Raw genomic sequence first — 56,735 nt, 5'->3', positions numbered from 1 at the left:
TCCTTCTCCTCGACGACGAGGCGGTCGGCGGTCTCGAGCAGGACGGTGCCGGTGGTGTACCGCGCATAGTCCCCCACGATTCCCTCACCGTACGCCGCGATCGACTCGGCCTGCGTGACTACATCCAATGTCCGCCCGGTGGCGAGCTGCAGGTCGACGTGGCTGAACGGCTCGAGCCGGGCGCCGAAGCGTGACGACGTCCGCCGGACGCCCTTGGCGACCGCGCGGACCTTGCCGTTGGCGCGGGTCAGCAGCGTGGCGATCCGGTCCGCCTCACCCAGTTTCTGGGTGCGCAGCACGATCGCCTGATCCCGGTAGAGCGGCACGACGTCAGTGTCTCACCCGCGACCGACATACTCCTCGAGGCCGATCGGCGGCCGCCCGGTGATGTCGGCGACAGCGGTCGAGACGTGTCCCATCTCGCCGCTGGCGATGGCCGCGTACGACGTGACCCACCCGGCCACCTCCCACGGGGCCGCACCGTAGGACTCGCGGGACCGGTAGGCCTCGTCGAGCGTCTCGGCCTCGTACCGCACCTTGCGGCCCCAGGCCTCGGTCAGCACCGCCGCCGCCTCGGCGAGGGTGAACGCCGACGGGCCGGTGAGGTCATAGGTAGCACCCGAGTACTCATCAGCACCCGAGGAGCCGGAGGCGGTGCGGAGGACCGAAGCGGCGACGGACGCCACGTCGTCGCGGGCGACCGCGGCGACCCGCCCGTCCCCCGCCGGCCCGCGGATCACGTCGTCCGACCCCACGAACCCGGGCACGAAGTCGAGGTACAGATTGTCGCGCAGGAACGTGAAGTCGACCCCGGTCGACCGGATGTGCTCCTCGGTGTGCCAGTGGTCCCGCGCGAACGTGAACGTCGCACCAGGCGCCGCCCCGACGAACGAGGTGTAGACGATCCGCCGCACACCAGCAGCCACCGCCGCGTCGACCGTTGCCTTGTGCAACGCCACCCGGTCCGCCGACTCCGTTGCGCTCAGCAACATCAGTACGTCGACGCCGTCCAGCGCCGACAGCAGCGCCGCGTGCTCGCCGTACGCCGCCTGCGCGACCGAGGCACCCGGCACCGACGGAGCCCGCGCCGGGTCCCGCACGATCAGCCGCAGCGGTACGCCGGTCAGCCGCGCGACGATCCGGGATCCGAGCTGTCCGGTCGAACCGGTGACGCCGATCACTTGCCCACCAGGTCCATCCCGCCCTGACCGTACCGCTGCCCGGACACCGCGTCCGGCGGGAACGCCTCGTCCAGCGCCGCCAGCTCGTCAGCGGTCAACGTGACGTCCAGCGCGCCGAGGTTCTCCCGCAAGTACGTCCGCCGCTTCGTCCCCGGGATCGGCGCCACGTCATTGCCCTGCGCAAGCAACCACGCGAGCGCCAACTGGCCGGGCGTCACGCCCTTCGAGGCGGCCAGCGACTGTACCTGCGCGACCAGGTCCAGGTTCCGCTGGAAGTTCTCGCCCTGGAACCGCGGCAACCCGCGCCGCATGTCGTCCTCAGGGAAATCCTCCGGAGACTTGATCTGCCCGGTGAGGAACCCGCGCCCGAGCGGGCTGAACGGGACGAACCCGACCCCGAGCTCGCGCAGCGTCGGCAGCACGACGGTCTCCGGGTCCCGCGTCCACAACGACCACTCGCTCTGGACGGCGGTGATCGGGTGTACGGCGTGCGCCGCCCGCACCGTCTCACCGTTGACCTCGGACAGCCCGAGGTACCGCACCTTGCCCGCCTCGACCGCGGCGGCCATCGCCCCGACGGTCTCCTCGATGGGCACCTGCGGGTCGCGCCGGTGTAGGTACCACAGGTCGATGTGGTCGACGCCCAGCCGGCGCAGCGAGGCGTCCAGGGCTTGAGCGACGTACGCCGGGGAGCCGTCGACGACTGTCGGCACCGCCGAGGCCGAGGCCGGGCGTTTGAAGCCGAACTTCGTCGCGAGCACGACCTGGTCGCGGCGGCCGGCCAGCCCGCGGCCGACGAGCTCCTCGTTCTCGCCGTCGCCGTACACGTCGGCGGTGTCGATGAAGGTGCAGCCCGCGTCGATGGCCGCGTGCAGCGTCGCGATGGACTCGGAGTCGTCGGCGCGGACGCCGTACGACTGGGACATCCCCATGCAGCCGAGGCCGAGGGCCGAGACGGTCAGGTCACCGAGCTGGGATTCACGCATGCCCCGAACCTACCGCCGCTGCGTGTTCCACGGCGCAAAGGGCCCGGGATTCCTGTCTGGACAACATTAGTGTGACATTTTTCCGCCACCCGGTCCGGCGACCGCAACATTCCGTACATTCGGCGAGCGACACGAGGCTGGGGGTGAAATGTTCGTGGCAGGACGGCTACAGCGCGCAACTGGTCACCACCGGCAACGGCAAGATCCAGTTCACCCCCGTGGAGCAAGAATGATCAGACTCAGCCAGGTGACGGTCCGCTACGGCGACCTGACCGCGGTGTCGGACGTGTCGTTCACCGTCCCGCCCGGGTTCGTGCTCGCGGTCAGCGGCCCGTCCGGCGCCGGGAAGAGTTCGTTGCTGTGGGCGATCGCCGGTGCGGTCCCGGTGGCGAAGGGGCAGGTCGAGGTCGACGGTCTGGTGATCAAGGACCGGCCGGCCGCCGCGGCGCACGGCATCGTCCTGATCCCGCAGGGCAACGGGCTCGCACGGGTACTGACCGCGCGCGAGAACCTGTCGTTCCCCTTGCGAGCCGAACAGAATCCGGCCGGCGACGTCGACCGAAGGATCGACGAGGCACTCGCGGGCGTCGGGTTGGCGGAGAGCGGGGACCACCTGGTCGAGGAGCTGTCCGGTGGCGAGCAGCAGCGCGTCGCGGTGGCGCGCGGGATCGCCCAGCAGGGCCGGGTGATCCTCGCCGACGAGTCCACCAGCGAGCTCGACAGCAGCAACCGCGAACGCGTCCTCGAACTCCTGCACGACCAGGCCCGCCGCGGCGCCGCCGTCGTGATCGCGACCCACGACCCGAACGTCGCCGACAGCGCCGACGGCCACGCGCTAATGGACGAGGGCAGGCTCAGCTGGGTACGCCGGCTGTAGATCAACCAGCACGGGGTCGAGCTGGATCCTCGTCACACCGAGCGGCGCCAGCGTCTCGCGCAACGCCTCCTCGGTCAGGCGCATCCATTCCTGCCGGCCTCCGGACGCGATGCGGAGGTTCGCCAGGCTGGTGAACGCGATGCCGACCCGGCGGCCGTCGGGCAGCCGCCCGATCCGGGGCGCGGCGATGTCGCCGATGGAGTGCACGGGAACGAACCAGTCAGTGGTATGCCGAGGCTTCACATCTCGAAGCTAGGCGTTCTCGGTGCCCGGAACTCCTTTTCTCGCAGGGTTCGCACACGTCTCTCACAGGCCGAGCGGGGTTGTCGGCGGTCCGCTCGCCAGTGCCTGGCGCAGCAGGTCCGGCAGGTTGCGAGGAGCGAACCGCCCACCGTGATCGGCGAGCTCGGCGAGCGTCCACCACCGCAGCTCGTGGACGTTCTCGGCCCGAAGTTCCTCGGCGGTCATCGAGCCGGCCGGTTCGAACTGGTCCGTGCGGATCAGGAAGTAGTCGTTGAGGACTCCGTCGTACCCGGTGGCGTGGCCCTCGGCAACTGCTTCCTCGTGCCACAGGTGCGGTGGGTCGGCGAAGTCCCGCAAGCCGACCTCCTCGACGAGCTCGCGCCGCAGACCCTCGACCACGGTTTCGCCGGCTTCGAGGCCGCCGCCGGGTGTCGCCCACAGCGGCCCGTCGTCGAACTCGAAGCGCACCAGCAGGATGCGGTCGTCCGGATCGACGATCACGCCGCGCGCCGCCGGGCGAAGGCTGGGCAGCCGGAGTTCCAGTTCGCGGTGCTGCTCGACCGCGCGGAAGCCGAAGCGGGCGTTGACCTTGCGCATCGGGGCGTTGGTAAGCGCCGTCCACGTGTGCAGATAGCGCTGCGTCGTACGGTGCTTGGCCAGTTGCTCGAGATTCGCCAGCTTCAGATGGGTCCCGAGGTTGTGGCCGCGGTGCTCACGCAGTACCAGGGTGTCGTCCTGCTGAGCATTCTCGACGTCCCCGCGCGACAGGTAGATCAGCGAGTACCCGGCCGGTTCGCCCGCTTCCGTGTGCGCCATCGTCACCAGGGCGAGGTGCGTCCGGTCGATGCGGACCTCGCTCGCCTCCAGTTTCTCGACCGTCCACGGCACCACCTCGCGCGTCATGCCGCCGGTCGGGACGTCCAGGTCCATCGCGGTGTGCAGATCGGCGTACGCCTGCTGATGCTCCGGCGGACACAGCCCCGCCCAGGAGGTCAGCCGGTACCCGTCCGGTCGCCCCGCCGTTGAGCGCAGTTCCTCCAGGCGCAGGTCGTCGTACGGCAGCGGTACGACGAGGTGCTCCTCGACGTGCTCGAGCTGGAACCCGAGCCGGTCCGCGAACACCGCACCGGGTGCCGGATCGGCGGGTACGGCGACCTCGGTCTGGACGATCGTCCTGCCCAGCTGGGCCGACCGGGTCACGGCCCACTGCCACAGCGCCGTCCCGATCCCGCGCCGCCGGTGCGCCGGCGGGACGTCGATCTCGACCTCGACCGAGTCGAGGTTGTCGGTCAGCCGGTACTCGAACAGCATCGTGCCGAGCACCCGGTCGTCCTCGAACGCGCCGACCGGGATCCGCTGCTTCAAGGGCCCCGGATTCCGCAGCGAGAACCCGAGCGCCTCGCGGGCGCCCACCAACGGGGCCTCCCGCCCGGCCACCGCGCCGGCGCGGTGGGCGTCGTACCACTCGTCGAACAGGGCCAGGTCGGCCGGGTCGATCTCGCGAATGCTGATCACCCGGCCGACCCAACCAAACAATCGGGTCAGAACGCCAATCGTTTAGACCGGCGCGACCTTGCCCGAGTACATGCCCATGATCACGAAGTTGTCCGCGTACGGCGCGTTCTTCAGGATCGGGTCGTCGTCGGCCGGGAACTTCGCCACCCGGGTGCCCTCGAGCGCCGGGTTGTTACCGTAGCGCTCCCAGAGCGGGATGATCGGCAGCAGTTCGTTGAACGCCATCGCCGCGGCGGTGATGTTCTTCTTCTGCTCGTCGACGTTCAGGCCCTGCGCCGACTTGTCCACCACGTCCTTGAGGTCGATCGGACCGGCCGAGGTGGTCTGCTTGAGCGGGAAGTTCATGCCCTTGCCGCCGGAGTTCGCCGCGATCACGTAGTTGAACGTGTACAGGTCCTGGACGAACGCGAAGTACGGGTGCGGGTGGCTCGACGCGCCCCAGCCCTGGATCGCGATGTCGAACTTGCCCGCGAGTACGTCGGGGTTCAGCTGGGTGAAGGTGATACCCCGCTTGGTGATGTTGAACCCGAACTTGTTCAGCTGATCGGCCGCGTTGGTGGCGGCCGGGTTCCAGTCGGCGAACTCGGTCGGGAACTTGATGTCGTAGGCGGCCGGCTTGCCGTTCGGCAGCATCCACTTGCCGCCGGTCTTCTTCCATCCGGCCTCGGTCAGCAGCGACGTGGCCTTGGCCTCGTCCTTCTCGTACGGCTGCAGCTTCTTCTGGTCGGCGTCCGACACCCAGTCGGGGACGAGGATGTCGGAGAAGCCGGCCATGAACTTGCACGGCTTGCCGGAGTCGCCGAGGGCGACGGTGCCGTTCTCGTTGCGGTCCAGGACGTAGGCGATCGCCTGCCGGACCTTCGCGTCGGCCAGCTCCGGGTGCGCGGTGTAGTTGAAGACCAGCGACGGACCCGAGTACACCGGCGGCCGGAGGATCCGGAAACCGCTGCCCAGCAGGGTCTTCTCGGTGGCCACCGCGAAACCGTGGGTGGCGTAGTCGACATCCTTGTTCAGCACGACCGGGGAGATGTCGGACGTCTCACCGTTGTACAGCACGACCTTGGTGAAGCCGATCTTGTCGGCGAACAGGCCCTTGTCGTTCTTGACCAGCGACATCTGCGCGTTGGTCATGCTCTTCACGTCGAAGTTGAACGGACCCGAGACCGGCGCGTTCTCCGGACGGAACTTCTGGAAGTCTCCGTTCAGCTGCTTGCCCTCGGCGCTGTCCAGGCTGGTCTTGGCCTTGCGCATGGTCTCGGCCTTGGTCGCCCACTCGCCGTAGACCGAGTCGGGCAGGATGCCGGCGCGGAGGATGTAGCGCTCCAGCACGGTGGACGGCGTACCGATGGTGAAGACCACCGTGGTGTCGTCCTTGGCGCTGATGTCGGACAGGAACGTCCACTCCTGCTGGCGCAGCAGCCAGCGCAGGTTGAACGTCGACACGACGTCCTTCGCGGTCACCGGCTTGTCGTCGCTCCACTTCAGGCCGGAGCGCAGCTTCAGGGTGTAGGTCTTGTTCGCCTCGTCCAGGGCCCCGGACTCGGCCATCATCCATTCCCACTTCTTGTCGGCCCAGTAGTACATGCCGGCGCTCGGGTAGATGAGGTCGAAGTACGGGCTGTTGCTGGCCTGGATGCCGTCGGTGACGCCGGCGATCAGGTTGAAGTGACCCTTGGGCGGCAACTGGTACGGGTACGCCCCGTGGAACTCCTTGTTACCGGACTTGCCGCTGTCACCCCCGCTGGCGTTCGGCTTGCTCGGCGAGCACGCGGCCGCGGATCCGATGCCGGCCACGCCGACACCGGCGATACCGAAGATCTGGAGCACATGCCGGCGGGAAATCGCGTTGGTCTCGGCGCTCGCGCCCAGACCGTTGGTGCCGGAATCGTTGGTGCCGGTGGGACTCATCCTTCGTCCTTTCTGGACTGACCGCACGCCCATGCGGGTCAGTTACTACTTACTGGTGGGACTAACTACCGCCCTCGCGTTTTTCCCGGCGCCGGGTCAGGACGACCCCGACGACGACCACCAGGCCCAGTAGCAGGCCCAAACACAAGGTGAACAAGGTGACGACGAACTCCGGGGTGCCCGGCGTCAGTGTGAGTAGCAGGACTCCGCCGGCCAGCACCAGGAACGCTGCCCAGCTGAGCGCCACTCGGCCCATCTGAGACGACATCAGGCCCCCGGCCCATCCGGATGTCCTCCTTCACCGACACCGGGTACGCCGTCGCGCGCGACCACGTGGCACGCGGCCGACTGGCCGGATCGGATCGTGGTGAGCTCCGGGATCGCCCCGTCGCACAGCCCGTCCTCGAACTGCGGGCAGCGCGGGTGGAACGAGCACCCGGACGGCAGGTGCGCCAGGCTCGGAATCTCCAGGCTGCGCAGGGACTCGCGGCCCTTGGTCTTGGTCAGGTCCGGGTCCGGCTCGGGGATCGCGTCGATCAGCGCCCGGGTGTACGGATGCGTCGGCGCGTTGATGATCTTCGGCGTCGGCCCGAACTCGACGATCCGGCCGAGGTACATCACCGCGGTCTTCCCGCGCCAGCCGAAGTACTTCGCGATCGCCAGGTCGTGGGTGATGAACAGGAACCCGACGCCGAGGTCGTCGCGCAGCCGGCCGAGCATCGCGAGCACGCTGATCCGGATCGACACGTCCAGCATCGAGGTGGACTCGTCGGCGATGATCAGCTTCGGGTCCAGCGTCAGCGCCCGGGCGACGGCGACCCGCTGCCGCTGACCGCCGGACAGCTGGTGCGGGTACTTCGACAGGTAGTTCTCGGGCGGGGTCAGGTCGACCTTGGTGAGGAGCTCCGCGGCGCGCTCGGCAGCTTCCTTCTTGCTCTTCACCACTCCGTGCTTGAACAGCGGGGCGGTGATCGTCTGCTGGATCGTCCGCGTCGGGTTGAGCGAGGCGTACGGGTCCTGGTGGACGTACTGCACGCTGCGCCGGAAGGTGGTGAAGTCGTTGCGCTTCAATGACCAGATGTCGGTGCCGTCGAAGGCCACCTGGCCGCTGGTCGGCCGGGCGAGACCCGCCGCCATCCGGGCCGCCGTGGTCTTCCCGGAGCCACTCTCGCCGACCAGGCAGAGCACTTCACCGGGGTTGATCGACAGGTCGATGTTGTCGACGGCGCGGATCGGGCCGGCCTTGGTGTCGAACACCTGGCTGACGCCGCCCAGCGTCATCAACGGCGTGCCGCCCGCAGCCTCGGGGGACTTCTCCAGCGCGCTCATGAGGCGGTCCCCATTTCGTCCTGCACCCGTCGTTCGAGGTGCACGTCCTTCCAATGGATGCAGGCCGCCTCGTGCGCGTCACCCGGCTCGTCGGTGATCGGGATCAGCGGCGGGTCGGCCTCCTTGCACTCGTCGGTCGCGAACTTGCAGCGCGGGCTGAACGTGCAGCCCTTCGGCAGCGACGCGAGGCTCGGCGGGCCGCCCGGGATCGACTCCATGTCGGGCAGGTCGCCGACGATCGGCGGCACGGCCTTGATCAGCCCGAGCGTGTACGGGTGCCGCGGCTTGTAGAACATGTCCCGGACGCCGCCGGTCTCGATGATGCGTCCGGCGTACATGGTGGCGACCCGGTCCGCGAGCTCGGCGGCCAGCGACAGGTCGTGGGAGATGAAGATCATCGAGAACCCGAGCCGCTCGCGCACCTCGTGCAGGACGTCGACGACGGACCGCTGGGTGAGGATGTCGAGCGCGGTGGTCGGCTCGTCGAGGATCAGGACCTCGGGTTCGAGCAGCAGGCTCATCGCGATCAGCACGCGCTGCCGCATCCCGCCGGACAACTCGTGCGGGTAGCTGTCCATCACCCGCGACGGCTCGAGCCGCACGAGCCTCAGCAGCTCGCCGGCCCGGTCCTCGATCTCCTGCTTGGACGCCTTGGTGTGCGCGCGCATCGTGTCGTGCATGTGCGCGCGGATCTTGAGCACCGGGTTGAACGCGTTCATCGCGCCCTGGAACACCATCGCGGCGTCCCGCCAGCGGAACTGCCGCAGGTCCCGGCCGTCCAGGCCGAGGACGTCGATCTCGGTGCCGTCGCCGCGGTTGAAGGTCACTTGGCCGCTGGCGTGCCCGAGCCGCGGCAGCAATCGCAGCAGGCCGAGCCCGAACGTCGTCTTGCCGCAGCCGCTCTCGCCGACGAGCGCGAGGCTCTCGCCCGGGAACAGGTCGAGGTCGACGCCGCGGACCGCCTGCACGGTCGTCCCGGAACCGGTCCGGTACTCGACCTTGAAGTCGCGGATGGACAGCAGTGGCTTGCCCTGGCCGCCGCGCGTCGCGCGGTCACTCGCAGAGGTTGTCGTCATCGCGCTCACCGGTCCCGGAGCCGCGGGTTGAGGATCTCTTCGAGGGATCTCGTCATCATCACCAGTCCGAGCAGCAGCAGGACGATCGCGAGGATCGGGCTGAGGATCCAGGCCAGGCTCGCGTCGTTGAAGATGGCGCCGGCGATCCAGGCGCGGTTGAGCATGATGCCCCAGTTGGCCCCGCTCAGCGGCGCGAGCCCGAGCAGGTAGAGACCGACCAGCTGGTAGATCGCGTTCGTCACGCCGATCATGAAGTTCATCAGGATGAAGCTGGCCATGTTCGGCAGGATCTCGACGAACACCACCCGGATCGTGCCGAGGTCGAGCAGCCGGGCGGCCTCGACGAACTCGCGTTCCTTCAGCGAGAACACCTGGGCCCGCACCGCCCGGGTCAGCACCGGCCAGGACAGGCCGCCGACCAGGAGTGCGAGCAGCAGCGGCGAGTCGAGTTTGAAGAACGCGCCCATGACGGCGAGCAGGACGATCTGCGGGACGGTCAGGAACACGTCGGCCAGCGTGACGACGACCGAGTCGACCCAGCCGCCGAGGTACGCCGCCAGCGATCCGAGCACGATCGCCAGCGCGGTCGAGATCGCCGCGGCGATGAAGCCGACGAAGATCACCGTCCGGCCGCCGCCGATCATCTGGATCAGGACGTCCTTGCCCTCGTTGTCGGTGCCGAGCAGGTGCCCGGGCGAGCCGGCCGGGAGCAGGATCTCCTTGACGTTCGGTGTCACGTCCGGGAGGAAGAACGGCACGATCGCGGTGATCAGCACCATCAGCGCCACGATGATGAAGCCGATGAACCCGGCGGGGCTACGGCGCAGCGAACTCAGAATGCCGGCGAACCGGGAGACGCCGGTCGTGCCGACCGCCGACACGGGGATTGTTGCGTCAGCCATCTCGCGTCACCCCTTGCCCTGGCCGCCGACCCGGATCCGCGGATCCAGTCGGCTGTAGAGAACGTCGGCCAGCAGGTTGGCGGCGACCACCGAGATCGTCACGACCAGGAAGATCCCCTGCAGCACCGGGTAGTCGCGGCCGTTGACCGCGTTGAACAGGCTGAAGCCGATGCCCTGGTAGCCGAAGATCTTCTCCACGAAGATCGAGCCGCCGACCACGAACCCGAGTGACACCGCGAGCTGGCTGAACAGGGGCAGTACGGCGTTGCGCCCGACGTACCCGGACCGGATCCGGTTGTCCGACAGGCCGCGCGCCCGGGCGACCGTCACGTAGTCCTCGCCGAGCGTCTCCACCGTGGACGACTTCATCACCAGCGCCCAGGAGCCGACCGTGGTCAGCGCGTAGGCGAGGATCGGCAGGAACGCGTGGTAGAAGATGTCGTTCAGGAAGCTCAGGCTGAACGACGGTTCCACGCCGGGCGTGTACGAGCCGCGGGCCTCGGTGAGGTTGAACAGCTGCAGCTTCACGCCGAGGAAGACCACGATCAGGATCGCCAGGATGTAGTTCGGGATCGCGTGCAGCAGCGAGCCGATCGAGGTCAGCAGGTGGTCGATCCAGCTCTCCCGGCGGTAGGCCATGATCATGCCGGCCACGATGCCGATGATGAAGCTGAAGACCGTCGCGACACCGACCGAGAACAGCGTCCAGGGCAGGTAGGTCTTGATCACGTCCGCGACCGTGGTGCCGGGCGACAGCACCGAGTTGCCGAAGTCGCCGTGCAGCAGGTTGACCATGTAGGTCGCGTACTGCGAGATCACCGGGGCGTCGGGGTCGAGCGAGAACAGGTTCTTCGCCTGTGCGGCCGCCGCCTCGTAGGAGATACCGGTCTGCGCGATCTGCGTCTGGATATAGGTGTCGACCGGGTTACCGGGCAACAGCCTGACCAGGAAGAACGTGCCGGTGGTGACGATGAAGACCGTCAGGACCGCCTTGAAGAGTCTTCGGACCAGCCAGGCGTTGACGAAACGCCGAGCAGCCGAGGGTCTCGGTTCGACGACCGGTCCTTCGATCAGCTTCGTCGCGGACGTGTCGACCGCACCACTCACTGCTCACCTCCACGCGACTACCAGGGAAAGTCGGTGGCGCAGACCCTGATCAGCTCGACTTAGTAACACTGTCTTGCAAGGATCTGCGCATAGTGACGACAGTGTGCGCAACCTCAGTCACCGAGTCAACGACTTGAGGCAACGTTGAGACAACGTTGCGGTCCGTGAGGAAACGGTATCGGGGAGTACAGGAATTGCCCGCCTCCGACACGGAGACGGGCAACTCGGTGTGAAGATTCGAACGCTGTCAGCGCGTGGCGCGGTTGACAGCCGACACGACGGCCTTCAGCGAAGCAGTGAGAATGTTGGCGTCCCGGCCGACGCCCCAGAACACGTCGTCGCCGACCTCGCACTCGACGTACGCCGCGGCCAGCGCGTCACCGCCCGCGGAGAGCGCGTGCTCGTGGTAGTCCAGCACCCGGACGTCGTACTTCAGCGGCTTGATGGCGTCCACGAAGGCCGATACCGGACCGTTGCCCTCGCCAACCAACTCGTGCGGCACGCCGTTGGCATAGACCTGAACGCGGAGCTGGTCGCCCTGCCCCTCACCGGAGGTCGAGTTGACGCTCAGCAGCGACAGCGCGCCCGGCGCCAGGTACTCGGCCGCGAAGATGTCCCACATCTGCTGCGGGCCGACCTCGCCACCCTCGCTGTCGGTGTGCTGCTGGATCACCCGGCTGAACTCGATCTGCAGCCGGCGCGGCAGGTCGAGCCGGTGCTCGGACTTCATGATGTACGCGACGCCGCCCTTGCCGGACTGCGAGTTCACCCGGATCACGGCCTCGTAGCTGCGGCCCACGTCCTTCGGGTCGATCGGCAGGTACGGCGCCTCCCAGGCGATGTCGCCGACCGGCTTGCCCTCGGCAGCGGCCTGCTTGTCCAGCGCCTCCAGGCCCTTCTTGATCGCGTCCTGGTGCGAGCCCGAGAAGGCCGTGTAGACCAGGTCGCCGGCGTACGGCTGCCGCTCGGGGACGCGCATCTGCGTGCAGTACTCCACGGTCCGGCGGATCTCGTCGATGTCGGAGAAATCGATCTGCGGGTCGATGCCCTGGCTGAACAGGTTCATCCCCAGCGTCACCAGGTCGACGTTGCCGGTCCGCTCGCCGTGGCCGAACAGGCAGCCCTCGACGCGGTCCGCTCCGGCCATCAGCGCCAGCTCGGTGGCGGCCACCGCCGTACCGCGGTCGTTGTGCGGGTGCAGGCTGATCGTGCTGTGCTCGCGCCGGGTCAGGTTCCGGCCGAACCACTCGATCTGGTCCGCGTACACGTTCGGGGTGCACATCTCGACGGTGGCCGGCAGGTTCAGGATGATCTCGCGGCCCTCGGCGGGCTGCCAGACGTCGCTGACCGCCTCGCACACCTCGAGCGCGAACTCCAGCTCGGTGCCGGTGAAGATCTCCGGGCTGTACTGGTACCCGAACTCGCAGTCGCCGAGGATCTCGTCGGCGTACTTCATCACGGTCTCGGTGCCGCGGACCGCGATCGTGCGGCACTCGGCCTTGTCGACGTTGAACACCACCCGGCGGAACAGCGGCGCGGTCGCGTTGTACAGGTGGATGGTGGCCTTCGGCGAGCCCTGCAGCGACTGCACGGTGCGCTCGATCAGCTCCTCCCGCGCCTGGGTCAGCACGGAGATCGTCACGTCGTCCGGGATCACGTCGTCCTCGATCAGGCTGCGGACGAAGTCGAAGTCGTACTGGCTGGCGCTCGGGAAACCGACCTCGATCTCCTTGTAGCCCATCTTCACCAGCAGGTCGAACATCCGTCGCTTGCGGGCCGGGGACATCGGCTCGACCAGCGCCTGGTTGCCGTCGCGGAGGTCGGTGGACAGCCAGCGCGGGGTGCGGTCGACGGACTTGGCCGGCCAGGTGCGGTCCGGCAGGTCGATCGGCGGGAACGCGCGGTAGCGGTGCGTCGGCATACCGGACGGCTGCTGAACAGGCTTGGGCTGGTTCTTCGGTGCCACGGGGTTCTCCTCGAAAGTACGGGTGTCGTGAGTGACGACCGGCGTACGACGAAACTCCGCGGCGAGGGAACCGGCCTTGTCAGGCCTCGCCGCGGCAGCGAAGGAGGAGAAGCTGGTGCCGCATGATGCCAGCGAGTCTATGCACAACTCCCCCGGCCCGTCGAACCGGGGGTCTCGACCGGCGAGACACAGAGAGTGACCAGGGCCTCGCTGAGGATGTGCTGAGGATGTGGGGGTGAGGGGCGCGGGGCGGAGCGGCCGCGGTGCGAGGATGGGCGGATGACGGCGCGGGTGCTGGTGGTCGAGGACGCGGAACCGATCCGGACCGCCGTCGCGATCGCGCTGACCGAGGCCGGGCACGACGTACGGACCCTCCCGGACGGCGACGGGTTCGAACGCGAACTGGCGGCGTACCGGCCGGACCTCGTGCTGCTGGATGTGATGCTGCCCGGGCGCGACGGCTTCGAACTGCTGTCACTCGCCCGCGAGACGTCGAACGCCGGCGTGATCCTGCTGACCGCCCGCGACGCCGTCGAAGACCGCCTGCACGGCTTGCGCACCGGCGCGGACGACTACGTGGTCAAGCCGTTCGTCCTCGCCGAGCTGATCGCCCGCGTGGAGGCGGTACTGCGCCGGATGGGACGGCTGCGGACCGTGCTGGCGGTCGGCGACCTCGAGGTGGACGTCGAAGCGCGAGCGGTACGCCGGGGCGGGACGGCGATCGAACTGACGGCGACCGAGTTCAAGCTGCTCGCGTTCCTGGCCGGACGGGACGGGAAGGTGGTCGGCAAGACGCAACTGCTGACCGCTGTCTGGGGATACGACGACTACGCGGACAACCTGGTCGAGGTATACGTCAGCGGTCTCCGCCGCAAACTGGAGGCCCACGGCCCGCGCCTGCTGCACACGGTCCGCGGCTCCGGGTACGTGTTGCGGTCATGAACCTGTCGCTGCGCGTGCGGGTGACGTTGACCGCCATCGCCGTACTGCTCGTGGTGCTGCCGATCACCGGGCTGACGGTGAAGGCGGTGTTCGACGCGCAGGCGGAGCGCAGCCTCGACTCGCTGCTCACGGGGCGAGCGCAACTCGCGCAACAGCTCGCACGGCAGAACGTTGCACCAGGCAACCTGGTACGGCGGGTGGACGCGGACGGCGTCCGGGTGACGCTGATCCTGCGGAACGGCCGGCAGCTCGGTGCGCCGCCGATCGACCCGGGCGGAACTGTCCGGCAGGTGACAGCGACCCTGCAGGCCGGCCAGCAGACGAAAGGCGCGCAACTCCTGCTGTCCGCGGACACCGGGTTGCTCGCGGACGCCAGCGCCCGACTGCGTACCGTCCTGCTGCTGTCCGGGGCGGCCGCGATCCTGATCACCGCACTCGCGCTGACGATCGGCATGCGCTTCGCCCTGGCACCCCTGGACAAGATGACCGCCCTGGCCCGCTCGATCGCAGCCGGCCGCCGAGGCGAACGCCTGCAACCCGAACGCGCCGACACCGAACTAGGCCGCACCGCCACCGCCTTCGACGAAATGCTCGACGCCCTGGAGGGCGCCGAGGGCGCGGCCCGGCGGTCGGAGGATCGGATGCGGGAGTTCGTCGCGGATGCGGCTCATGAGCTGCGTACGCCGGTGGCGGGGTTGCAGACTGCCGCCGAAACTCTCATCCAATTGGGGCCGGGGGCGTCGGCCGCGCAGCGTGAGGAGCTGGAGTTGCTGCTCGTGCGGGAGTCGCGCCGCGCCGGCACGCTGGTCTCCGACCTGCTGGAGTTGAGCCGGATCGACGCGGGACTGCAGTTGCAGCTCGCGCCGGTGGACCTCCGGCAGCTGGCTGAAGCTCAGGCCGCTCGCCTGCGCCTGGTCGCCCCCGACGTCTCCGTCGAGATCCACGGCTCCGCGACCGTCACGGCCGACGGCGACCGGCTCACCCAAGTCCTCACCAACCTCGTCGACAACGCCCGCCAGGCCGGTGCCCACACGCTCCGCATCACAGTCACCCCTACCGGCGTACGCGTCGAGGACGACGGCCCCGGCGTACCCCCACCCGCCCGCGAACGCATCTTCGACCGCCTCGTCCACGGCCCCCACAGCAAAGGCGCCGGCCTAGGCCTCGCCATAGCCCGCGGCGTAGCCCGAGCCCACGGCGGCGACCTAACAGTCACCAACCGCCCCTCCCCCCACCCAGGCGCCGCCTTCCACCTCCACCTCCCGCCCCCAACCAATCCACCCCATCCCACCTGACCACCCACCCCACTCACGCGCGCAACGCGCCCACCCCAGGACACCCACCCCAGGACACCCACCCCAGGACACCCACCCCAGGACACCCACCCACGCGCCCGCCCGGGCCACGTCAGCGCATTTGCCTGGTGGACCAGGCAAATCGGGGGTTCCACACCCTGGTTCCGGCTCATGAACCCCCAATTTGATGGGTCAGCCAGGCAAATGCGGTACGAGGCGAAGCCGAGCGAGCGCCGGGGCGGGCGCGTGGCGCGGGCGGCGCGAGGCGCGGGTGAGTAGGCCGGTGGGCTGTTAGGTGCGGAGGAGGTTGGGGATTGTGGTGGTGTGGTTGGGGAGGATTTGGGTGGGGTCGGCGCCCAGGACGTGGTGGAGGGCTGTGGCGTACACGTCGCGGAAGTCGGTGGTGGATTTGAGGTCGCCGTTCGACAGGTCCGTGAGGCTGGGTTGTTCGCCGTAGAAGCCGCCCGTGACTTTCTCGCCCAGGACGAAGACCGGGCCGGCGGTGCCGTGGTCGGTGCCTTCGCTGCCGTTCGCCTGAACTCGCCGGCCGAACTCCGAGTACACGAGGACGACCGCGTTCTTCCCGCGGTCGGTCCGCTGCAGACGTTGGACGAACGGCGTCAGCGCACCGTCGAGCTCGGTCAGCAGCCGCTGCTGTGTCCCGCGCTCGTCCGCGTGGGTGTCGAACCCGCCGAGCGAAGCGGAGTACGCCCGCGTCGGCACACCGGCCTCGATCAGCCCGGCGATCAGTTCGAGCTGCGCGCCGAGCTGCGAGGCACCACCCGCGGACGCACCCTTGGTCCGTTCCTCGTCGTCCTCGTCCTCCTGCTCATGGCCGCTCCGCACCGCCTTGCCCAGCACCTGCGTGGCGTTCTGCAGGTCCAGCACCGACTTGGCCGCCCGAGCCTGCCAGTGGCCGTCACCCGGGCTCGGCTTGCCCAGTGCGGCGTACGCCGTACCCAATGCACCGCCGGGCAAGGACAGTCCGCGCAACGGAAGCGAAGCGGCGGCAGTGGTCGCGCCGGCCAGGAGTGGCGGCAGGGTTGGTTCGACGGAGACCGCCCGCAGTGGGTCGGCGCCGGTTGCGTCGAGCCAGCGGCCGAGCCACCCCGTCGGTACCGGCGACTTGGGTGACGCCGTCTGCCAGATCGCCATCGACCGGAAGTGGCTGCGGTCCGGGTCCGGGTAACCGACCCCGCGGACGATCGCGAGCCGCTTGTCGTCCCACAAGCCCTTGAGGCCCTTCATTCCCGGGTTCAGTCCGAGCCCGTCGCCGAGATCGAGCACCTCGTTGGTCTGGTACGCCAGGTCCGGCCGAGCCTTCTGGTACGCCGGGTCCGCCGCCGGGACGACTGTGTTGAGCCCGTCGTTCCCGCCGTACAAGGTGATGACGACGAGCACCGACTGGTCGCTCGGCAACGGATCGTCGACGGCCGCGGCCATCAGGTCGGACCAGTTCACCTGGGTCGCCCCGGCGGCCAGAGCACCCGCCGCGGACACGCCGCTGAGCGCCAGGAACCGTCGTCTCGTCAGATTGTCCACAATGCTCCTATCCGCTCACGACGTACTCGGGTGCGCACGCTGCCACCGCGGTCAGCTGCGCCGGGTCCTTGACACCGGCCAGCGCCGACCGGGTCCGCTCCGACCAACTGTCGACACCGAGCAAGGCGCCGACCGCCTGCACTCGATCGGTTGCATTGTCGACAATCGACAGGTCGGCCTTCTTGGCCAACTGCTGCGCGAGTTGCAGCCGCGTCACGCCGGCTGACGTGGTCAGCCAGCTCGCGCCGGCAGGCCAGCCGCCGACGCTCGGCGGGCGGTACGGCAACTGGCCCATCCCCCGCAGGCCGGCGAGCAGCTTGGTCTGATCCTTCTCTGCCAGCTTTCCCGGCCGGACACCCAGCGCCCGCAGCAGTCCGACCGCCCACTCGACCGGCTGCTTCACCAGGCTTGCCGCCGGGTCCCGGAACGCCGCCTCGCCAACCATTGCTGTCAGCAACGACCTCACATCCCGGTTGCTGCCGTACGCCGCGGTCAGCCGGGCGACCGTGGCCGCGTCGGGCGGCGTCGCCGACACCAGCCGGAACCACAACCGCCCGATCACAAATCCGGCCGACGCGGGCTGCGCCAACGCGAGCTGCGCGAAATCCTTGGCGCCGAAGTCGCCGGTCCTGCCGAGCACCGTCTTACTGCCGGTGTCGAATCGCCTCCGCTGGAAGGTCGCGGCGTCCTCGCGCAGCACCCATCCGGTCAGGCAGCGCGCGCCCTGCGCGACGTCGGTTTCCTGGTAGTGGCCGATGCCGAGCGTGAACAGCTCCATGAACTCGCGGGCCAGGTTCTCGTTCGGTGAGCCCTTGCGGTTCTTCTGTCCGTCGAGCCAGCGGATCATCGCGGTGTCCACGATCATCGCCTGCGCCAGGTCGCCGAACCGGCCGAGCGCGAGTCGGCGCTGGGTCTGGTTCTGGGCCAGCATCCAGGCCGCGTTGCGGACCTTCTGGTTGCTGGTCGCGAAGTGTCCGTGCCAGAACCACGTCAGCCGCTCCCCCGCGGTCCGGCTCACGACCATCCGGTCGAGCCACCAGATCGTCAACTTGCGTTCCTGCGCAGCCCGCTCCCGATTCGCAGCCTTCTTCGCCGCCGGATCCCGCTTCTCACCCTCCGGACTCCGCTCCCCGCCCGGCGTGGGCTTGTTCGCGCCTTTGTCCTGTTTCTTCGCCTTCGCCGGTGGTTCGAGCCCTGTCGGTGCGGGGATTGCCGCCGCGGCCGCATCCGTGGTCGGGCCGAGCAGGCGTCGTACGGTCGCGTCGACGCCGGCCTCCAGGTCGCTCGGCGCGGGGCCGAAGGCCAGCCGGTCGTTCAGCCGTCGTACGACGGCCCTTTCGCTGATCCCGGTCATGCTCCGATCGTGTCCAGCGCACCGCCACCGGGCCAGCATCCGGCGGCCTTCTTCAGCGGATCCACAGGTTCGAGTAGACAGCGTCTATCGACATCCTGTAGACACTGTCTACGTGATCGCCCTCGGCCTGCTGACAGCGTCCGCCTGCTGCCACGCGACCTGGAACCTGCTCCTCAAACGCGGCGGCCTGGGCGGCCCCGCATTCATCTGGCTGTGCGGCCTGCTGACCCTGCCCATTTCGGTCGTGCTGCTCGTCCGCGGCTCGCACACGACGGTGTGGTGGGCCGGCCTGGTGAGCATGGCGCTGCACACGACGTACGCCGTGACGCTGCAGAAGGCGTACGCCGTCGGTGACTTCTCCACGGTGTATCCGGTCAGCCGCGGTACGGCGCCCCTGCTCGTGTCCGCCGCGACGCTTCCGTGGTCGGGCTCGGGTCCGCGCGTCCTCGCGGGCGCGGGGCTCACGCTCGCCGGAGTTCTGCTGATGGATCGTCCGCACTCCCGTACGCCGGTGCGCGGGATCGGGCTCGGGTTGATGGTGGCGGCCTGTACGACGGCATACACGGTCTGGGATGGGTACGCGGTCGACAATCTGAAGGTCGACGTTCTCTCGTACCTCGCGGTCGCGAACGTGGCGCAGATCGTCGTGTTGTCGACAATCGTCCGCGATGTCCGCAGCACGGTTCGGCAGTGGCGGGCCGCCGTACCGATCGCGGTGTTGATGCCGGCCAGCTACGGCCTCGTCCTCCTCGCGCTGTCGTTCACCTCGGTCGGCACCGTGGCCGTCGGCCGGACCTTGAACGTCGTCCTCGGAGCATTGCTCGGCGCGGTCGTGCTCCGTGAGCGGCCGCGCGTCGCAGGGCTGGTCGTTGTGGTAGCCGGCGTACTCCTGGTGAGTCTTTGAGAGGAGCTTCGAAAGATGCGGGATCTGGTGTGTTTGCATGCAGGTACGAGCGGACCGTCGACGTGGGACCGGTTCGTACCCGAGTTCGAGGCGATGGGCTATCGGGTGCACCGCCCGACGCTGCTCGGCCACGGGAGTGCACCACGGCGCCGCCCGTACCGGCTCGACGACTTCCGCGATCAGGTACTACGTGAACTCGACGGGCTGGACCGCGTGACCTTCGTCGGCAACTCACTCGGCGCCTTCGTGGCGAGCGCCGTCGCAGTCGCCGAGCCCGATCGAGTGGAGCGGTTGGTCCTCGAGGAACTGCCGATTCCGCCACGCGACGCCCAGGACAGCCCGCCAACCGTACGCCCGATGCCGCCGCTAGCACTGCTAGCGGCAGGCTGGCTGACCCGGCGCCGCTGCGACCCCAGGCTCCTCCGCGACGTGATTGCCGACCTCCGCCGACCGCAGCCCGAGTGGTGGGCAGGATTGTCGACGATCCGATCGCCCACAATGCTCCTGGCCGGCGGTCCGCGGAGCCACCTCGACCAGTCCCGCTTCGACCTGCTCGCCAATCTGATGCCCTCGGCAACAGTCGCCACGATCGAGGCCGGCCACCGCATCCACTCCCACACACCCGAACGCTGGCTGGCCACGGTGCGGACGTTCCTTGCGTTCAAGGGCGCTTGAATTCCTAAGCTGGCGGCATGACGGAATCTCTCCTCGAGCGGATCGGGACTCACGGGCTCGGCGTGCTGGTCACGATCAAGCGGGACGGCCGGCCGCAGCTGTCCAACGTGACGTACGTGTTCGACGGGACGCGCATCCGCGTCTCGCTCACCGACGGCCGGGCGAAGACCAGGAACCTGCGCCGCGACCCCCGTGCCAGCCTGTACGTCGACGGGCCCCGCGGCCGCTCGTACGTCGTACTCGAGGGCAAGGCCGACCTGAGCCCGGTCGCCGCCGCACCGGACGACGCGGTGGTCGAGGATCTCGTCGACTACTACCGGACCGCGTCCGGCGAGCATCCGGACTGGGACGAGTACCGCGCGGTGATGGTGCGGGACAAGCGGCTGATGTTCTCGATGACCGTCGACCACGCGTACGGCATGCCTAAGCCGTGACCGCGTCGTCCGGATCGTTGGTGCCGCGCGTCGCCCGAACGGCCTGCCGGTACCGCCGTGGGGCAACGCCGTTGACGCGCTTGAACGCGTTGCTGAACGCGCTGTCAGAGGTGTAGCCGAGCGAGCGCGCGAGGGCGGCCATCGGCTGGTCGTCGTCGCGGAGGGCCCGCTCGGCCAGGCGCATCCGCCAGTTGAGCAGGTACGTGAGCGGCGGGACGCCGGCGACGGAGCGGAAGCGTTCGGCGAACGTCGTACGGGACATCGCCGCGGCCTGGGCCAGCTCCTCGAGCTGCCAGGCGCGACCAGGCTGGTCGTGCATCAACTCGAGCGCCGGCGCGATCCGCTCGTCGGCGATCGCGCGGAGCCAGCCGACCGGGAGGGACTCGGCCTCGGCCAGGCAGGCGCGCAAGGCCTCGAGGAAGAGCAGATGGGCGAGGTCGTCGGTGGCCAGACTCGCGCCGGGCGCCGTGGTCGATGCCTCGCGCAACAACCTGTCGAGCAACCAGCGGAACGCCGCGGCGCGTTCGTCGGTGGCGCGGAGGTGGATGACCGGCGGGAGCGCGCGCATCAGCAGCTCCTCGCCGGTGCGGTTCAGGGACACATGACCGCCGATGCCGACGACCTTCGGGCCGACGCCGTTCTCGACGCCGCTGCCGAACCGGGCGATCGGACCGTCCGCGGCGCCGAACGCCTCGACCGCGTCCCCGACCGGGACGGTGTCCGAGTTGCCCTTCACGAACTCGTGGCGTCCGTCGAAGAGGACGACGTCGCCCGGTCCCAGCTCGATCCGGCCGGTCCGCAACTCCGCGCCGAAATCGATCCAGCAGGTGCCCTCGACCGCAGCGGTGAACTTGAGGCGCCGCGTGGCCGGGTACCGCAGAGCCCACTCACCGATGGCCTCGAAGCCGAGGGAGACGTGGCAGTGCGCCTCGGTGAGCGCGAGGGTGTCGGCGAGCGGATCGGCCATCTCCGTACTATCGCGCAAGTATTCGGTACCCTCAAGCATTCTGCGTCCGCAGCAAAGCTCGTAGCGTCGAAGACATGCAAACACCAATGGGTTCCGGATTCACCGCGATGTCGACCACGGACGACGTCCTCGACGGCGTCGACCTGAACGGCAAGACCGCGATCGTCACCGGCGGATACTCGGGTCTGGGTAAGCAGACCGTCCGCGCCTTCCGGGCGGCCGGGGCCGAGATCGTCGTCCCCGCGCGGGACGTCGCCCGCGCCGCCGGGGAGCTGTCCGATATCGGCGGAGTGGTCGTCGACGAGCTCGATCTGCTCGATCCGACGAGCATCGACGCGTTCGCGGAACGGTTCCTGGCGAGCGGGCGACCGTTGCACATCCTGGTGAACAGCGCCGGGGTCATGGCGAACCCGCTGACCCGGGACGCCCGCGGCTACGAGTCGCAGTTCGCGACGAACCATCTCGGGCACTTCCAGCTGACCACGCGGTTGCTGCCCGCGCTACGGAGGGCCGGTGGGGCTCGGGTGGTGTCGGTGTCGTCACGCGGGCATCGGTACAGCGACGTCCACTTCGACGATCCGAACTTCGAGCACCGCGAGTACGCGCCGTACGAAGCGTACGGTCAGTCGAAGACCGCGAACGTCCTGTTCGCCGTCGAACTGGACGAGCGCGAACGGGCCAACAGGATCCGCGCGTTCGCCGTGCATCCGGGCAGCATCATCACGCACCTGACCCGGTACTCGAACCGCGAGACGTTGCGCCAGGGCGGGTTCCTGGACGAGAACTACGAGCCGATCATCGACCCGGAGCGCGGACTGAAGACGGTCGAGCAGGGCGCGGCGACGCAGGTGTGGTGCGCGGCGAGTCCACAGCTCGAGGGGTACGGCGGGGTGTACTGCGAGGACGTCGACATCGCAGCGGTGCACGTGGCCGACGTACCGGACACCGATGTGCTGGCGGTGACTCCGGGGGCGTTCGGCGTACTGCCGTACGCGATCGACCGGGACAGCGCGCGGCGGTTGTGGAAGCTCAGCGAGGAACTTCTCGACCTCGGATAAACCAGGTGCGGTAACCCGCCGCCGCAGTGGACGCTGTGGAGGTGGAGATCATCAAGCTGTCACCCGACGACGAGGCCGGGTGCATCGAAGCGGTCGCCGTACAGAGCGCTGCCGTGAAGCAGGACTGCCCGGAGATGCTCGTGGGGACCCCACGGGGCTTCGCGGACATGCTGCGGTACGGCTGGGACATGGATCCCGAGCAGGCGTTCCTGGCGCGGGACGACGACGGTACCGCGGTCGGCCTGCTCGTCGTATCGCTGCCGACGTACGACAACACGAACCATGTGTGGTTCGACCTGGCCGTCCATCCCGACCATCGTGACGGGACGGTCGCGGCGGCGCTGATCGAGTACGTCGAGCAGTTCGGTCGTGACAACGGACGCACCATGATCGGGTACGGCGGCTTCGACGTGCCCGAGGCGATCGCCCTGGCCGACAAGCACGGCTACGAGCAGAAGGCCATCGAGGTGAACCGCCGACAGGACCTCACCGGTCTCGACTGGTCGGTCGTGCAGTCGCTGTACGACGAGGCGGTCGCGGCGTCCACGGCGTACGAGCTGGTCACCCTCACCGGGGCGCTGCCGGACGACATGCTCGACGGGATGATCGCGGTCACCGCGTCCATCAACGACGCACCCAAGGACGACCTGGACATCGAAGACGACGTCTACAGCAGCGAGCGGTTGCGCGCGTACGAAGAGGCGCAGGCGAAGAGCGACCACACGATCCACCGCGTCGTCGCCCGGGAGAAGGCCACCGGCGCTCTCGCCGGCCACACGGTGGTCGCGGTCGAGCGTGAGCGCCCGCACATCGGCCACCAGCACGACACCGCGGTCGCCCGCGAGCACCGCGGCCACCGGCTGGGCGCCTTGCTGAAGTCCGCGATGCTCCTGAAGCTCCGTGACGCCGAGCCTGCGCTGACCCAGATCGACACCTGGAACGCCGAGTCCAACGACCACATGATCGGCATCAACGAGCAGCTCAACTACAAGATCGTCGCCCGGATCCTGGCCTACCAGAAGACGGTCTGAAACAGCCCGGGGGCGCCGCGACCACGCGACGCCCCCGGGCTGCTGAAAGGTCACTCGCCCACGAGCTGGTTCCAGTGGCCGGTGATCGGGAAGATACCGGTGCCCGGGATGGTGCCGCCGGTGACCCGGCCGTACGACGTGACAGCCGTCGCCGAGCCGTTGAACTTGCTCATCGCGTACTGGTACGCCGAGTCGGTCTCGTTGTCGAAACCGGTCACCAGCGAGCCGCCCCGGTCGCCGCAGCCCCGGGCGGCCAGCGACTCGTACGCCGCGAAGCCCGAGCTCCGCACCAGCTTCAGGATCGGCTTCGTCGAAGCGGCGGTCGGGATCCGGACCGTCCACAGCGCACCGGCCTTGGTGGTCATCAGCAGCGTGTCGTAGTACGGGTTCTCCGCCACCACAGTCATCGCCTTGAAGCCCTTGAAGCCGGCGAAGTGGCCGAGCGCCCGGAAGGTGGCACCCGACGCCGCGTAGCGGTAGAGGCTGCCGTTGGTGCTCAGCCCGTACAGGTACGAGCGGTTCGGCGAGGTGATGGCGTAGTTCGACGTCACGAGCTGGGTGAAGCTGGTCCAGCCGGAGCCGATCCGCGCGTACGTCGGCCGCGCGTACTCGGTGTCGAAGTAGGTGACACCGCGGTACAGCGTGCCGCCCTGCACGAACAGGCTGTGGTAGTAGAAGTGCGCGTCGGTCTGCACGCCGTACCACGTCGTGTTGAGCCGGGTGCCGACGAACTTGAACGGCGCGTACCACTCACCGCGCGGCGGCTTGGCCGGCGTGATCAGGACGTCGTTGATCCCCGGCGTCGGGGTGTTGAAGCCGACATCCTGCAGGCATCCCCCGGAGGCGAGCTTGGTGTTCGGCGTGGTCTTCAGGTTGCTCTCGGCCGGGTGGGCGATCGCGGGCGCCGGGTCGGACCGGACAGCGGCGGTGGCCGGGACGGCGGCGGCCGTGGCGGCGAGCATGCCGACACCTGCCAAGGCGAGCGCGAAGCGCTTCAGTTTCATACTGGGAGTCCCCCTCAGGACATGAACGACCTCGAGAGACCTCGAGATCGTGCGCGAGCATAACTTGCGCGGGGGACGGAACGCGCCCCGATTGCACGTTGTTGCAACGGTTCCAGGCTAGACCGCCTGGGCGACTGTGACCTTCATCTCATCGGAGAGGGTGAAGCCCAGCGAGCGGTACAGCCGGATCGCGGCGCTGTTGGCGGCGCCGGTGTGCAGGAACGGGGTTCGCCCGGCCGAATCGATGCGGTGGGCAACGGCTCGGATCAGCCGGCTGGCGAGGCCCTGGCCCTGGTACGACGGGTGCGTGCAGACGGCGCTGATCTCGGTGTGACCGGAGAGCGCGAACCGCGTACCGGCCATCGCGATCAGCTCGCCGTCGCGACGTACGCCGAGGTACGTGCCGAGCTCGATCGTGCGGCTCCGGAACGGTCCGGGATCGGTCAGCGCGACCAGCGCGAGCATCTCGGGTACGTCGTCCGCGCCGAGGACGACCGCCTCCGGGTCGGCCGCCGGAAGCGAGTCCGGCGCGACGAACTGGACCAGATCGATCTCCAGCTCGAGCTTGAAGCTGTCCGGCACCGGCAGCGCCGGACGCATCAGCGCCGCGGTCGTACCGGAGCCGACCAGGACGGCCGCGTCGGCCCAGTCCTGCTCGGTCGGTACGTCGGGCAGGGCCAGGAACGGCGCCACGGCCGTCGGGTAGCGGCGGGCGTTGCCGCGGACCTCGGCGAACGACGCGTGCGGCCCGGTCAGGGCGGCGTACACGGGATTGCGCAGATTCATCAGAAGCCCAGTTTGCGCAGGTTCTTCGCGTCTGTCTGCCAGTTTTTGGCGATCTTCACGTGCAGGTCGAGGTACACCGGCGTACCGAGCAGGGCCTCGATCTGCCGCCGGGCCGCCGCGCCGACCTCGCGCAGCCGGGCGCCCTTGTGGCCGATGACGATGCCCTTCTGGCTCTCCCGCTCCAGGAAGATGTTCGCGTACACGTCCAGCAGCGGCTTGTCCTCCGGACGGTCCTCGCGCAGCCCCATCTCGTCGATCGTCACCGCGATCGAGTGCGGGAGCTCGTCCCGGACGCCCTCCAGCGCCGCCTCGCGGATCAGCTCCGCGACCAGGGTCTCCTCGGGCTCGTCGGTGATGTCGCCGTCCGGGTAGAGCGGGAAGCCGTTCGGGAGCAGCTTCACCAGCTCATCGGCGACCACATCGACCTGGTACCCGGACGTGGCCGACACCGGCACGATCGACGCCCACTCGATCCCGGCGGACTCGCCGAGCGCCTGGATGTCGGCCAGGTGCTCGACCATCCGGTCGGGTTCGACGAGGTCGGCCTTGGTGGCCAGCGCGACCTTCGGGGTCTTCGCGACCTTCGCCGCCTCGGCTGCCAGGAAACGGTCGCCCGGGCCGATCTTGTCACTGGCCGGCAGGCAGACCGCGATCACGTCGACCTCGGCCCAGGTGGTCTTCACGAGATCGTTCAGCCGCTCGCCGAGCAGGGTGCGGGGTTTGTGCAGACCGGGGGTGTCCACCAGGATCAGCTGCGCGTCCGGCCGGTGCACGATCCCGCGGACCGCGTGCCGCGTGGTCTGCGGCTTCGACGACGTGATGACGATCTTCTTCCCCACCAGCGCGTTGGTGAGGGTGGACTTGCCCGCGTTCGGCCGGCCGACGAAGCAGGCGAAACCCGCCTTGAAGTTCTCAGGTGCTGACGACATCGCGGACCTCTCCAGTGCCAAGGGCAAGTACTACGGGAATGTTGGCGCCGGCGAAATGCCGTACGACGTTCACCTCGACCGACCCCACATCAGGCTGGTCGGTGACCACCGCCGCCGCCTCCAGGCCCTTCACCCCGGACGAGAGCGCCATCGCGACCGCGAGCTGCAGCGCGGTCAGCTCGACCGTGTCGAGCGCGACCGTGCAGGCGGAGTACGTGCGGCCGTCGGAGTCCCGGACGGCGGCACCCTCGGCGGCCCGGGTCCGCGCCCGGGCAGCGCGGGCGAGCGTGACGAGTTTGGCGTCCTCAGCGGAGAGGTCAGACAAGTGGAACTCCTAAGCGTGCTGGTGGTTCTGGTCCTGGGGCGCGGGAGTCGGCTCCTCGCGCCGTACGAGAACCGTACCTACCTGGTTGCGGCGGCCGGACGGGCGCTCCGCGGTCAGCGACAATCCCTCGATCGTCACCTCGGCGCCGGGGATCGGGACCTTGCCGAGCAGCTTGGCCATCAGACCGCCGACGGTGTCGACGTCGTCGTCGTCCAGCGGTACGCCGAACAGCTCGCCCAGCTCGTCGATCGGCAACCGGCTCGACACCCGGTACGCGCCGTCGGACAGTTGCTGCACCGAGTCCGGGTCCTCGTCGTACTCGTCGGTGATCTCGCCGACGATCTCCTCCAGGATGTCCTCGATCGCGACCAGTCCCGCCGTACCGCCGTACTCGTCGACGACGATCGCCAGGTGCATCCGGGCGGCCTGCATCTCGCGCAGCAGCTCGTCGACGGGTTTGGAGTCCGGGACGTACATACACGGCCGCATCACCGACTCGACCCGCTCGGTCGACTCGGCCTGGGCGTTGTCGTACACCCGGCGCATCACGTCCTTGAGATAGACGACGCCGACGATGTCGTCGAGCGACTCGCCGATCACCGGGATCCGCGAGTACCCCGACCGCAGCGCCAGCGACGTCAGCTGGCGGAGCTTCTTGTGCCGCTCGATGTAGACCATGTCCGTGCGCGGCACCATCACCTCGCGGACGATGGTGTCGCCGAGCTCGAACACCGAGTGGATCATCTGCCGCTCGCCGGACTCGATCACCGCGGACTTCTCCGCGTAGTCGACCAGCGCCCGCAGCTCGGCCTCAGTGGCGAACGGGCCTTCGGCGAACCCCTTGCCCGGCGTCAGCGCGTTACCGATCAGGATCAGGAACTTCGGCAGCGGCCCGAGGATCCGGGTCACCGCCATCACCGGACCGGCCGAGATGATCGCGAACCGGTCCGAGTGCTGCCGGCCGAGCGTCCGCGGCGCGACCCCGATGATCACGTACGAGACCAGCACCATCACCACCGCGGTGATCAGGATGTGCTCCCAGGTCACCGACAGGACCTCGGACAGCGCCTGGGTGACCAGCACGATCGCGGTGATCTCGCAGATCAGCCGGAGCAGGAGCAGCGAGTTCAGGTACCGCGGGGCGTCGGACAGCAGGTCCCGCAGCCGGACCGCCCGCAGGTTGCCCAGCTCGACCTGTTCGTTGGCCCGCACCTTCGAGTACGACGACAGCGCCGCCTCGGCCCCGGCGAACAGCCCGGCCAGCAGAACGAGCACCGCAGCCACAACCAGGAGAACAAGGTCGTGGGAAGTCATCTCAGTATCACGCCTCTAGCCGGTTTCCAGGGGCTCGCCATGCTTCCAGCAGGCGGCCCTGGATGTCCCACATCTCCGCTTTCTCGGCGGGTTCCGCGTGGTCGTAGCCGAGCAGGTGCAGGATGCCGTGCACCGTCAGCAGCTCGAGCTCCGCCCACGTACCGTGCCCGGCCTTCGCGCCCTGCGCCGCGGCGACCGTCGGGCACAGGGCGATGTCGCCGAGGTGCCCGAGCGGCAGGTCCTCGTCGGCGTCGCCGTCGGACCCCGGCCGCAGTTCGTCCATCGGCCACGACATCACGTCGGTCGGACCCGGCAGGTCCAGGAACTCGACGTGATACCGCGCCATGGTGTCCTCGTCGACCAGCTTGATCGACAGTTCACACTCCGGGTGCAGCCGCAGCGACGACAGCACGAACCGGCTGAGCCGCATCAGTCCGTGTGCGTCGATCTCGACCCCGGACTCGTTGTTGACCTCGACGTTCATCGGTTGTTGTCAGCACTACCTTCATAGTTTTCGTACGCCGAGACGATCCGCCCGACCAGCTTGTGCCGGACCACGTCGTGCGCGGTGAGCCGGCAGAACGTGAGGTCCTGGACGCCCTCGAGGATCTCCTGCACGACCCGGAGCCCCGAGTGGGTGCCGTTCGGCAGGTCGACCTGGGTGACGTCGCCGGTGACGACCATCTTGGAGCCGAACCCGAGCCGGGTGAGGAACATCTTCATCTGCTCCGGCGAGGTGTTCTGCGCCTCGTCCAGGATGATGTAGGCGTCGTTCAGCGTCCGGCCGCGCATGTAGGCCAGCGGCGCGATCTCGATCGTGCCGGCGGTCATCAGCCGCGGGATGGACTCCGGGTCGAGCATGTCGTGCAGGGCGTCGTACAGCGGGCGCAGGTACGGGTCGATCTTCTCCGACAGGGTGCCGGGCAGGAACCCGAGCCGCTCGCCGGCCTCGACGGCCGGCCGGGTCAGGATGATCCGGTTGACCTCCTTGGCCTGCAGCGCCTGGACCGCCTTGGCGACCGCCAGGTAGGTCTTGCCGGTACCGGCCGGGCCGATACCGAACACGATGGTGTTCTTGTCGATGGCGTCGACGTACCGCTTCTGGTTCAGCGTCTTCGGCCGGATCGTGCGGCCGCGGCTGGACAGGATGTTCTGCGTCAGCACGTCGGCCGGGCTCTCGACCGTGGCGGCCTTGATCATCGCGATACTGCGCTCGACGGAGTCCGCGGTCAGCCCGTGACCGGTCCGGACCACCGCGATCAGCTCGTCGATCAGCCGCTCGGCCAGGGCCAGCTCGGCCGGCTCGCCGTTCAGCGTGATCTCGTTGCCGCGGACCAGGATGTCGGCGGCGAACTCCTTCTCGACGATGCGGAGGAACTCGTCCCGGGCTCCGAGCAGGGCCACCATGTCGATGCTGTTCGGCACGACGATCTTGTGTGACGCCTGCGTGCTGGCGGCGGCGCCTGGAACTGTGCCGTTCGGGCGCGCCTCCGGTTCGATACTGCGTGGCCTGGACAGCCTCTTCCTCCTGAAGACAGGTGATGTGATCCACCCATGCTAGCCGTCCCGTCCGACACCCTCACTCGTAATTCCCCGGGACACGCCTCCGGGGCGCCGGTCGGGCGGATTCACCGGTGCGGTCCCGGCTGTTGAGTTCGGCGCGAGGATCCCGGTGAGGCGGGCGATCTCGGCTGCCTCGGGGCCGGGCTGGAGCACCCCGTGCTCGAGAGCGAGCCGGCGGTTCCGCTCGAGGGTCCATTCGCGGCTCGGGTACCAGTTGACGGTGACACCTGACGGCGACGGGCGCAGCATCGGCGCCAGGTCGTTGCGCCGGGCCCGGTCCGCCGCGTCGGGAGCCAGGTCGCGGTTGAGCTCGTAGCTGCGCAGCATCCGGTACGTCGCCTCCGTCGCGGCACGCACCGAGCCCGAGGTGGCGGGCGGCGTGTCGAACTCGTCGGCGTGGGTGTTCTTCCCGTCGTCGATGCCCATCGCGTGCATGGGCGTGAACACGTGCAACGACACCACCGGCGCGGTCGGATCGCCGTCGTACACCGAGTCCGCGCGCCAGGCGTGCGCGCCGGAGTAGCTGTCCTGCAGGGCGTGCGCGGCAGCGCCGAGATGCCGGAACTCGTCGGGCCCGGAGGCCTGCGCGAGCTGGTCGTAGATGTACTCGGTGTTGGTCTCGAGGTTGTCCAGGCCCTTGCGGTACGGGTCCGCCATGAAGTGCTCGCGCTGCGCGTTCGGGTTCACGTACGCCGAGTGCGCGGTCGGCCCGGGACCGGCGTACGGCATGGACTTCCCGGATCCGTTGTAGTTCTCGATCACGCCGGCGCCGAGCGGACGGTCCTGATGCGCCTGGGCCCGGTCCAGCGCTTCGGCGTACTCCTCCAGTCGCAGGCCGCGGATGGTCCCGTCCGGGCCCGCCATCTGTTCGTACAGCCGGGCGACCGCGGCGTACGTGATGTCGTGATGGCCCGACCACTGCCCGTCACCGCGTTGCTTCATGGGCCTAGGTTCGCACTGATCCGGACCAACCGGTCATGGGGCCTCCCGTCCTGGACTGAGGAGCGGAGGGAGCGAAGCGACTGGAGCGACGAGGGAAGGACGGGAGTTCCAGCCCCATGACCCGCCGCGACGGAGTCGCGGCATTCAGTACTGTTGTCAACCTGGGACGGGGTCTTTGCGTCGTCTTTTCGTGGCACAACCGGCCGTGGTGTACGAAGAGTGCGTGACACATGAGTCCTCGTGGGATGCCGACGAGGCGCTGACGGCTGTCTACACCGCGCACTACACCTCGCTGGTCCGCCTCGGCGCTCTGCTGCTGCGTGACACCGGTACGGCGGAGGAGATCGTGCAGGACGCGTTCGTCGCGATGCACGGCCGCTGGAACCGGCTGCGCGACCCGCACAAGGCGCTCGCGTACCTGCGGACCGCGGTGGTGAACCGCTGCCGCTCCCGCCAGCGCCACCTGGTGGTGGTCGACAAGCACACCCCTCGGACCCTGCCCGACGAGCCGAGCGCGGAGCAGGCGGTACTGCGGACCGCGGAGACCGACCGGGTGATCGAGGCGATGCGGACCCTCCCGGAGAAGCAACGCACAGTGATGGTCCTGCGCTACTACGGTGATCTTTCGGAGGCCGAGATCGCGGACACGATGGGCATCAGCCGGGGATCCGTGAAGAGCCACGCCGCGCGCGCGAGCAAGTCGCTGCGCCAGCTCCTGGAGCAGAACGTATGAACGAGAATCCGAACGACCCGTTCGACGAGCTGATGCGGCGGTCCCTCCACGAGGAGGCGGACCGGATCGAGCCGTCCGACGCACTGCCGGAGATCCGCGCCCGCGCGCACGCCCAGCGCCCCGCCGCGCGACGCCCCTGGCTCCTGACCGCCGGCCTCGCCGCAGCCGGCACCGCAGCCGCCATCGGCGCCTTCACCATGCTCAACGGCGCGGACAACACCGCCGACGACGGCGACGCGGTCGCGGGTTCCGGTACGACGACCACCGCGACCGGCCTGCCCGCGAGCCCGACCCCGTCCGAGCTGACCGCCTCCCCCGAACCGTCCCAGGCCCCCACCGAACCCCCGACCACCTCGCCGTCCGCTTCGGCGTCTGCGAAGACCGCGGAGCCGACAGATCGCGGCGTACCGGAAACGGCGGTCAAGAGCACGGTCGTCCCGGTCTACTGGCTCGGCCAGCAGGTCGGCGCGCCGAAGAAGTCGACCGTCCGCCTGTACCGCACCTGGGCCAAGGTCAGCGGCCGCCCCGCCGAACAGGCGGTTCGCATCATGACCACGAAACAACCGAGCGACCCCGACTACTACTCGGTCTGGCGCGGCGCGGCCCTCAACACCGTCACCCGCTCGAACGGCATCGTCACAGTCGACTTCAAACAACTCCCGAACACCACCCTGGACCCCGACCTCGCCAAGGTCGCAGCCCAACAACTCGTGTACACCGTCCAGGGCGCTCTGGGAGACAACCGAACCCCGATCCAGGTCACCGAGGCCGGCCGCTCGGGCAAGCAGCTGTTCGGTCAGGTCAACACCAACGAGCCGCTGAGCCGCGCTCAGGCAGCCGACGTGCAGGCGCTGGTCTGGATCGACTCGCCGGCCGAGAACCAGGTGGTCAAGTCCAAAGTCACAGTGCAGGGCGTCGCATCGGCGTTCGAGGCGACAGTCAACTACCAGGCGACGAACCTGAAGACCCGGGAGACGATGAAGAGCTTCACCACCGCCCAGGAAGGGCAGAAGTTCTCGCCGTACTCCTTCCAGTTGACGCTCACCCCGGGGCCGTGGCAGATCAGCGTGTACCTGCTCTCCGCGGAGGACGGCAGCATCACGAACACAGACAGCAAGTCGATCGTCGTGAAGTAGTTAGTCCGCGCGGTCGATCGTGGCGGCGAGGAGGCCGGGGAAGGCTGTGTTGAATTCTGCGCGGCGGAGGCGGTTGAGGCGGCGGGCGCCTTCGTCGCGTTGTTCGATCAGGCCGGCGGCGCGGAGTACGGCGAAGTGGTGGCTGGCGGTGGCCTTCTTGACCGGGAGGTCGAAGGTGCCGCAGGCGCGGGTCCAGTCGTCGTGGACGGCCAGGTCACGCAGGATCGAGCGCCGGACCGGGTCCGCGAGCGCGTCGAGGGCCGCCTGCAGCGGCACCTCGGCCGGGTCGACGTGGCTGAGGGTGCGGGCACGGGCTGACTCCACGGACATGCTGTTCGATCCCCTGTGTTCGGTTACTGTCTAACAGCGTACGTCGGTCACGCCCAGCGAGACCGGGACAGGAGGGCGGCCGCCGCCGCGACGCCGGCCGTGGACGTGCGGAGGACCGTGTCCCCCAAGCGAACCGGCTCGACGTCGAACGCCTTCAGCTCGGTCGGCGCGATCCCGCCCTCAGGACCGATCACGATGACGATGTCGCCGGTGGCGGGTTGTTCGAGGGACGCCAGCGGGGTGGTGGCTTCTTCGTGCAGTACGACGGGGAGCGCCGCGCCGGCGAGCAACTCGGCGACCTCGGCCGTGGTCGCGATCGGGGCCACCTCGGCGAACCACGTGCGGCGCGACTGCTTGCTCGCTTCGAACGCCCACGCCCGCCACTTCGCGAGCGTCTTCTCGACCCGCTCGGGGTTCGCGCGGAACTGACTGCGCTCCGCGTTCCACGGCACGATCAGGTCGACGCCGACCTCGGTCAGCATCTCCACTGCGAGCTCGGCCCGCTCGCCCTTCGGCACCGCCTGCACGACGACCACCCGCGGCACCGAGGCCGGCACCGTCCCGCGCTCGTCGACGGCCACCGTCACCCCGGCCTTGGACGCCGCAACCACAGCCCCCTCGGCCCAGCCCCCGCGCCCGTCCGTCAGGCGAACACGCTCCCCCGGCCCGATCCGCCGTACCACGGCCGCATGCCGCCCCTCGGCGCCGTCGAGCACCAACTCGTCCGCACCCAGCTCGGCCCGGAAGAACACCGCGACACCCACCGACCCACACCTCCGCACCTACACCCATCCGCCACAGCCCGCCCACACTCTCATGAACCGTGGCCGCCACGTTGCCCCCTCAGTTGAAGGGTTGCCCCTCGGAGCCGCGCCGGCCGCGTTTGGTGGGTAGGCGTCCGAGATGCTGGGGTTGTGACCCTGATGACGGTGGCCAACCCGTAATCTCGGACGCCAACCCATCAGATGCGAGCCGCCGGCATCGCAGGTACCGGCGCCCGTGCCGCCTGGTGCCGGTGGTGCGGACGGACAGGAGGTGTCGCCTACCCGCCCCCGCGCCGCAGCCGATCGTCGAGCGTGCGCCCGACGCGAGCGGACCGGAGGTTTGGCCGACGGTGGGTGGGTCAGTGGGTGCCGAAGGCGTCGCGGAGGCGGCCGAAGACGCCCTTGTGGGTGGCTTGGACCTGGCCTTGCGGGCGCTCCTCGTCGCGGACCGCGGCGAGCTGCCGGAGGAGCTCGGCCTGGGCATCGTCGAGTTTGGTGGGGGTCTCGACGATGACCTGGACGATGAGGTCGCCACGCCCGGCGTGCCGCAACCGCGGTACGCCGCGGGCGGACAGCGTCATCGCCGTACCGGACTGCGTACCGGGCCGGATCTCCAGCGGGGTCGTCTCGCCCTCGAGCGTCGGCAGGTCGATCGTCGTACCGAGCGCGGCCGCCGTCATCGGCAGGGTCACCGTGCAGTGCAGGTCGTCGCCGTTGCGGGTGAAGATGTCGTGCGGCTCGACCTCGATCTCGACGTACAGGTCGCCGGCCGGACCGCCGCCGGGACCGACCTCGCCCTGACCGGACAGCTGCACGCGGGTCCCGGTGTCGACGCCGCCGGGGATCTTCACGGTGACGGTACGGCGGGAGCGCACGCGCCCGTCGCCGGAGCACTCGACGCACGGGCTCGGGATCGTGGTGCCGTAGCCGCGGCAGTTCGGGCACGGCCGCATCGTCCGCACCTCGCCGAGGAACGACCGCTGCGTGTGCGTGACCTCGCCGCGCCCGTGGCAGATCTCGCAGGTGACCGGTTCGGACCCGGCCGCCGCGCCGGACCCGCTACAGGTCGGGCACAGGACGGCGGTGTCGACCTTGAGCTCCCGCGTGGTGCCGAACGCCGCCTCGGCCAGGTCGATCCGCAACGGGATCAGCGCGTCCTGGCCGCGCCGGGTCCGCGGCCGCGGCCCGCGGGTGGCCCCGCCGGTCTGGCCGAAGAACGCGTCCATGATGTCGGTGAACGTGAACGCCTGGCCGAAGCCGGCGCCGCCCGGTCCGCCGGCCGCGGAGGCGAACGGGTCGCCGCCGAGGTCGTGCATCTGCCGCTTCTGCGGGTCGCTGAGCACCTGGAACGCGCGCCCGATCTCCTGGAACTTCTGGTGCGCGTCCTCGGAGTCGTTCACATCCGGGTGGTACTGGCGTGCCAGCTTGCGGTACGCCTTCTTGATCTCGTCCGCTGAAGCGTCACGGCTGACACCTAGGACGGCGTAGTAATCGGTGCTCATACTCCAGACCAGGGGGTTGTCTTGTTTAGGATTCGGCCAGGATCTGGCTGACGTAGCGCGCGACGGCGCGTACGGCGCCCATCGTGCTCGGGTAGTCCATGTGGGTCGGGCCGACGATGCCGAGGGTGGCCAGCGCCTCCGACTGCGACCCGTACCCGGTCGCGACCACCGAGGTGGTGGCGAGTTCCTCGAACGGGTTCTCGTGACCGATCCGAACGGTGAGGGTCTGCGGGTTGGTCGCCTCGCCGAGCAGCTTCAGCAGGATGACGTGCTCCTCCAGCGCCTCCAGCACCGGCTTCACGTTCCGCTCGAAGTCGTCGCCGTACCGGGTCAGGTTGGCGGCTCCGCCGACGGCGATCCGCTGCTCGCCGACCTCGTCGGTGAACGCCTCCAGCAGGGTGGTGACGATCGCCGCGACCAGTGCCCGGTCGGCCGGCGCGAACTGCTCCGGCAGGCCGGCCAGGGACGTCGTCGCGTCGGTCAGCCGCTGCCCGGCCAGTGCGGTGTTCAACCGGGACCGCAGGTCCGCGATCAGTTGCTCGTCGACGTCGTTCGGGTGCTCGACGAGCCGCTGCTCGACCCGGCCGTTGCTGGTGATCAGCACCAGCAGCAACCGCCGGGGGCTCATCGTGACGACCTCGATGTGCCGGACGCTCGACCGGTTCAGCGAGGGGTACTGCACGATGGCGACCTGGCGGGTGATCTGGGCGAGCAGCCGGACGGTACGGCGGACGACGTCGTCGAGGTCGACCGCTCCGGCCAGGAACGACGTGATCGCCTTCTTCTCCGCGACCGACAGCGTCTTGACCGTGCTCAGCTTGTCGACGAACAGCCGGTACCCGGCGTCGGTCGGGATCCGGCCGGCGCTGGTGTGCGGCTGGGTGATGTACCCCTCCTCCTCCAGCGCGGCCATGTCGTTACGCACGGTGGCCGGGGAGACGCCGAGGTTGTGCCGGTCGACCAAAGTCTTCGAGCCGACCGGCTCATGGGTGGCCACGTAGTCCTCGACGATGGCGCGGAGCACATCCAGCTTGCGTTCGTCGAGCACGCGCACCACCCTCTCCGACTGTCCTTGGCACTCAATCGTTCGGAGTGCCAGTCTAGGCGGTCTCGGGCGACGCTCCCAACGGAACGGCCGCGGGACGTGTCACGGTGCTGGCCACATCGAGGGGCTGGTCCTGTACGGCGGAGTCCACGAACGACTCCAGTACGTCGAGCACGTGGTACGCCAGCTCGCCGCTCGCGCGGTGCGGCTCGCCGGTGCGCAACGCCCGGGCCATGTCCGCGACACCGACCCCACGGCCTGCCCCGGCGTACCCGCCCGCGACCGGCACCTCGGTCCACTCACGCTGCTCCGGAGTCACGATCTCGACGGTCCCGTCGAACCCGTTCGGGTCCGGAACGGACAGGCTGCCGTCCGTACCGTGGACCTCGATCCGCGGCAGCCGCCCGGCCCACACGTCGAACGACATCAGCACAGTGGTCAACGCGCCCGACTCGTGCTCCAGTACGCCGGTGACGTGCGTCGGCACCTCCACGTCGAACACGGTCCCGGCCCGCGGTCCGGTGTGGATCGTCCGCTGCTGTTTCGCCCGGCCCGCGCGGGCCGTGACGCGAACGACCGGCCCGAGCAGCGTGACCAGGCTGGTCACGTAGTACGGGCCCATGTCGAGGACCGGTCCGCCGCCGGGCTGGTAGTAGAACTCCGGCGCCGGGTGCCACAGCTCGTGGCCCGGCGTCACCATGAACGCGGTCGCCGCATGTGGGGTGCCGATGTCGCCGCGGTCGATCACCGCACGAGCCGTCTGGGTGCCGGTGCCGAGCACCGTGTCCGGTGCGCAGCCGATCCGGAGGTCGTTGGCGGCGGCGTACTTCAGCAGCGGCTCCGCTTCGGCGCGGTCCATGGCCAGCGGCTTCTCGCCGTACACGTGCTTGCCTGCCGCCACCGCGGCCTGGTGCACGGCGGCGTGGGCGGCGGGGATCGTCAGATTGACGACAATCTCAATGTCGTCAGCCGCGTACAGCTCCTCCGGCGACGTCGCGCGGATGGCCGGGTTCTGGTCGGCAATCGTTTGAGCGCGGGCGAGGTCCAGGTCGGCGACCGCGACCACGTCGACGCCGGGGAGCTTGCCCAGGTGGTCGAGGTACGTGCCGGAGATGACGCCGGTGCCGACGATGCCGACGCGGGTCACTTGCTCGCCCACAGCAGCCCCCGCTCCACGATTGTGCGCACCTCGGGCGTCTCCAGGTCGTCGAGCTTGTGACCGACCGTGCAGACGAAGACCTTGCCCTCGCCCCAGGTCCGGGTCCAGACGGCCGGCATCACGGCGCCCTCGATCCACGGGTAGTCCGGGTGCGACTCGAACGTCGTCGTCGCGAGCACGTTGTTGGTCGGGTCGTAGTGGATGTAGTACTGCTCGGTGTGCACGTCGAAGTGCGTGATGCCGTCGACAATCGGATGGTCCGATTGTTCAGGAATGATGTTGACGCGGTAGTCGGTGAAGCCGTGCGGGTGCGAGATGAACTGCCCGCCGGTGATGAAGCTGTAGTCCACGTTCTTGCGGAACGAGTCCGCGATCCCGCCGTGCCAGCCGGCGAACCCGGTGCCGCGCCGGATCGCCGCCTCCAGTCCCTTGAAGTGGTCCGGCTCGATCTCGCTCATCGTCACGCACTGCACGACGAGGTCGACGCCGTCCAGGTCGAGGTAGGCGGCGGTCGAGTCGGAGACCGTGACGTCGTACCCGTTCTCCTTGAGGAACGGGATGAACAGGTCGGTCGCCTCGACCGGCGAGTGCCCTTCCCAGCCGCCCCGGACCACCACAGCACGTCGTGTCGTCACACCGGTCACCCTTCGAAAGTTTCGGAGTTCCGATCGGAACACTTGCGACCTTAAGTCGCGAGCGCGGGGCTTGCCAACCGCTAGTGTCGAAGGATGGGCTGGAAGTTCTGGAAGCGGTCGAATCCGATGGATCCGCAGGAGATGCTTGCCCGCGGGCATGCGCAGCCGAACAGTTTTCCGGGGCCGCCGCGGCCGCAGGACAGCTTGCCGGTGGGGTCGTTCGGGATGACGGTCGAGGACGTGTTCTCGATCACCGGCCGGGGCACCGTGGTGACCGGGCGGGTGCAGGCCGGAACGGTGACGGTCGGCGAGCAGGTGCTGCTCAGCCGGGCCGGGCAGCCGCTGCTCCAGGTCGAGGTGACCGGGGTCGAGATGTTCCGCAAGACCGTGCAGACCGCGACGGCCGGCGACAACGTCGGGCTGCTGCTCCGCGGCCTCGCGAAGGACCAGGTGGCCAGGGGCGACGTACTGAGCAAGTAATCGAGGCAAGTAACCTCGGGATCATGAGCGCTTGGGCCGAGATCGGCGATCGCACGTGGGTCCGCCGGTACGACGAATGGGACCTGAACGTCGGCCTCGTCGTCGGGGCCGAAGGCGCGCTGGTGATCGACACGCGCGCCACCACCGAAGAGGCCGAGCAGCTCCGCGAACACATCCGCGAGCTGACGGACGCACCGGTGAAGTGGGTCGTCAACACCCACGCGCACTTCGATCACGTGGCCGGCAACAGCGTCTTCACCGACGCGACGGTCTACCTGCACGAGAACGCCGCCGCCGAGGAGAAGCTCGCCGGTACGACGTTCGCGGTCGCGAAGGTCATCGACCTCGGCGACCGTCGCGTCGAGTTGCTGTACGTCGGCAACGGGCACACCTCCGGCGACACCGTGGTCGGCGTACCGGATGTGAACGTGTTCTTCCTCGGGGATCTGATCGAGGAGTCGGCGCCGCCGTCGTACGGCGAGGACTCGTTCCCGCTCGAATGGCCGGACACGGTGCAGAGCGCGATCGGCATGATGACCGCGGACGCGAAGATCGTTCCGGGGCACGGGGCCGTGGTCGACGTCGCGTTCGCCACCGACCAGGCGATCGAGCTGGGCAAGGTCGCGAACACGATCTCGACGCTGCACCACGCCGGCACTCCGCTCGACAAGGCACTCGAGCACACCGAGGACTGGCCGTGGCCGGTCGGCAAACTCCAGGACGCCATCCGCCGCGGCTACGCAGCCCTCGGCACCCCGCAACGCCCCAGCCTCCCGCTCCTCGGCCCGAGCTGACCCGACTTCCTGCCCTTTCGGTAGTTGTCCGTTGACACGAAGTCATCCCGTCGCGCAACTTGTTCGGAACGGACATCGCCCGACCGGATGGGGTGGAACTACATGGCCACGCAAACTGTTCACCCCGATGGACGAGTAGAACTCGCCGATCCCGCCGTCCTGGCAGACAGCGCGTACGCCAACGCGGAGCTCGCCCCGACCCGATTGCCCGAGCGCACCTGGACGACGTACAACTACGCCGCGCTGTGGATGGGGATGGCGCACAACATCCCCAGCTACCTGCTCGCGTCCGGCCTGGTCGCGATCGGGATGAACTGGCTGCAGGCGTTCCTCACGATCACCCTCGGGAACCTGATCGTCCTGGTTCCGCTGCTGCTGAACAGTCACGCGGGAACGAAATACGGCATCCCGTTCCCGGTCTTCGCGCGGGCGTTCTACGGCGTCCGCGGCGCGAACTTCCCGGCGCTGCTGCGGGCCTTCATCGCCTGCGGCTGGTTCGGGATCCAGACCTGGATCGGCGGGCAGGCGATCTACGTGATCGTCGGCGAGCTGTTCGGCAAGGGCTGGGTCGAGGCGTCCGCGATCGGCGGGCACCCCTGGACGCTGTGGCTCAGCTTCGGCTTCTTCTGGCTGCTGCAGATGGTGCTGATCTTCCGCGGGATCGAAGGACTGCGCCGGTTCGAGAACTGGGCGGCGCCGCTGGTGACGGTCGCGTTCGTGGCGCTGATGGTGGCGATCCTGGTGAAGGCCGGCGGGTTCGGGCCGATCCTGTCGCAGCCGTCGAAACTCGGCTGGGACGCCGACTTCTGGAAGATCTTCGCGCCGTCGCTGATGGGCATGATCGCGTTCTGGGCCACGCTGTCGCTGAACATGCCGGACTTCACCCGGTTCGGGAAAGGCCAGCGGCAACAGGTCTGGGGCCAGATCATCGGCCTGCCCACCACGATGTCGTTCATCGCGCTGGTCTCGATCATCACCACGTCCGGCACCGTGGTGCTGTACGGCTCGGCGATCTGGGACCCGGTCGAGCTCACCCGCCGGTTCGAGAACCCGGTGATCGTCACGATCGGCCTGGTGATGGCCATCCTCGCGACGATGTCCTGCAACGTCGCCGCCAACGTCGTGAGTCCGTCGTACGACTTCGCGAACGCGCTGCCGCGGTGGCTGAACTTCCGGACCGCGGGTCTGCTGACCGGCGTGATCGGCATCGTGATCCAGCCCTGGCGGCTGATCTCGGACCCGTCGATCTACATCTTCGTGTGGCTGTCGTTCTACGGCGGTCTGCTCGCGTCGGTGGCCGGCGTCCTGATCGCGGGCTACTGGGTGATCGACCGGACGAACCTGAACCTCGCCGACCTCTACCGGCCCGGCGGCCGCTACTGGTACGCCTCCGGCTGGAACTGGCGCGGTGTCGTCGCCACGCTGCTCGGCTCACTGCTCGCCGTCGGCGGCGCGTACTCGAACCCGGGCGCCGGCCCGTTCCCCGCGGACGGCCTGATCCCGTTCCTCAAGCCGCTGTACGACTACTCCTGGGCCGTCGGTCTCGTCGTCGGCTTCGTGGCGTACCTCGCTCTGACACTCACCGCGCCGAGCCGCCAGTCGACGGCCACGCATGCCGCTCCCACTTACTAGAGTTGGCGCGTGGCCGACAGGTATGGGAACGACGTACTCAGTGGGGACTGGCGTAAGCCCAAGAACGGGCGGACCGTCGAGGTCGAGATCGCGAAGGGGATGGTCGTCGAGGAGCCGAGTTCGGGGTTCGTCGGAGCGATCGTGCGCTGGGAGCACGGCGTCGTCGACCTGGAGGACCGGCACGGCACGATCCGGACGTACCCGCTCGGTCCGGGGTTCTGGATCGACGGCAAACCGGTCAGCCTGAAGCCGCCGAAGAAGGCCGGTCCGGCGAAGAAGACCCGGACCGCCTCCGGATCGGTGGCCGTCGACAACGTCCGCGCGAAGGTGGCGCGGGCCAGCCGGATCTACGTCGAGGGCCGGCACGACGCGGAGCTGGTCGAGAAGGTGTGGGGCGACGACCTGCGGATCGAGGGCGTCGTGGTCGAGTACCTCGAAGGCGTCGACGACCTGGTGCAGATCGTCAACCGGTTCCAGCCCGGTCCCGGCCGGCGGCTCGGCGTACTCGTCGACCACCTGGTCGAGGGGTCGAAGGAGTCGAAGATCGCCGCGCAGGTGTCGAACCGGTACGTGCACGTGGTCGGACACCCGTTCATCGACATCTGGGAAGCGGTCAAGCCGTCGTCGGTCGGCATCAAGGCGTGGCCGCGGATCCCGCACGGGCAGGACTGGAAGAAGGGCGTGCTGCAGTCGTTCGGCTGGCCGGCCACCGATCAGGCCGACGTCGCCGCCGCCTGGAAACACATCCTGTCCAAGGTGAACAGCTTCGCCGACCTCGACCCGTCCCTCCTCGGCCGCGTCGAGGAACTCATCGATTTCGTGACCCTGGACTGATCTCCGGCATCCGTTTCTCGATCCAGGCGCGGATGCGGCGGCGGGCGCGGCGTACGTACCAGGTGATGACGCCGAGCACCGCGCTGAGGGTCAGGACCGCGCCGGCGAGCACGGCGGCCGGGATCCGGACGGCGCCGACGACAACGGACAGCACCAGCAGTACGACGCCCGCCGCAGCTGTTGCCGCAGGCAACCATGGCTCGAAGACGGCGGGCCGGTGCGCGGGGCTGAGCTTGGCGCCGCGGACCATCCGGTCCCACACGGTCTGCCGGGCCGGTTCGGTGAACCAGCGCGCGGTCCGCAGCAGCCACGAACCGGGCTGTTGCTTGCGGCCCGCGGCCGCCTTCACCCAGCTGCCGACCTGCGGACCGAGACCACCGGAGACGTCGACCATCCGGTCCGCGATCCCCTTGGTGATCGCGCGGCCTTCGGGTGACGCGTTCAGTTCGTCCCGCATCGTCACGAGTGCGCCGATCCCGGCGTCGACGGGGAAGTCCCGGGCGAGCCGCTCGATCCGCTCGGCGACCTCGTTCAGCTGCCAGCCCTCGGCCTGCAGCACCTGGCGTTGGGTCTCGCGGATCCAGGCCGCGTCCGCGCCGAGCATCGCACCCAGATGCGCGACGGAGTGCAGCCGGCCCATCAGCCAGTCCCACCGCCGCCAGTCGGCCGCGCCGAACGCGCCGAAGTGGCCCACCTGGCTGCCGTACAGGATGCGGTCGTTCAGCTGGTTGGCGATCGACCCTTCCTGCAACTCGTCGAGGACGGCGAGTGGGATGTCCGGCCCGAGGCGGAGGAACTGAAACGGGGCGCTGCGCTGCTGGGGCGTGCGCGCCGACGTACAGCGGGACACGATCTCGACCTCGAGCGCGGTGTCCACGAGTTCCCAGCCGATCTCCGCAATCAGGGTCGCGAACGCGTCGCCGAGCGCGCGCTGGATCTGGAGCTGCTCGAAGATGTCGTTCAGCCCGACCGCGACCGCTTCCGCGCCGCCGGCCGGGCGGAGGTCGAGATTCGCGGCCGCCAGCTCGACCTCGAGTGCGTCGCGGACCGCCTGGACCTTCATCAGGCAGTCGCTCGCCGCGGTCAGCCGCTTGTCCAGGTCGGCGCGCTCGTCCGGCTGCGCCGCCTTGATCCGGTTCCGCAGCGAGCGCAGGATCAGCCGGACGATCCGCTCGGCAGCGCCGGTCCCCCACAACCAACTCGGGTTGCCCTCGGCATCGTCGCGGAGCGCCGCCGTGGAGCCGTCCGGGGCCGGGACCCACGGATGCTCGGTGGTGAGGATCTCGTCGATCTCCGATTCCGACAAAGCGGTCGCCGCGTCCAGCACGGTCGACTGGTCGTGACTCGCGACCGTCACGGCTTCCCAGACACCGCCGGCCGCGCGTCCCCGCGAGTACGCCGGCTGCAGCGCCTCGGCGGCTGCCTTCAGCCGCGCCCGCTCCTCTGGTTGCTTCAGGCAACGGTCGAAGAGGCGCTGGGCGTCGGACCAGGACGCGTCCGCCTCGAGCAGCAGACGCTCCAGCTGCTCGACGTCGGAGCGGAAGTCCACCTCCCGAGGGAACTGCACCGCGGACAGTGCCGCAACCCGCCAGCTCGGCTCCTTCGCACCGGGCAACGCGGTCGACGCGTGCCCGATCCCGGCCGAGGGTACGACGTACAGCACGTAGCGGGTCGCCTTGCCGTTGACGGGACGCCGGGCGACGACGTCGAGCACCGGACCGAACGGGGCGTTGTCGAGGACGCCGCCGTCGACGAGCCAGGATCCGGACTCGGCCGGGCCGGGCTGGATCCGCGGCGGCTGGGCGGCCAGCTCGGGTGTCTCCAGCACCGGCCCGAACGCGGCCGGGAACGACGCGCTCGCACGAGCCGCCCGCGCGAGCAGGTCGGTGTCCTTCAGCCCGTTCTTCTCCTCGACGCCGAACTTCCGCCGCGCACCGTCGTACGTCGGCGCGTCCTCACTCGTGAAGCCGTACAGATACCGATGATCCGGTACGACGAACGCCTGGCCCGCGGCGTCCTTCGCCTCGAACTGCTGCACGCCCAGCCCGGACGCGGTCACGAACAACGTCACCGGTTCCTCGGCGGCGCTCTCGCCCGCATCGGCGACGCCCTTGAGCAGGTCCTCGAGCTGTCGGAGGAAGTACTTGCCGTCGAGCACCGAGGTCGACTTGGCTCCCGCGGACGGCACCAGCTTGCCGACGTCGAGCGACCCGAGCCCGATCCACTTCTGCCGCAGCCAGGGACCGTTGCCGCCGCCGTCCGGGTCGAGGGTCGAGCCGTTCGCGATCGCGGTGGCCAGCAGCGAACCGTTCAGACCGCCGGCGCTCGTCCCCGCGATCACGTCGACGACCACCCGGCGCCGTTCCTCGCCACGGTGGCACAGCTCCCGCCAGCGATCCGCGAGCACGGCATCGTACGGCTGCGGACCGGGAGCACCGTCGCCGCCGGACGCGCGCCGGATCAGATCCAGCTCGTGCGTCACGCCGCCCATCCAGACCGCCAGACTGACACCGCCGTTCAGAACCAGCGCGATCCGGATCTCGTGGTCGGTCATTCGGCCCCCCTTTCACTCAGAGATACCACGGTTGTGGTGGTTGTCGCAGCGGAGAGTGAACAAAAGGTTGTCGAGTTCTGCACGCAGGGTCATCCTTGGGGTGGGGGTGGTCGTCATGCGCGTCTGGGCGATGGCGGTTGCGGCTGTACTAACTGTCGCGGGGCCTGTCGCGGGGTGTTCCGGCACGTCAGGCGACAACTCGCCGCCGGACGCGACCGTCACGGTCGAGGCCACCGGCGAGCCGAGCCCCGAGCCGACCGAGGCCGAACCGACACAGTCGCAGCAGACCAAGCCGTCGATCGAGATCGCGTCGCTGCCGGTCGGCGGTGTCCCCGAGGACGGGTCGAACTGCAACCCGATCAGCTGGCTGGCCGGCGAGATCCCGGCCGGGGTGACGATCAGACTCGGTACGCCGTCCTTCGACCCGACCGGGGTCTTCGAGGTCGACCCGTCCGGCTGCCGGTCCGACGCCCAGACCTGCGCCGGCCTGGAGTGGACCGCGCAGAACACACCGCAGTGCTGGGTCGGCTTCCAGCAGATCGCCCGCGAAGGGACGGTCTCGCTGATCATCCCCGCCACCGCGACCTGCGACAGCCAAGAGGTGTGCGACACCCTGGAGACCTTAGGCGGCAGCCAGATCACCCTCACGGCGCTGCCACCCGAAACTCCGCTCGAGACACCGTCGAGTGGGTGAACGATGGCGGACGAGCGGTCGCAGGCCGAGCGGTGGATCAGTTTCGCGGCAGGCATCGTCACACCGGTGACGTTGGTCAGCGCGCTGCTGTTCTACTTCGGGTACGTGTCGGCGCGTTCGCAGTACGAGTACTTCGGAATCGACGTCGACACGATCGGGCTGAGCACACAGGACTACGTCATGCGCAGTCCACAACCGCTCTCGGTCCCGCTGCTCGTGCTCACGCTGCTCGCAGTCGCCGCCCTCCTGCTCCACAAGGCGATCCACCCGACGCCGGGCGCCGTACGCCGAGCCGCCCGCATCACCGTGGTGATCCTGCTCATCGGTGTGGCGTGCCTGCTCGCGTATCCGCTCATCGGCCAGGCGGCTTACTACGCCCTCGTCGTACCTGCCGTGATCGGTCTGTCCGCCGCCGTGCTTGCCTACTTGACCTATCTCCGCGGCAAGGCCGACCCGGCCCGCGGCTCGCAACGCGTCCTGATCGTTCTGCTGGCCGCGGTCACCGTCACCTGCGCCTTCTGGACCGCGGCGACCACCGCGCAGTACACCGGCCGCGGCCTGGCCAAGTCCGACGCGCGCCACCCGAACCGCTTCCCGGTCGTCATCCTCGACACCAAGGAGAAGCTCGCGTTGCGCTCCCCCGGTATCGAGGAGACCGCGCTGCGGGCGGGTGCGGGGCAGACGTTCAACTACCGGTATCGCGGTCTCCGGCTGCTAGTGGTCGGTGAGAACCGGCTGTTCCTGGTGCCGGCGAACTGGTCCGCGTCGAACACCACCGTCGTACTGCCGCTGGACAGCTCCATCCGCGTCCAGTTCCAGTTCGAGAACGACCCGCCGTGAGCTTCAGGCGCTGTCGCGGATGATCAGTTCGGTGTCGTAGATCTCGGGGGACCTCAGGTCGGCGCCGGCGATCTTGGCCAGCAGGATCTCGGCCAGGCGGGCGCCCAGTTGTTCGACCGGCTGGCGGACCGTGGTGAGTTTGGGGGTGGTCGTGGTGGCCAGGACCGAGTCGTCGAAGCCGACCACCGCGACGTCGGCGGGGACGCGGCGGTCGTGTTGCGAGAGGACACGGAGGGCCGCGGTCGCCATCAGGTCGGACGCGACGAACAGGCCATCGAGGTCCGGGTGCTCGTCCAGGAGCCGCAGCGTCGCCTGCTCACCACCGTCGGCGGTGAAGTCGCCGTACGCGACCATCGCCGGCAGTCCGGCTTCCTTCATCACTTCCTGGTAGCCGGTCAGGCGGTCGATGCCGGCGGTCATGTCGAGCGGCCCAGCGACCGTGGCGATCTTACGGCGGCCGATCGACAACAGGTGCTCGACGCCGGTCCGGGCGCCGGCGACGTTGTCCACGTCCACACTGGCCACCGGTACGTCGACCCCGAGCGGCCGCGCGCTGAACACGATCGGCAACGGCAGCTGCGCCAGCTCCTGCAGCACGTTGTCGCGGCCGTGGTGGCTGATGACGATCGCGCCGTCGACGTGCCCGCCGCGCAGGTACCGCAGGAGCCGCTGGTCGTCAGCCCCTGTTGGTTCCGGGGCCGGCTCGATCAGCAGCACGAGCTGGGACGAGGTCGGTGCGAGCGTCCGGCTGACACCGCTCAGCATGCCGGCGAAGAACGGGTCGGAGAACACCCGGCTGTCCGGTTCCGGTACGACGATCGCGATCGAGTCGGTGCGCCGGGTCACCAGCGCGCGGGCCGCCCGGTTCGGTACGTAGCCGAGTTGCAGGATCGCCTGCTCGACGGCGGCGACCGTGTCCGGCAGCACCTTCGGCGACCCGTTCACGACCCGCGAGACCGTTGCCCGCGACACCCCGGCGAGCGCCGCGACCTGCTCCAGCGTCGGAGAACCAGACTCGTTCATCGGCCCTCCTCAGTTCTCGATTGGCCCGCGTTCACACCGTAGTACCTCCCCGGTCGAACGCGCGTGAGTCGTCGGCCACGCGGAGGGGTGTGTTGCTTCAGTTGCCGACGCGGGTGTCGGCGACCTTCTCTGCCTGGGCGACGGCCTGCTTCCACGCGGCGTCCGCGGGCTGCTTCCTGTCGTCGACGCGGGACAGTGCGGCGCTGAAGATCTGGTTGACCTCGCCGTCGCGAGGACCCTTGTGCTGCTTGAGGATCACGTTGCGGGCCCGGTTGACGAAGATCTGCCCGACCGGCGCGTTGTTGAAGTACGCGTTCACCTGCGACTTCACCTGCGGGTCGTTGTAGGCGTCGAGCGTGGACGGGAACGAACCGATCTTCTTGAACACCTTGACCTGCTGCTCCGGCGCGGTCAGCCAGGCGGCCAGCTTGGCGGCCTCCTCGGGATGCGGCGACTGCACCGGCACGGTCAGGTACGACCCGCCCCAGTTGCCACCGCCGCCGGGGAACACGTCGGCGACGTCCCACTTGCCTTTGCCGTAGGCGCCCGCGTTGTCCTGGATCACGCCGAGCAGCCAGCCCGGGCACGCGATCGTCGCGAACTTGTCACTGCGGAACGCCGCGTTCCAGGCGTCGCTCCAGGCCGGCAGCCGCGCGGACAAGCCGTCCTTGCTGCCCGCGACCACCTGGTTCCAGGTGGTCTTCAGCAGCGGGTTCTCGTCGCCGAGGAAGCGGTCCTGGTTCGAGTAGTACGCCTGGATGAGCTGGTTGCGCATGGCTTCCCAGGTCAGCACCGCGGAGTCGTACCAGGCCGAGCCCGGGACCCGCTGCACGAACTTCCGCCCGGCTGCGAAGTACGACGGCCAGTCCTGGAACAACTCCGCCACCTTGGCCCGGTCGGTCGGCAGCCCGGCCTTGGCGAACAGGTCGCGCCGGTAGCAGATCGCCTCCGGCCCGATGTCGGTGCCGTACCCGATGATCTTCCCGTCCGGCGTCGTCGCGCCGGCCACCTTCCAGTCCAGCCAGCGGTCCCGCAGGTCGTCCGCGCCGTACTTGCGCAGGTCGACGAACTTGTCGTCCTTGGCCAGGTACTTGTAGATCCAGCTGACCTCCATCGCCTCGATATCGGCCAGGCCGGTGCCGCGGGTGAGGTTCGCGTCCAGGTTCTTGACGTGGTCGTCGACAGTCTTGGCGTGCCGCTCCACGATCGAGATGTTCGGGTGCGCGGCCTCGTACTCGGCGTACAGGTCGGCGTACCCGAACTCGTTGAAGGTGGCGATGGTCAGCTCGACCTTCGGCCCGTCCGCTTCGGCGGCACCGGACTCGGGGGTGGAACCGCCGCCGCAGGCAGCAGCGAAGAGGATCGCGGCGCAGGCCAGGACGCCGGCTACGGGGCGATAGCGGGCACTGGGCCGCATTTCACAGCTCCCTGGAACTGGACGGGTTGAGAGCGCTCTCGGATCGCGAAAGTGAGCTGAGTCTCAGGTGTCCGCGGTGGATATGTCAAGCATCTCGTCGTCACGCTGAGACACGGGCGTCACAAGGTCCTGACATAGTGTCACCGCTGGTCACGCTGTGAATCGCCGCGATCACCGAGGGCCGCCGACGCTGGGAGTTCGCTGTGAGTGATCAGCGCTGCGCGGGCGGGCCGACCGAGTCGCGGACCACGACGACGGTGCCGAGCGTGGTCATCGGCTGCTGATGCGCGAACGGGTCCGCACTCGGTTCCTGACCGGAGAGCCCGGCCCGTACGGCGGCCCGCCCGAGCTCCTCCAGCGGGACCCGGACGGTCGTCAACGCGGGCTGCAGCTCGGTCGCCACCGGTACGTCGTCGTACCCGGCCACCGACACGTCGTCCGGGATGCGCAGGCCGCGCTCGCGCAGGGCGGCGTACACGCCCGCGGCGACGATGTCGTTGGCGGCGAAGATCGCGGTGAAGTCCAGGCCGTCGTCGAGGGCCGCCAGCGTTTGCTGGTAGCCCCATTGCCTGCCGAACGCGCCGGTCCGGACCAGGCTCGGGTCGTGCTCGAGCTTGCGCGCGGCGTACGCCTGCCGGAAGCCGCGGAGCCGGGCGGTCGTCGTCGACAGCGTCGTCGGTCCGCCCAGGTACAGGATCTTGGTGTGGCCGGCGCTGAGCAGGTGATCGGTGATCGCCGCCGCGCCGCCGATGTTGTCGTACTCGACCGCGTACGCCGGGACGCCCGCCTCCAGCCCCGGCCGCCCGCAGAGCACGAGACTCGACCCGTTGTTCGCCAACTGGCGGGCGCGTTGCCCGACCGCGGCGAAGTACTCCTTGTCCTCGACCGCGCCGCCGACCAGGATCACTGCGTCGGCGCGCTGTTCGAGCAGGAGGTCGACGAACCGCAGCTCGGCCGACTCACCGCCCTGCGTCGAGCAGACCAGGCAGAGGCGGCCGGACGCGAGCGCCTCGGACTGGACCCCGCGGGCGATGTAGGCGAAGAACGGATCGACGATCTCGCTGACCACGATGCCGACCACGCGCGTGGTGGACCCGGCGAGGGCGCGGGCGTGCGCGTTCGCGACGTACCCGAGGTCCCGCATCGCGCGTTCGACCGCGGCCCGAGTCGAGGCCGCGACCGGATAGTTGCCGTTGACAACACGAGAGACGGTCGCCGTGGAGACGCCCGCGCGGGCGGCCACGTCCCGGATGGTGCGGGCGGACTCGGGGTCACGCCGGCGCGCCCTCGACCGGGGCGGTTCCGCCGCCATCACCCACCTCCTCACCCAGCTGTACGTCGGCCGTCGTACCGTCGGCGAACCGGACGGTGACGTGCAGCCCGCGCACCGTCACCTCGATGCTCTCAGCCAGTTGCCGCGGCCAGACCGTGTCGCCGGACAGTACCACCGTGGACACCAGCACCAGCGGACCCTTCCCATCGTGCTGAGCCTCCAGGTACGGCGTCGCGGAATGCGGCCCGAACGCGTTCGTGTCGAGCCCACGCCGTACGGCTGCCCGGTCGTACCCGTGCAGCCCGACCACCACTGACGTCAACCTGTCGATCCGGGTCGCCTGCGCCCAGGTGTCTCGTGCCGTCACCTCCGGTGCGTCCTCGCCCGCCACGGCGTATCCCCCGTGGCGCACCAGACCCTCCGGCCCGTCAACCAGCACACACCGCACCTCAATCCGCCCCTGCACAACACTCGCCACATCGATCCGCGTCCCACCGGCCTCCCACCACGACGCCGCCGAATCGGCAGCTACGCCGCTGCGGTGGATGCGCATCCGGTGGTCGCCAACCAGGCTGATGTGGTTGTCGAGTTGTTCGTCGGTGAGCTCCGGGCCGGTTCGGCTTGAGTAGGCGAGGCGGTTGTAGTGGGCGTCGCCCTCGGCATTGTGGTCGCTGCCGTGGTTGAGGAGGCGCACGATGCCGTCGTCTTTCGTGGCCTGGATCAGGAACCCGGGCGCCAGCATCGCCCGTACCTGGTCATGCTCGTCGATCGGCAAGGCGGACTCGCGGGCAGTCCAAACGTCATGGTCGGCCGGGAGCAGCAGCCCGAGAAACCCCTTCGAAGCCCAGTAAGGCGACCCAGGTCCGGAGTACGGCTGAGTGGTCGGCAGGAACTGATGATGCCAACCAAGCGACAGAAGCCCACGATCGTCCGGCACACCGTGGTCGACGAAGTGGCGCAGCGTTCCAGAGCACAACCGACGCGTCTGACCGGGCGTCAGCGGCGTGGCGTCGAGCAGCGCACCCATCCAGTACGGCGCCGCGGTGGCCATGCGATAACACAGCGACCGACCGAAGTGAACCGGTGCGCCGTCGGAGCCCGTGAGGTGTACGGCGTCCTCGAGAAAGCGATGCAGGCGCTCGCGATACACGGCCAGCCGACTGTCAGCGGACGGTCCCGCCATCCGCGTCCACAGGCCTGGGTACAGGTGCATCGCCCAGCCGATGTAGTGGTCGAAGTTCTGCCCCGGACCGTCCGAGTACCAGCCGTCGCCGACGTACCAGTCCTCGATCCGGTCGAGACCCGCGTCGATGTCGTCCTGCGAGTACGGCGCTCCGACGGAGGCGAGGAACTGCTCGCCGACGACCTGGAACAGCCGCCAGTTGTTGTCCCACGTCCGGGAGCCGACGAACCCGCTCAGCCAGTCGACGACATGGGTCTGCTCGCGGTCGTCCAGCCGGTCCCACAACCACGCCCGCGACTCGTGCAGGCCGACCGCGATCGCCGCCGCCTCCACCATCTGCTGCGAACACGGCGTCAACCGCGGCCACTCACCCGCCGCACCCGCCACCAACCCGCGCGAGTACCGCTCGACCAGCCGATCGTCTCCGCCGTCCGCCGCAATCCGAAACGCAGCCAGCAGAAACGACCGAGCAAACCCTTCCAACCCATCACAGTCCGCCCCCGACCAACTCCCCCGCCCCGGCAACCGCACCAGCGCCCCACTCCCCGAAAACCAAGGCACCAACGAGTCCAGCAACTGATCCGCAACCGCCAACCAGGTCCCCCGCGAATACCCAGTCCGAGAACTCAACACCCGATCCGACGCCGGCAACTTCATGCGATCCGCCCCTGTGTGGCGGGCCGGTGCAGGGCGGGTGACGTGCAGATCGACAGGTAGTGCACCGGTGAGACGCTGTACGCGCGGAGACGATCACGCTCAGGTGCACTGCCCAGTCGACTGACACCTCCTGTCCAGCTGCACGCCGTCATGCGATCCGTCCCAGGTCGTCGCGGTGGATGGGATGGGCGAGGGGGCGGCCGGTGGACAGGCGTTCTATCTCGGCGACGGCGGCTTCGCCCAGTCGGGTGGACTCGTTGCCCATGGCACCGGCCAGGTGCGGCGTGACGAAGACGTTGGGGAGGTGGAGCATCGGTGAGTCGGGCGGCAGGGGTTCGGGATCTGTGACGTCGAGGATCGCGTCGAGCCGGCCGGAGACGCACTCGCGTTCCAGCGCGGCGTGATCCACGACTGGACCTCGCGCGGTGTTGATCAGCACCCCGCCGTCCGGCATCGCAGCCAGTAGCTCCGCCGACACCAGCCCCTCGGTCTCCGGCAGCAACGGCGCGTGCACACTCACGATGTCGCTGCCCGCGAACAGCTCCGGCAACTCGCACCACCGCGCCCCGAACTCCGCCGCCTCCGCGGGGCTCAGATACGGATCGTTCACCAGTACGTCGACGTCGAGGCTCCGGAGCCGCTCCAGCACCAATCGCCCGATCCGCGAGGCGCCGAGCACGCCGACCGTCGTACCGAGCGTGCCGAGAATCGGTGCCCCTGGCAACGGACGCTTCGTCCCGGAGGTCCGGTACCAGTCGCGATGCCGGAACGCCCGCTTCCCGGCCAGCACGATCGCCGCGAGCGTGAACTCGGCGACCGGGACCGCATTCGCCGCGGCCGCCGACGAAACCTCGATACCGCGCTCGAACACGACCGGATCCACGAACGTCTTGATCGTGCCGGCCGCATGCACGATCGCCCGCAGCTTCGGCGCCTCGTCGAGCACCTCGGCGGTGATCCGGGGACACCCCCACCCAGTCAGCAACACCTCAGCCGCAGCCAGCTCGTCCGCCACCTCCCCGAACGACCCCCGCAACCGCGGCACCCCACCAGCCTGTACGCCGAGGAGTTCGGTGGCTGTTGCGAGGCGGCTGCGGGTTGCTGGGGTGAGTACCTCCGACCAGGTCTCCGCGGGCATCGCCACGAGCGTGCGCAACCGCGGACTGGCGCCTCGGTCGGTTTCAGGTTTCGGCACGGATCACTCCTAGTAAACGGTTACTGAAAACCGTAGACAGGAAGCCTGATGAAGGTCAAGACAATCTTCCCGGGCGCTTGACAGCAAGGCGGTGAACGTTTCATCGTTACTGCCACCCGGGACAGCAAACGCTTACTACTACCAGGAGCCGCCTCATGCATCGCGTCAGCCGATCCTCCGGCCGCTCGCCGGACCGCGCCGCCTCGCGGGCCGCCCGCCAGGCGGCACGCCGGGTGCAGAGTGGGCCGAGTCTCGGGGCCAGGCTGCGGCGCGACCGCGTGATGCTGTTGCTGGTCCTGCCCGGCTTCCTGTTCTTCGTGGTGTTCCACTACGTGCCGCTGCTGGGGAACGTGATCGTCTTCCAGGACTACCAGCCGTACCTCGGCTTCAAGGACAGCCCGTGGGTCGGCCTCGGCAACTTCAGCGTGTTCGCCGAGCCGGACTTCTACCGCGCGCTGCTCAACACACTGAAGTTCGCCGTACTGCAGCTGGTTCTGTTCTTCCCCGCGCCGATCGGTCTCGCCCTGCTGCTGAACAGCATCATCAGCCCGAAGATCAAGCGGTTCGTGCAGAGCGTCGTGTACCTGCCGCACTTCATCGGCTGGGTGATCCTGATCTCGATCAGCCAGCAGCTGATCGGCGGCACCGGCCTGCTCCCGCAGTTCCTCGGCGAGCTCGGCCTGCCGCGGGTCGACCTGATGACCAGCTCCGGCTTCTTTCCGTGGCTCGTGACGCTGCAGCTGATCTGGAAGGACGCCGGCTGGGGCACGATCATCTACCTCGCCGCGCTGCTCAACATCGACACCGAGCACTACGAGGCCGCCGCGATCGACGGGGCGGACCGCTGGCGCCGGCTGTGGCACGTGACGCTTCCGGGCATCGTGCCGGTCACCTTGCTGCTGCTGATCCTCAACCTGGGCAGCATTCTCTCGGTCGGCTTCGAGCAGATCCTGCTGCAACGCGACGCGGTCGGCGCCGACGCGGCCGAGGTACTCGACACCTACGTCTACTTCCACGGCGTCCTCGACGGTCAGTGGGGTCCGGCCGCCGCCGTCGGCCTGGTCAAGGGCGTCATCGGCCTGGTCCTGATCCTCGGCGCCAACAAACTCGCCCACCGCCTCGGCCACGAAGGGATCTACTCCCGATGAAAACTTCGCAGCGGCCGCCCTGGATGGAGGCACCGACCAAGGCCGGGCTGGCGATCAAGGGCATGGTGATCGCGGTCGTCTGTCTGCTGGTGCTCTACCCGTTCGTGAACATCGTCGCGACCAGCCTGGCCGGCGAGTCCGAGATCACCCGGCGCGGCGGGATCATCCCGCTGTTCCCGAGCGAGCCGACGCTGGCGGCGTACAAGACGATCTTCGCCGGCGGTGTGGTGAGTCACGCGCTGCTGGTCAGCGCGGGGATCACGATCATCGGTACGGCGCTGAACCTGGTCGTCACGATCGCACTCGCGTACGGGCTCAGCCGTCCGATCGTCGGCGGGCGGTTCGTGTTGACATGCGTATTGTTCACCATGTTGTTCGGCGCGGGCATCATCCCGAACTTCCTGCTGATCAAGGCGCTCGGGCTCTACGACTCGTACGCGTCGCTGATCGTCCCGGGCCTGGTCAGCGCTTTCAACTTCCTGGTCCTGCGCAACTTCTTCCAGAACATCCCGGCCGAGCTGCTCGACAGCGCGCGGATCGACGGCGCCGGCGACCTCGCGATCCTGCTCCGGATCGTGCTGCCGCTGTCGAAGGCGGTCCTCGCGGTCGTCGCGCTCTTCTACGCCGTCGGCCACTGGAACGCGTTCTTCAACGCACTGCTCTACCTCAGCGACACCGGCAAGTGGCCGTTGCCGCTCGTCCTGCGCCTCTACGTCCTGCAGGGCCAACCGGTCGGCGGCGCCACCGAGTCACCCGGCGAGGCGGTGGCGTCGATCCAGGCCGTGCAGATGGCGGTCGTCGTCGTGGCGCTCGTCCCCATCCTCTGCGTCTACCCGTTCCTGCAGCGCTACTTCACCAAGGGCGTACTCACCGGCGCCATCAAGGGTTAGGAGAAAGACCGTGACCACCCCATCTCTCAGTCGCCGGAACTTCCTGCGCAGCGCCGTCGGCGTCGCCGTGATGAGCGCCACCGGCGTACCGACGCTGGTTGCCTGCAGCAACGGCGGTACGGCGGCCGGCCCCGCGCGGGCCTCCACCGTGACGCTCCCGACGTACGTCGCGTTCGAGGGGCCGAAGCCGGATCTGGCCGGAACCGCGGACGGCGTACCGCCCGGCTACCTGACCTATCCGAAGGACCTCGTCACTACCGTGAAGACGCCGCCGCTGGCGGGCGGCAAGGTGAGCGTGATGACCGACATCTTCGACCCACTGCCGCCGGCGAAGGACAAGAACACGGCCTGGCAGGCAGTCGAGAAGCAGCTCGGCGGAACCCTCGACCTGACCATCGTCCCGGACAGCGACTGGGCGACGAAGTTCCAGACGGTACTGGCGGCCAACGAACTGCCGGATCTTGTCCTGTTGTCGGATTCCACTCTTGTCAACAATCTACCGGCCTTCTTGTCGGCAAAGTGCACGGACCTCACGCCGTACCTGTCCGGTGACAAGGTCAAGGACTACCCGAACCTGGCCAACATCCCGCAGGTGATCTGGCAGGCGTGCGTGGTGCAGGACAAGATCTACGGGCTGCCGATCCCGCGCAGCATCACCGGCGGCGCGGGCTTCTACAACAAGCGGCTCTTCGACGCCGCCGGGATCGAGTACCCGGCCACCGCCGAGGACTTCCTGGCCGCGTGCAAGGAGCTGACCAAGCCGCAGCAGGGCCAGTGGGCGATCGTGAACTCGAAGGGCAACACGTTCTTCACGATGGTCCAGCAGATGTTCGGCGTGCCGAACGGCTGGAAGGACGACGGCGGCAAGCTGGTCCGCAGCTTCGAGACGCCGGAGTACAAGGCGGCGCTCGAGTTCGCCGTCGAGCTGGTCAAGGCCGGCGTCACCGTGCCGGGCTCCGACGGCATCGACGGCACCGCCCGGAAGAACGCGTTCCGCGCCGGCAAGGGCGCACTGGTGTACGACGGGTTCCCGGCGTACTCCGGCTACGTGAAGGACATGTCCCGGCTGGACCCGAAGAACGACCCGCGGGCGTTCGTGCCGATGGCGCCCAAGGGCGGCAAGGCGAACACCTGGTCGGACAACATCCTATTCGCCTACACCCTGATGAAGAAGGCCGACGAGAAGCGCGCCAAGGAGCTGCTGGCGGTGGCGAACTTCTTCGCCGCGCCGTTCGGCAGCACCGAGAACCTGCTGCTCACGTACGGCGTCGAGGGCGTCGACTTCACCCGCGACGCGAAGGGCAACCCGACGCTGACCAGCAAGGGCGAGGCGGAGATGACGGTGCCGTGGAAGTACATCACCGCGCCGCCGCAGACGCTCTACAACGCACAGTTCCCGACGTACGTCGAGCGCGCGCACGAGGACCTCACCAAGCTGATCGGCATGGTCGTCAAGGACCCGACCGCGTCGCTGATCTCGCCGACCAACGACAAGTCCGGCGGTGACATCGGGCAGGCGCTGACCGATGTCCGCAACGACGTGATCGCGGGGCGGAAGCCGATCAGCGCGTTCGACACCGCGGTCAAGAAGTGGGCCAAGGACGGCGGCGACAAGATCCGCGGCGAGTTCGAGTCGGCGCTCGGCGGTGCGAGCCCGCGATGAACTGGTTGACCGAGGCAAGGTTCGGGCTGTTCGTGCACTGGGGCATCTACGCGGCCGCCGCGCGGCACGAGTGGGTGAAGTCGTACGAACAGCTCACCGACGCCGACTACCAGCCGTACTTCGACCACTTCTCGCCGGACCTGTACGACCCGGTGCGCTGGGCGGACGACGCGTGGAACGCGGGCATGCGCTATCTGGTGATCACCACCAAGCACCACGACGGGTTCTGCCTGTGGGACTCCAAGCTCACCGACTACTCGGCGCCGAACACGCCGTGGGGCAAGGATCTGCTCGCGCCGATGGTCGACGCGTTCCGCGAGCGCGGGTTCAGGATCGGGCTGTACCACTCGCTGCTCGACTGGCACCACCCGGAGTTCCCGGTCGACCTGTACCACCCGCAGCGCAAGGACGTGGACTTCATCGACCGTACGGCGGACCGCGACGTCTCGAAGTACGCCGACTACCTGCACGGTCAGGTCCGCGAGTTGCTCACCGGGTACGGCACGATCGACGTGATGTGGTTCGACTTCTCGTACGCCGATCGCGGGTTCAACGCGAAAGGTCCGGACGAGTGGCGATCGTCCGAATTGTTGACAATGGTACGAGAGTTGCAGCCCGGGATCCTGGTCAACAATCGACTGGGCCTCGGATCGGGTGACTTCACCACGCCGGAGCAGGTGCAGCCGCCCGGGAACGAGGTGGCGGCCGGCGAAGGTACGCAGGTGCCGTGGGAGGCGTGCCACACGCTCAACGGCAGCTGGGGTTATCACCGCGACAACCACGACTGGAAGTCGCCGGCGTTGCTGATCCGGATGCTGGTCGACGCGGTCTCGAAGGGCGGCAACATGCTGCTCAACGTCGGCCCGAACGGACGCGGCGCGTGGGAGCCGCGCGCCCTCGACGTACTGTCCGGGATCGGTTCCTGGATGCGGCTGCACGAGCGCTCGATCCGCGACTGCGGGCCGAGCACGTACGTCCCGCCGGCGGACTGCCGCTACA

General features: G+C 68.8%; 55 protein-coding genes (2 of these 55 only partly in view). 20 read left to right on the top strand and 35 right to left on the bottom strand.

Features of this window, described 5'->3' with window-relative positions; genetic code table 11:
- The 3 genes in view from recO to E0H50_RS20485 are tightly spaced (at most 12 nt apart) and all read right to left on the bottom strand, a layout consistent with a single transcriptional unit that may run on beyond the window.
- Nucleotides 1-326, bottom strand: partial view of a DNA repair protein RecO gene (recO, locus tag E0H50_RS20495; RefSeq protein ID WP_131290885.1) — the start only. Its footprint begins 427 nt before the window's first position; the window shows 326 of its 753 coding nt (coding positions 1-326); it begins with the start codon at nt 324-326; its stop codon lies off the left edge, out of view.
- Between the two features lie 12 nt (nt 327-338).
- Nucleotides 339-1,181 (bottom strand): SDR family oxidoreductase, encoded by an 843-nt coding sequence (locus tag E0H50_RS20490; RefSeq protein WP_131290883.1) that lies wholly within the window; start codon nt 1,179-1,181, stop codon nt 339-341.
- The gene (locus E0H50_RS20485; protein WP_131290881.1) at nt 1,178-2,167 is read right to left on the bottom strand and encodes an aldo/keto reductase; all 990 of its coding nucleotides are present in this window, start codon (nt 2,165-2,167) and stop codon (nt 1,178-1,180) included. The genes E0H50_RS20490 and E0H50_RS20485 overlap by 4 nt, the downstream gene beginning before the upstream one ends.
- A gap of 229 nt (nt 2,168-2,396) precedes the next feature.
- Between E0H50_RS20485 and E0H50_RS20480 the strand changes: the two genes are divergently transcribed.
- Nucleotides 2,397-3,044, top strand: coding sequence for an ABC transporter ATP-binding protein (locus tag E0H50_RS20480; protein WP_131290879.1), 648 nt, complete (start codon nt 2,397-2,399; stop codon nt 3,042-3,044).
- Here the strand turns inward: E0H50_RS20480 and E0H50_RS20475 are convergent.
- The 9 genes from E0H50_RS20475 to leuA form a co-directional block, all read right to left on the bottom strand.
- A complete protein-coding gene (locus tag E0H50_RS20475; RefSeq protein WP_131290877.1) occupies nt 3,003-3,287 on the bottom strand; it encodes an SAV_915 family protein in 285 nt (94 codons plus the stop codon). The genes E0H50_RS20480 and E0H50_RS20475 overlap by 42 nt on opposite strands.
- A 63-nt stretch (nt 3,288-3,350) precedes the next feature.
- Nucleotides 3,351-4,802, bottom strand: coding sequence for a bifunctional GNAT family N-acetyltransferase/NUDIX hydrolase (locus E0H50_RS20470; RefSeq protein WP_131290875.1), 1,452 nt, complete (start codon nt 4,800-4,802; stop codon nt 3,351-3,353).
- A gap of 42 nt (nt 4,803-4,844) precedes the next feature.
- Nucleotides 4,845-6,710: an ABC transporter substrate-binding protein gene (locus tag E0H50_RS20465; RefSeq protein ID WP_131290873.1), complete on the bottom strand. Its 1,866-nt coding sequence runs from the start codon at nt 6,708-6,710 to the stop codon at nt 4,845-4,847.
- 61 nt (nt 6,711-6,771) lie between these two features.
- Nucleotides 6,772-6,978 carry a hypothetical protein gene (locus E0H50_RS20460; protein WP_131290871.1) on the bottom strand — a complete coding sequence of 69 codons (207 nt, stop codon included), beginning with the start codon at nt 6,976-6,978 and terminating at the stop codon, nt 6,772-6,774.
- Nucleotides 6,978-8,039, bottom strand: a complete 1,062-nt coding sequence (locus tag E0H50_RS20455; RefSeq protein WP_131290869.1) for an ABC transporter ATP-binding protein — start codon at nt 8,037-8,039, stop codon at nt 6,978-6,980. Before E0H50_RS20455 ends, E0H50_RS20460 begins: the two co-directional genes overlap by 1 nt.
- Nucleotides 8,036-9,115, bottom strand: a complete 1,080-nt coding sequence (locus E0H50_RS20450; RefSeq protein WP_131290867.1) for an ABC transporter ATP-binding protein — start codon at nt 9,113-9,115, stop codon at nt 8,036-8,038. Before E0H50_RS20450 ends, E0H50_RS20455 begins: the two co-directional genes overlap by 4 nt.
- 5 nt (nt 9,116-9,120) lie before the next feature.
- Nucleotides 9,121-10,017, bottom strand: a complete 897-nt coding sequence (locus E0H50_RS20445; RefSeq protein WP_131290865.1) for an ABC transporter permease — start codon at nt 10,015-10,017, stop codon at nt 9,121-9,123.
- 6 nt (nt 10,018-10,023) lie between these two features.
- Nucleotides 10,024-11,124 (bottom strand): ABC transporter permease, encoded by a 1,101-nt coding sequence (locus tag E0H50_RS20440; RefSeq protein ID WP_202868231.1) that lies wholly within the window; start codon nt 11,122-11,124, stop codon nt 10,024-10,026.
- Nucleotides 11,125-11,371: 247 nt separating this feature from the next.
- Nucleotides 11,372-13,045: a 2-isopropylmalate synthase gene (gene leuA / locus E0H50_RS20435; RefSeq protein ID WP_202868245.1), complete on the bottom strand. Its 1,674-nt coding sequence runs from the start codon at nt 13,043-13,045 to the stop codon at nt 11,372-11,374.
- A gap of 324 nt (nt 13,046-13,369) precedes the next feature.
- Between leuA and E0H50_RS20430 the strand changes: the two genes are divergently transcribed.
- Together E0H50_RS20430 and E0H50_RS20425 are read left to right on the top strand one after the other, a co-directional pair.
- On the top strand, nt 13,370-14,032 hold the full coding sequence (locus tag E0H50_RS20430; protein WP_131290861.1) for a response regulator transcription factor: 663 nt from the start codon (nt 13,370-13,372) through the stop codon (nt 14,030-14,032).
- A complete protein-coding gene (locus tag E0H50_RS20425) occupies nt 14,029-15,327 on the top strand; it encodes a sensor histidine kinase (RefSeq protein ID WP_131290859.1) in 1,299 nt (432 codons plus the stop codon). Before E0H50_RS20430 ends, E0H50_RS20425 begins: the two co-directional genes overlap by 4 nt.
- Before the next feature lie 291 nt (nt 15,328-15,618).
- Here E0H50_RS20425 and E0H50_RS20420 read toward each other — a convergent pair whose 3' ends face one another.
- Nucleotides 15,619-16,869 (bottom strand): DUF1501 domain-containing protein, encoded by a 1,251-nt coding sequence (locus E0H50_RS20420; protein WP_131290857.1) that lies wholly within the window; start codon nt 16,867-16,869, stop codon nt 15,619-15,621.
- A gap of 7 nt (nt 16,870-16,876) precedes the next feature.
- Nucleotides 16,877-18,223, bottom strand: a complete 1,347-nt coding sequence (locus E0H50_RS20415; RefSeq protein WP_131290855.1) for a DUF1800 domain-containing protein — start codon at nt 18,221-18,223, stop codon at nt 16,877-16,879.
- 112 nt (nt 18,224-18,335) lie between these two features.
- Between E0H50_RS20415 and E0H50_RS20410 the strand changes: the two genes are divergently transcribed.
- The 3 genes from E0H50_RS20410 to E0H50_RS20400 are packed head-to-tail and all read left to right on the top strand — an operon-like array spanning nt 18,336 to nt 20,236.
- Nucleotides 18,336-19,127 (top strand): EamA family transporter, encoded by a 792-nt coding sequence (locus E0H50_RS20410; RefSeq protein ID WP_131290853.1) that lies wholly within the window; start codon nt 18,336-18,338, stop codon nt 19,125-19,127.
- 15 nt (nt 19,128-19,142) lie between these two features.
- Nucleotides 19,143-19,802 (top strand): alpha/beta fold hydrolase, encoded by a 660-nt coding sequence (locus tag E0H50_RS20405; protein ID WP_131290851.1) that lies wholly within the window; start codon nt 19,143-19,145, stop codon nt 19,800-19,802.
- 17 nt (nt 19,803-19,819) lie between these two features.
- Nucleotides 19,820-20,236: a PPOX class F420-dependent oxidoreductase gene (locus tag E0H50_RS20400; RefSeq protein WP_131290849.1), complete on the top strand. Its 417-nt coding sequence runs from the start codon at nt 19,820-19,822 to the stop codon at nt 20,234-20,236.
- On the opposite strand, the gene E0H50_RS20395 is transcribed toward E0H50_RS20400, so the two are convergent.
- Entirely contained in the window at nt 20,226-21,203 is a 978-nt protein-coding gene (locus tag E0H50_RS20395; RefSeq protein ID WP_202868230.1) for an AraC family transcriptional regulator, read from the bottom strand. The two genes, E0H50_RS20400 and E0H50_RS20395, sit on opposite strands and share 11 nt — an antisense overlap.
- A 74-nt stretch (nt 21,204-21,277) precedes the next feature.
- Here E0H50_RS20395 and E0H50_RS20390 point away from each other — a divergent pair, with 74 nt between their 5' ends.
- A complete protein-coding gene (locus tag E0H50_RS20390; protein ID WP_131290845.1) occupies nt 21,278-22,261 on the top strand; it encodes an SDR family NAD(P)-dependent oxidoreductase in 984 nt (327 codons plus the stop codon).
- A 41-nt stretch (nt 22,262-22,302) separates the two neighbouring features.
- Nucleotides 22,303-23,292: a GNAT family N-acetyltransferase gene (locus E0H50_RS20385; protein WP_238151096.1), complete on the top strand. Its 990-nt coding sequence runs from the start codon at nt 22,303-22,305 to the stop codon at nt 23,290-23,292.
- Nucleotides 23,293-23,342: 50 nt separating this feature from the next.
- Here the strand turns inward: E0H50_RS20385 and E0H50_RS20380 are convergent, their stop codons facing one another.
- From E0H50_RS20380 to E0H50_RS20345, 8 genes are all read right to left on the bottom strand, one after another.
- Nucleotides 23,343-24,296 carry a hypothetical protein gene (locus tag E0H50_RS20380; protein WP_131290843.1) on the bottom strand — a complete coding sequence of 318 codons (954 nt, stop codon included), beginning with the start codon at nt 24,294-24,296 and terminating at the stop codon, nt 23,343-23,345.
- Nucleotides 24,297-24,413: 117 nt separating this feature from the next.
- A complete protein-coding gene (locus E0H50_RS20375) occupies nt 24,414-25,082 on the bottom strand; it encodes a GNAT family N-acetyltransferase (RefSeq protein WP_131290840.1) in 669 nt (222 codons plus the stop codon).
- On the bottom strand, nt 25,082-26,011 hold the full coding sequence (gene era, locus E0H50_RS20370; protein ID WP_131290837.1) for a GTPase Era: 930 nt from the start codon (nt 26,009-26,011) through the stop codon (nt 25,082-25,084). The genes E0H50_RS20375 and era overlap by 1 nt, the downstream gene beginning before the upstream one ends.
- Nucleotides 25,995-26,336 (bottom strand): cytidine deaminase, encoded by a 342-nt coding sequence (locus tag E0H50_RS20365; protein WP_131290834.1) that lies wholly within the window; start codon nt 26,334-26,336, stop codon nt 25,995-25,997. The genes era and E0H50_RS20365 overlap by 17 nt, the downstream gene beginning before the upstream one ends.
- A 9-nt stretch (nt 26,337-26,345) precedes the next feature.
- Nucleotides 26,346-27,650 carry a hemolysin family protein gene (locus E0H50_RS20360; protein ID WP_131290831.1) on the bottom strand — a complete coding sequence of 435 codons (1,305 nt, stop codon included), beginning with the start codon at nt 27,648-27,650 and terminating at the stop codon, nt 26,346-26,348.
- Between the two features lie 7 nt (nt 27,651-27,657).
- Nucleotides 27,658-28,134 carry an rRNA maturation RNase YbeY gene (ybeY, locus tag E0H50_RS20355; protein WP_131290828.1) on the bottom strand — a complete coding sequence of 159 codons (477 nt, stop codon included), beginning with the start codon at nt 28,132-28,134 and terminating at the stop codon, nt 27,658-27,660.
- On the bottom strand, nt 28,131-29,057 hold the full coding sequence (locus E0H50_RS20350) for a PhoH family protein (protein ID WP_238151108.1): 927 nt from the start codon (nt 29,055-29,057) through the stop codon (nt 28,131-28,133). The genes ybeY and E0H50_RS20350 overlap by 4 nt, the downstream gene beginning before the upstream one ends.
- 150 nt (nt 29,058-29,207) lie before the next feature.
- The gene (locus E0H50_RS20345; protein ID WP_131290822.1) at nt 29,208-30,155 is read right to left on the bottom strand and encodes a hypothetical protein; all 948 of its coding nucleotides are present in this window, start codon (nt 30,153-30,155) and stop codon (nt 29,208-29,210) included.
- A 223-nt stretch (nt 30,156-30,378) separates the two neighbouring features.
- On the opposite strand from E0H50_RS20345, the gene E0H50_RS20340 reads away from it, so the two are divergent.
- On the top strand, nt 30,379-30,888 hold the full coding sequence (locus E0H50_RS20340) for a SigE family RNA polymerase sigma factor (protein WP_238151095.1): 510 nt from the start codon (nt 30,379-30,381) through the stop codon (nt 30,886-30,888).
- Nucleotides 30,885-32,024, top strand: coding sequence for a Gmad2 immunoglobulin-like domain-containing protein (locus E0H50_RS20335; protein WP_131290819.1), 1,140 nt, complete (start codon nt 30,885-30,887; stop codon nt 32,022-32,024). The genes E0H50_RS20340 and E0H50_RS20335 overlap by 4 nt, the downstream gene beginning before the upstream one ends.
- Here the strand turns inward: E0H50_RS20335 and E0H50_RS20330 are convergent, their stop codons facing one another.
- The 6 genes from E0H50_RS20330 to E0H50_RS20305 form a co-directional block, all read right to left on the bottom strand.
- Nucleotides 32,025-32,354, bottom strand: coding sequence for an ArsR/SmtB family transcription factor (locus E0H50_RS20330; RefSeq protein ID WP_131290816.1), 330 nt, complete (start codon nt 32,352-32,354; stop codon nt 32,025-32,027).
- Between the two features lie 47 nt (nt 32,355-32,401).
- Nucleotides 32,402-33,118: a 16S rRNA (uracil(1498)-N(3))-methyltransferase gene (locus tag E0H50_RS20325; RefSeq protein WP_131290813.1), complete on the bottom strand. Its 717-nt coding sequence runs from the start codon at nt 33,116-33,118 to the stop codon at nt 32,402-32,404.
- 359 nt (nt 33,119-33,477) lie between these two features.
- Nucleotides 33,478-34,620 carry a molecular chaperone DnaJ gene (gene dnaJ, locus E0H50_RS20320; RefSeq protein WP_131290809.1) on the bottom strand — a complete coding sequence of 381 codons (1,143 nt, stop codon included), beginning with the start codon at nt 34,618-34,620 and terminating at the stop codon, nt 33,478-33,480.
- A 25-nt stretch (nt 34,621-34,645) separates the two neighbouring features.
- Nucleotides 34,646-35,668: a heat-inducible transcriptional repressor HrcA gene (gene hrcA, locus E0H50_RS20315; RefSeq protein WP_131290807.1), complete on the bottom strand. Its 1,023-nt coding sequence runs from the start codon at nt 35,666-35,668 to the stop codon at nt 34,646-34,648.
- A gap of 52 nt (nt 35,669-35,720) precedes the next feature.
- The gene (locus E0H50_RS20310; protein ID WP_131290804.1) at nt 35,721-36,824 is read right to left on the bottom strand and encodes a Gfo/Idh/MocA family protein; all 1,104 of its coding nucleotides are present in this window, start codon (nt 36,822-36,824) and stop codon (nt 35,721-35,723) included.
- A complete protein-coding gene (locus tag E0H50_RS20305; RefSeq protein ID WP_238151094.1) occupies nt 36,809-37,459 on the bottom strand; it encodes a ThuA domain-containing protein in 651 nt (216 codons plus the stop codon). The genes E0H50_RS20310 and E0H50_RS20305 overlap by 16 nt, the downstream gene beginning before the upstream one ends.
- A gap of 93 nt (nt 37,460-37,552) precedes the next feature.
- Between E0H50_RS20305 and E0H50_RS20300 the strand changes: the two genes are divergently transcribed.
- The 4 genes from E0H50_RS20300 (at nt 37,553) to E0H50_RS20285 (ending at nt 41,199) form a co-directional block, all read left to right on the top strand.
- On the top strand, nt 37,553-37,939 hold the full coding sequence (locus E0H50_RS20300; protein ID WP_131290801.1) for an EF-Tu/IF-2/RF-3 family GTPase: 387 nt from the start codon (nt 37,553-37,555) through the stop codon (nt 37,937-37,939).
- A 23-nt stretch (nt 37,940-37,962) separates the two neighbouring features.
- Nucleotides 37,963-38,733 carry an MBL fold metallo-hydrolase gene (locus tag E0H50_RS20295; protein ID WP_131290798.1) on the top strand — a complete coding sequence of 257 codons (771 nt, stop codon included), beginning with the start codon at nt 37,963-37,965 and terminating at the stop codon, nt 38,731-38,733.
- Between the two features lie 102 nt (nt 38,734-38,835).
- The gene (locus E0H50_RS20290) at nt 38,836-40,365 is read left to right on the top strand and encodes an NCS1 family nucleobase:cation symporter-1 (protein WP_165547222.1); all 1,530 of its coding nucleotides are present in this window, start codon (nt 38,836-38,838) and stop codon (nt 40,363-40,365) included.
- Between the two features lie 9 nt (nt 40,366-40,374).
- Nucleotides 40,375-41,199: a DUF3097 domain-containing protein gene (locus E0H50_RS20285; RefSeq protein WP_131290792.1), complete on the top strand. Its 825-nt coding sequence runs from the start codon at nt 40,375-40,377 to the stop codon at nt 41,197-41,199.
- Here E0H50_RS20285 and E0H50_RS20280 read toward each other — a convergent pair.
- Nucleotides 41,174-43,753, bottom strand: a complete 2,580-nt coding sequence (locus E0H50_RS20280) for a DUF3376 domain-containing protein (RefSeq protein WP_131290789.1) — start codon at nt 43,751-43,753, stop codon at nt 41,174-41,176. The genes E0H50_RS20285 and E0H50_RS20280 overlap by 26 nt on opposite strands.
- A gap of 115 nt (nt 43,754-43,868) precedes the next feature.
- Here E0H50_RS20280 and E0H50_RS20275 point away from each other — a divergent pair, with 115 nt between their 5' ends.
- Nucleotides 43,869-44,447: a hypothetical protein gene (locus E0H50_RS20275; protein ID WP_131290786.1), complete on the top strand. Its 579-nt coding sequence runs from the start codon at nt 43,869-43,871 to the stop codon at nt 44,445-44,447.
- Between the two features lie 3 nt (nt 44,448-44,450).
- Nucleotides 44,451-45,287 (top strand): hypothetical protein, encoded by an 837-nt coding sequence (locus tag E0H50_RS20270; RefSeq protein WP_131290783.1) that lies wholly within the window; start codon nt 44,451-44,453, stop codon nt 45,285-45,287.
- Between the two features lie 3 nt (nt 45,288-45,290).
- Here E0H50_RS20270 and E0H50_RS20265 read toward each other — a convergent pair whose 3' ends face one another.
- The 5 genes from E0H50_RS20265 to E0H50_RS20245 form a co-directional block, all read right to left on the bottom strand.
- A complete protein-coding gene (locus E0H50_RS20265; protein ID WP_131290780.1) occupies nt 45,291-46,310 on the bottom strand; it encodes a LacI family DNA-binding transcriptional regulator in 1,020 nt (339 codons plus the stop codon).
- Nucleotides 46,311-46,407: 97 nt separating this feature from the next.
- Nucleotides 46,408-47,727: an ABC transporter substrate-binding protein gene (locus tag E0H50_RS20260; protein ID WP_131290777.1), complete on the bottom strand. Its 1,320-nt coding sequence runs from the start codon at nt 47,725-47,727 to the stop codon at nt 46,408-46,410.
- A 211-nt stretch (nt 47,728-47,938) separates the two neighbouring features.
- Entirely contained in the window at nt 47,939-49,039 is a 1,101-nt protein-coding gene (locus tag E0H50_RS20255; RefSeq protein WP_131290774.1) for a LacI family DNA-binding transcriptional regulator, read from the bottom strand.
- Nucleotides 48,999-50,840 (bottom strand): DUF2264 domain-containing protein, encoded by a 1,842-nt coding sequence (locus E0H50_RS20250; protein WP_131290771.1) that lies wholly within the window; start codon nt 50,838-50,840, stop codon nt 48,999-49,001. The genes E0H50_RS20255 and E0H50_RS20250 overlap by 41 nt, the downstream gene beginning before the upstream one ends.
- Nucleotides 50,841-50,988: 148 nt before the next feature.
- The gene (locus E0H50_RS20245) at nt 50,989-52,035 is read right to left on the bottom strand and encodes a hydroxyacid dehydrogenase (protein WP_238151093.1); all 1,047 of its coding nucleotides are present in this window, start codon (nt 52,033-52,035) and stop codon (nt 50,989-50,991) included.
- A gap of 155 nt (nt 52,036-52,190) precedes the next feature.
- Here E0H50_RS20245 and E0H50_RS20240 point away from each other — a divergent pair, with 155 nt between their 5' ends.
- The 4 genes in view from E0H50_RS20240 to E0H50_RS20225 are tightly spaced (at most 10 nt apart) and all read left to right on the top strand, a layout consistent with a single transcriptional unit that may run on beyond the window.
- Complete coding sequence (locus tag E0H50_RS20240) at nt 52,191-53,183, top strand: ABC transporter permease (protein WP_238151092.1); 993 nt, start codon at nt 52,191-52,193, stop codon at nt 53,181-53,183.
- On the top strand, nt 53,180-54,073 hold the full coding sequence (locus E0H50_RS20235) for a carbohydrate ABC transporter permease (RefSeq protein ID WP_238151091.1): 894 nt from the start codon (nt 53,180-53,182) through the stop codon (nt 54,071-54,073). The genes E0H50_RS20240 and E0H50_RS20235 overlap by 4 nt, the downstream gene beginning before the upstream one ends.
- Nucleotides 54,074-54,083: 10 nt before the next feature.
- Complete coding sequence (locus E0H50_RS20230; RefSeq protein WP_131290755.1) at nt 54,084-55,736, top strand: type 2 periplasmic-binding domain-containing protein; 1,653 nt, start codon at nt 54,084-54,086, stop codon at nt 55,734-55,736.
- Nucleotides 55,733-56,735: the 5' portion of an alpha-L-fucosidase gene (locus E0H50_RS20225; RefSeq protein WP_131290752.1), read on the top strand. 257 nt of this gene lie beyond the right edge of the window; 1,003 of the gene's 1,260 nt are visible here — the first part of the coding sequence; it begins with the start codon at nt 55,733-55,735; the stop codon falls past the right edge of the window. Before E0H50_RS20230 ends, E0H50_RS20225 begins: the two co-directional genes overlap by 4 nt.

The organism is Kribbella sindirgiensis, from assembly GCF_004331435.1.
Classification (GTDB): domain Bacteria; phylum Actinomycetota; class Actinomycetes; order Propionibacteriales; family Kribbellaceae; genus Kribbella; species Kribbella sindirgiensis.
Note: the sequence above shows the minus strand (reverse complement) of the source record. Positions and strands in the feature narration are given on the sequence as shown.

Coding starts and splice junctions, on each gene's coding strand:
- E0H50_RS20235 (WP_238151091.1), top strand. CDS start 53,180: ATGAAAACTTCGCAGCGGCCGCCCTGGATGGAGGCACCGACCAAGGCC.
- E0H50_RS20345 (WP_131290822.1), bottom strand. CDS start 30,155: ATGAAGCAACGCGGTGACGGGCAGTGGTCGGGCCATCACGACATCACG.
- E0H50_RS20415 (WP_131290855.1), bottom strand. CDS start 18,223: ATGACCGGGATCAGCGAAAGGGCCGTCGTACGACGGCTGAACGACCGG.
- leuA (WP_202868245.1), bottom strand. CDS start 13,045: ATGCCGACGCACCGCTACCGCGCGTTCCCGCCGATCGACCTGCCGGAC.
- E0H50_RS20270 (WP_131290783.1), top strand. CDS start 44,451: ATGGCGGACGAGCGGTCGCAGGCCGAGCGGTGGATCAGTTTCGCGGCA.
- E0H50_RS20240 (WP_238151092.1), top strand. CDS start 52,191: ATGCATCGCGTCAGCCGATCCTCCGGCCGCTCGCCGGACCGCGCCGCC.
- era (WP_131290837.1), bottom strand. CDS start 26,011: ATGTCGTCAGCACCTGAGAACTTCAAGGCGGGTTTCGCCTGCTTCGTC.
- E0H50_RS20280 (WP_131290789.1), bottom strand. CDS start 43,753: ATGACCGACCACGAGATCCGGATCGCGCTGGTTCTGAACGGCGGTGTC.
- E0H50_RS20380 (WP_131290843.1), bottom strand. CDS start 24,296: ATGAAACTGAAGCGCTTCGCGCTCGCCTTGGCAGGTGTCGGCATGCTC.
- E0H50_RS20465 (WP_131290873.1), bottom strand. CDS start 6,710: ATGAGTCCCACCGGCACCAACGATTCCGGCACCAACGGTCTGGGCGCG.
- E0H50_RS20485 (WP_131290881.1), bottom strand. CDS start 2,167: ATGCGTGAATCCCAGCTCGGTGACCTGACCGTCTCGGCCCTCGGCCTC.
- E0H50_RS20450 (WP_131290867.1), bottom strand. CDS start 9,115: ATGACGACAACCTCTGCGAGTGACCGCGCGACGCGCGGCGGCCAGGGC.
- E0H50_RS20455 (WP_131290869.1), bottom strand. CDS start 8,039: ATGAGCGCGCTGGAGAAGTCCCCCGAGGCTGCGGGCGGCACGCCGTTG.
- E0H50_RS20360 (WP_131290831.1), bottom strand. CDS start 27,650: ATGACTTCCCACGACCTTGTTCTCCTGGTTGTGGCTGCGGTGCTCGTT.
- E0H50_RS20445 (WP_131290865.1), bottom strand. CDS start 10,017: ATGGCTGACGCAACAATCCCCGTGTCGGCGGTCGGCACGACCGGCGTC.
- E0H50_RS20300 (WP_131290801.1), top strand. CDS start 37,553: ATGGGCTGGAAGTTCTGGAAGCGGTCGAATCCGATGGATCCGCAGGAG.
- E0H50_RS20425 (WP_131290859.1), top strand. CDS start 14,029: ATGAACCTGTCGCTGCGCGTGCGGGTGACGTTGACCGCCATCGCCGTA.
- E0H50_RS20295 (WP_131290798.1), top strand. CDS start 37,963: ATGAGCGCTTGGGCCGAGATCGGCGATCGCACGTGGGTCCGCCGGTAC.
- E0H50_RS20375 (WP_131290840.1), bottom strand. CDS start 25,082: ATGAATCTGCGCAATCCCGTGTACGCCGCCCTGACCGGGCCGCACGCG.
- E0H50_RS20250 (WP_131290771.1), bottom strand. CDS start 50,840: ATGAAGTTGCCGGCGTCGGATCGGGTGTTGAGTTCTCGGACTGGGTAT.
- E0H50_RS20430 (WP_131290861.1), top strand. CDS start 13,370: ATGACGGCGCGGGTGCTGGTGGTCGAGGACGCGGAACCGATCCGGACC.
- E0H50_RS20335 (WP_131290819.1), top strand. CDS start 30,885: ATGAACGAGAATCCGAACGACCCGTTCGACGAGCTGATGCGGCGGTCC.
- E0H50_RS20255 (WP_131290774.1), bottom strand. CDS start 49,039: ATGGCGGCGGAACCGCCCCGGTCGAGGGCGCGCCGGCGTGACCCCGAG.
- E0H50_RS20350 (WP_238151108.1), bottom strand. CDS start 29,057: ATGGTGGCCCTGCTCGGAGCCCGGGACGAGTTCCTCCGCATCGTCGAG.
- E0H50_RS20330 (WP_131290816.1), bottom strand. CDS start 32,354: ATGTCCGTGGAGTCAGCCCGTGCCCGCACCCTCAGCCACGTCGACCCG.
- dnaJ (WP_131290809.1), bottom strand. CDS start 34,620: ATGAGCACCGATTACTACGCCGTCCTAGGTGTCAGCCGTGACGCTTCA.
- E0H50_RS20480 (WP_131290879.1), top strand. CDS start 2,397: ATGATCAGACTCAGCCAGGTGACGGTCCGCTACGGCGACCTGACCGCG.
- E0H50_RS20400 (WP_131290849.1), top strand. CDS start 19,820: ATGACGGAATCTCTCCTCGAGCGGATCGGGACTCACGGGCTCGGCGTG.
- E0H50_RS20390 (WP_131290845.1), top strand. CDS start 21,278: ATGCAAACACCAATGGGTTCCGGATTCACCGCGATGTCGACCACGGAC.
- E0H50_RS20260 (WP_131290777.1), bottom strand. CDS start 47,727: ATGCGGCCCAGTGCCCGCTATCGCCCCGTAGCCGGCGTCCTGGCCTGC.
- E0H50_RS20265 (WP_131290780.1), bottom strand. CDS start 46,310: ATGAACGAGTCTGGTTCTCCGACGCTGGAGCAGGTCGCGGCGCTCGCC.
- E0H50_RS20290 (WP_165547222.1), top strand. CDS start 38,836: ATGGCCACGCAAACTGTTCACCCCGATGGACGAGTAGAACTCGCCGAT.
- E0H50_RS20405 (WP_131290851.1), top strand. CDS start 19,143: ATGCGGGATCTGGTGTGTTTGCATGCAGGTACGAGCGGACCGTCGACG.
- E0H50_RS20460 (WP_131290871.1), bottom strand. CDS start 6,978: ATGTCGTCTCAGATGGGCCGAGTGGCGCTCAGCTGGGCAGCGTTCCTG.
- E0H50_RS20395 (WP_202868230.1), bottom strand. CDS start 21,203: ATGGCCGATCCGCTCGCCGACACCCTCGCGCTCACCGAGGCGCACTGC.
- E0H50_RS20275 (WP_131290786.1), top strand. CDS start 43,869: ATGCGCGTCTGGGCGATGGCGGTTGCGGCTGTACTAACTGTCGCGGGG.
- ybeY (WP_131290828.1), bottom strand. CDS start 28,134: ATGAACGTCGAGGTCAACAACGAGTCCGGGGTCGAGATCGACGCACAC.